General features: G+C 60.8%; 47 protein-coding genes, 1 tRNA gene and 1 pseudogene (2 of these 49 running past the window's edge). 19 read left to right on the top strand and 30 right to left on the bottom strand.

What is annotated here, in order from left to right:
- Positions 1-708, bottom strand: partial view of an acyltransferase gene (locus HU730_RS23980; protein WP_034128868.1) — the 5' portion only. The gene continues 177 nt to the left of window position 1, outside the view; 708 of the gene's 885 nt are visible here — the first part of the coding sequence; the start codon lies at positions 706-708; its stop codon lies off the left edge, out of view.
- Positions 709-879: 171 nt separating this feature from the next.
- Between HU730_RS23980 and HU730_RS23985 the strand changes: the two genes are divergently transcribed.
- The 4 genes from HU730_RS23985 to creD are packed head-to-tail and all read left to right on the top strand — an operon-like array spanning position 880 to position 4,897.
- A complete protein-coding gene (locus tag HU730_RS23985; RefSeq protein WP_014720226.1) occupies positions 880-1,380 on the top strand; it encodes an ATP-dependent zinc protease in 501 nt (166 codons plus the stop codon).
- An 8-nt stretch (positions 1,381-1,388) separates the two neighbouring features.
- A complete protein-coding gene (creB, locus tag HU730_RS23990) occupies positions 1,389-2,057 on the top strand; it encodes a two-component system response regulator CreB (RefSeq protein WP_060763981.1) in 669 nt (222 codons plus the stop codon).
- The gene (gene creC, locus HU730_RS23995; protein WP_060763980.1) at positions 2,057-3,496 is read left to right on the top strand and encodes a two-component system sensor histidine kinase CreC; all 1,440 of its coding nucleotides are present in this window, start codon (positions 2,057-2,059) and stop codon (positions 3,494-3,496) included. The genes creB and creC overlap by 1 nt, the downstream gene beginning before the upstream one ends.
- Positions 3,497-3,547: 51 nt before the next feature.
- Complete coding sequence (creD, locus tag HU730_RS24000; protein ID WP_106117734.1) at positions 3,548-4,897, top strand: cell envelope integrity protein CreD; 1,350 nt, start codon at positions 3,548-3,550, stop codon at positions 4,895-4,897.
- 207 nt (positions 4,898-5,104) lie between these two features.
- Here the strand turns inward: creD and HU730_RS24005 are convergent, their stop codons facing one another.
- From HU730_RS24005 to HU730_RS24040, 8 genes are all read right to left on the bottom strand, one after another.
- The gene (locus HU730_RS24005; RefSeq protein WP_060763984.1) at positions 5,105-5,734 is read right to left on the bottom strand and encodes a glutathione S-transferase; all 630 of its coding nucleotides are present in this window, start codon (positions 5,732-5,734) and stop codon (positions 5,105-5,107) included.
- Between the two features lie 106 nt (positions 5,735-5,840).
- Positions 5,841-6,011, bottom strand: a complete 171-nt coding sequence (locus HU730_RS24010; RefSeq protein ID WP_087149549.1) for a hypothetical protein — start codon at positions 6,009-6,011, stop codon at positions 5,841-5,843.
- Positions 6,008-7,111 carry a PepSY-associated TM helix domain-containing protein gene (locus HU730_RS24015; protein WP_054920747.1) on the bottom strand — a complete coding sequence of 368 codons (1,104 nt, stop codon included), beginning with the start codon at positions 7,109-7,111 and terminating at the stop codon, positions 6,008-6,010. Before HU730_RS24015 ends, HU730_RS24010 begins: the two co-directional genes overlap by 4 nt.
- Positions 7,112-7,173: 62 nt before the next feature.
- Positions 7,174-9,603, bottom strand: coding sequence for a TonB-dependent siderophore receptor (locus tag HU730_RS24020; protein WP_060763987.1), 2,430 nt, complete (start codon positions 9,601-9,603; stop codon positions 7,174-7,176).
- 211 nt (positions 9,604-9,814) lie between these two features.
- The gene (locus HU730_RS24025) at positions 9,815-10,783 is read right to left on the bottom strand and encodes a FecR family protein (RefSeq protein WP_186527614.1); all 969 of its coding nucleotides are present in this window, start codon (positions 10,781-10,783) and stop codon (positions 9,815-9,817) included.
- Positions 10,780-11,298: an RNA polymerase sigma factor gene (locus HU730_RS24030; RefSeq protein WP_186527615.1), complete on the bottom strand. Its 519-nt coding sequence runs from the start codon at positions 11,296-11,298 to the stop codon at positions 10,780-10,782. The genes HU730_RS24025 and HU730_RS24030 overlap by 4 nt, the downstream gene beginning before the upstream one ends.
- Positions 11,299-11,446: 148 nt before the next feature.
- Positions 11,447-12,154, bottom strand: a complete 708-nt coding sequence (locus tag HU730_RS24035) for a 3'-5' exonuclease (protein WP_034128859.1) — start codon at positions 12,152-12,154, stop codon at positions 11,447-11,449.
- Positions 12,151-14,073 (bottom strand): putative nucleotidyltransferase substrate binding domain-containing protein, encoded by a 1,923-nt coding sequence (locus HU730_RS24040; RefSeq protein ID WP_186527637.1) that lies wholly within the window; start codon positions 14,071-14,073, stop codon positions 12,151-12,153. Before HU730_RS24040 ends, HU730_RS24035 begins: the two co-directional genes overlap by 4 nt.
- 286 nt (positions 14,074-14,359) lie before the next feature.
- Here HU730_RS24040 and HU730_RS24045 point away from each other — a divergent pair, with 286 nt between their 5' ends.
- Positions 14,360-14,824 carry a hypothetical protein gene (locus HU730_RS24045; protein ID WP_186527616.1) on the top strand — a complete coding sequence of 155 codons (465 nt, stop codon included), beginning with the start codon at positions 14,360-14,362 and terminating at the stop codon, positions 14,822-14,824.
- 402 nt (positions 14,825-15,226) lie between these two features.
- The gene (locus HU730_RS24050) at positions 15,227-15,673 is read left to right on the top strand and encodes a response regulator (protein WP_019817416.1); all 447 of its coding nucleotides are present in this window, start codon (positions 15,227-15,229) and stop codon (positions 15,671-15,673) included.
- Positions 15,674-15,828: 155 nt separating this feature from the next.
- On the opposite strand, the gene HU730_RS24055 is transcribed toward HU730_RS24050, so the two are convergent.
- A complete protein-coding gene (locus HU730_RS24055) occupies positions 15,829-18,006 on the bottom strand; it encodes a malate synthase G (RefSeq protein ID WP_186527617.1) in 2,178 nt (725 codons plus the stop codon).
- A gap of 320 nt (positions 18,007-18,326) precedes the next feature.
- Between HU730_RS24055 and HU730_RS24060 the strand changes: the two genes are divergently transcribed.
- Positions 18,327-18,839: an ACT domain-containing protein gene (locus HU730_RS24060; protein WP_186527618.1), complete on the top strand. Its 513-nt coding sequence runs from the start codon at positions 18,327-18,329 to the stop codon at positions 18,837-18,839.
- Positions 18,840-19,061: 222 nt separating this feature from the next.
- On the opposite strand, the gene rarD is transcribed toward HU730_RS24060, so the two are convergent.
- From rarD to HU730_RS24085, 5 genes are all read right to left on the bottom strand, one after another.
- Positions 19,062-19,946, bottom strand: coding sequence for an EamA family transporter RarD (gene rarD, locus HU730_RS24065; protein WP_034128856.1), 885 nt, complete (start codon positions 19,944-19,946; stop codon positions 19,062-19,064).
- A gap of 183 nt (positions 19,947-20,129) precedes the next feature.
- Positions 20,130-21,104, bottom strand: a complete 975-nt coding sequence (locus HU730_RS24070; protein WP_034128855.1) for a serine/threonine protein kinase — start codon at positions 21,102-21,104, stop codon at positions 20,130-20,132.
- 161 nt (positions 21,105-21,265) lie between these two features.
- Positions 21,266-23,164: a PhoX family phosphatase gene (locus HU730_RS24075; protein ID WP_186527619.1), complete on the bottom strand. Its 1,899-nt coding sequence runs from the start codon at positions 23,162-23,164 to the stop codon at positions 21,266-21,268.
- A gap of 79 nt (positions 23,165-23,243) precedes the next feature.
- Positions 23,244-24,008, bottom strand: a complete 765-nt coding sequence (locus tag HU730_RS24080) for a TOBE domain-containing protein (RefSeq protein ID WP_186527620.1) — start codon at positions 24,006-24,008, stop codon at positions 23,244-23,246.
- Positions 24,009-24,066: 58 nt separating this feature from the next.
- Complete coding sequence (locus HU730_RS24085) at positions 24,067-24,804, bottom strand: ComF family protein (protein ID WP_186527621.1); 738 nt, start codon at positions 24,802-24,804, stop codon at positions 24,067-24,069.
- Positions 24,805-24,896: 92 nt separating this feature from the next.
- Here HU730_RS24085 and bioB point away from each other — a divergent pair, with 92 nt between their 5' ends.
- The 10 genes from bioB to HU730_RS24135 all read left to right on the top strand — a co-directional run bounded on the left by bioB (position 24,897) and on the right by HU730_RS24135 (position 37,303).
- Complete coding sequence (gene bioB, locus HU730_RS24090; RefSeq protein WP_014720209.1) at positions 24,897-25,952, top strand: biotin synthase BioB; 1,056 nt, start codon at positions 24,897-24,899, stop codon at positions 25,950-25,952.
- A 65-nt stretch (positions 25,953-26,017) separates the two neighbouring features.
- Positions 26,018-27,199, top strand: coding sequence for an 8-amino-7-oxononanoate synthase (gene bioF, locus HU730_RS24095; protein ID WP_060763990.1), 1,182 nt, complete (start codon positions 26,018-26,020; stop codon positions 27,197-27,199).
- Positions 27,192-27,923, top strand: coding sequence for an alpha/beta fold hydrolase (locus tag HU730_RS24100; protein ID WP_186527622.1), 732 nt, complete (start codon positions 27,192-27,194; stop codon positions 27,921-27,923). Before bioF ends, HU730_RS24100 begins: the two co-directional genes overlap by 8 nt.
- The gene (gene bioC / locus HU730_RS24105) at positions 27,916-28,728 is read left to right on the top strand and encodes a malonyl-ACP O-methyltransferase BioC (RefSeq protein WP_096144778.1); all 813 of its coding nucleotides are present in this window, start codon (positions 27,916-27,918) and stop codon (positions 28,726-28,728) included. The genes HU730_RS24100 and bioC overlap by 8 nt, the downstream gene beginning before the upstream one ends.
- The gene (gene bioD / locus HU730_RS24110; protein WP_034128848.1) at positions 28,725-29,405 is read left to right on the top strand and encodes a dethiobiotin synthase; all 681 of its coding nucleotides are present in this window, start codon (positions 28,725-28,727) and stop codon (positions 29,403-29,405) included. The genes bioC and bioD overlap by 4 nt, the downstream gene beginning before the upstream one ends.
- 106 nt (positions 29,406-29,511) lie before the next feature.
- Positions 29,512-29,793: a hypothetical protein gene (locus HU730_RS24115; RefSeq protein WP_054896780.1), complete on the top strand. Its 282-nt coding sequence runs from the start codon at positions 29,512-29,514 to the stop codon at positions 29,791-29,793.
- A gap of 322 nt (positions 29,794-30,115) precedes the next feature.
- Positions 30,116-31,921, top strand: coding sequence for a phenylacyl-CoA dehydrogenase (locus tag HU730_RS24120; RefSeq protein WP_034128845.1), 1,806 nt, complete (start codon positions 30,116-30,118; stop codon positions 31,919-31,921).
- A gap of 220 nt (positions 31,922-32,141) precedes the next feature.
- The gene (locus tag HU730_RS24125; protein WP_034128844.1) at positions 32,142-33,431 is read left to right on the top strand and encodes a GGDEF domain-containing protein; all 1,290 of its coding nucleotides are present in this window, start codon (positions 32,142-32,144) and stop codon (positions 33,429-33,431) included.
- 90 nt (positions 33,432-33,521) lie between these two features.
- The gene (locus HU730_RS24130) at positions 33,522-35,291 is read left to right on the top strand and encodes an acyl-CoA dehydrogenase C-terminal domain-containing protein (RefSeq protein ID WP_054896782.1); all 1,770 of its coding nucleotides are present in this window, start codon (positions 33,522-33,524) and stop codon (positions 35,289-35,291) included.
- Positions 35,292-35,524: 233 nt separating this feature from the next.
- Positions 35,525-37,303: an acyl-CoA dehydrogenase C-terminal domain-containing protein gene (locus HU730_RS24135; protein ID WP_034128842.1), complete on the top strand. Its 1,779-nt coding sequence runs from the start codon at positions 35,525-35,527 to the stop codon at positions 37,301-37,303.
- A gap of 226 nt (positions 37,304-37,529) precedes the next feature.
- Here HU730_RS24135 and HU730_RS24140 read toward each other — a convergent pair whose 3' ends face one another.
- Positions 37,530-38,429, bottom strand: a complete 900-nt coding sequence (locus HU730_RS24140) for a LysR family transcriptional regulator (protein ID WP_034128841.1) — start codon at positions 38,427-38,429, stop codon at positions 37,530-37,532.
- Between the two features lie 209 nt (positions 38,430-38,638).
- Here HU730_RS24140 and HU730_RS24145 point away from each other — a divergent pair, with 209 nt between their 5' ends.
- Both HU730_RS24145 and HU730_RS24150 read left to right on the top strand, forming a co-directional pair.
- Entirely contained in the window at positions 38,639-39,901 is a 1,263-nt protein-coding gene (locus HU730_RS24145) for an aminotransferase class III-fold pyridoxal phosphate-dependent enzyme (protein ID WP_096144783.1), read from the top strand.
- A gap of 215 nt (positions 39,902-40,116) precedes the next feature.
- Positions 40,117-40,275, top strand: a complete 159-nt coding sequence (locus HU730_RS24150; protein ID WP_003194776.1) for a YqaE/Pmp3 family membrane protein — start codon at positions 40,117-40,119, stop codon at positions 40,273-40,275.
- Between the two features lie 5 nt (positions 40,276-40,280).
- Here HU730_RS24150 and pqqE read toward each other — a convergent pair whose 3' ends face one another.
- The 14 genes and pseudogenes from pqqE to rpsU form a co-directional block, all read right to left on the bottom strand.
- Positions 40,281-41,432, bottom strand: a complete 1,152-nt coding sequence (pqqE, locus tag HU730_RS24155) for a pyrroloquinoline quinone biosynthesis protein PqqE (RefSeq protein WP_034128839.1) — start codon at positions 41,430-41,432, stop codon at positions 40,281-40,283.
- Entirely contained in the window at positions 41,404-41,679 is a 276-nt protein-coding gene (pqqD, locus tag HU730_RS24160; RefSeq protein ID WP_186527623.1) for a pyrroloquinoline quinone biosynthesis peptide chaperone PqqD, read from the bottom strand. Before pqqD ends, pqqE begins: the two co-directional genes overlap by 29 nt.
- Entirely contained in the window at positions 41,676-42,428 is a 753-nt protein-coding gene (pqqC, locus tag HU730_RS24165) for a pyrroloquinoline-quinone synthase PqqC (RefSeq protein WP_096144785.1), read from the bottom strand. The genes pqqD and pqqC overlap by 4 nt, the downstream gene beginning before the upstream one ends.
- Positions 42,429-42,439: 11 nt before the next feature.
- Complete coding sequence (pqqB, locus tag HU730_RS24170; RefSeq protein WP_116667958.1) at positions 42,440-43,351, bottom strand: pyrroloquinoline quinone biosynthesis protein PqqB; 912 nt, start codon at positions 43,349-43,351, stop codon at positions 42,440-42,442.
- 71 nt (positions 43,352-43,422) lie between these two features.
- Positions 43,423-43,497: a pyrroloquinoline quinone precursor peptide PqqA gene (gene pqqA, locus HU730_RS24175; protein WP_003194766.1), complete on the bottom strand. Its 75-nt coding sequence runs from the start codon at positions 43,495-43,497 to the stop codon at positions 43,423-43,425.
- A gap of 158 nt (positions 43,498-43,655) precedes the next feature.
- Positions 43,656-46,031, bottom strand: a complete 2,376-nt coding sequence (gene pqqF / locus HU730_RS24180; protein ID WP_186527624.1) for a pyrroloquinoline quinone biosynthesis protein PqqF — start codon at positions 46,029-46,031, stop codon at positions 43,656-43,658.
- A 48-nt stretch (positions 46,032-46,079) separates the two neighbouring features.
- Positions 46,080-46,874: a carbon-nitrogen hydrolase family protein gene (locus HU730_RS24185; protein ID WP_186527625.1), complete on the bottom strand. Its 795-nt coding sequence runs from the start codon at positions 46,872-46,874 to the stop codon at positions 46,080-46,082.
- 10 nt (positions 46,875-46,884) lie between these two features.
- Complete coding sequence (locus tag HU730_RS24190; protein WP_034128835.1) at positions 46,885-48,588, bottom strand: NAD(P)/FAD-dependent oxidoreductase; 1,704 nt, start codon at positions 48,586-48,588, stop codon at positions 46,885-46,887.
- A 147-nt stretch (positions 48,589-48,735) separates the two neighbouring features.
- Positions 48,736-49,182 carry an Lrp/AsnC family transcriptional regulator gene (locus tag HU730_RS24195; RefSeq protein WP_003194755.1) on the bottom strand — a complete coding sequence of 149 codons (447 nt, stop codon included), beginning with the start codon at positions 49,180-49,182 and terminating at the stop codon, positions 48,736-48,738.
- A 112-nt stretch (positions 49,183-49,294) separates the two neighbouring features.
- Positions 49,295-49,371: transfer RNA gene (locus HU730_RS24200), tRNA-Ile, on the bottom strand.
- 15 nt (positions 49,372-49,386) lie between these two features.
- Positions 49,387-53,130 (bottom strand): annotated as a pseudogene (locus HU730_RS24205) (EAL domain-containing protein).
- 134 nt (positions 53,131-53,264) lie between these two features.
- A complete protein-coding gene (rpoD, locus tag HU730_RS24210) occupies positions 53,265-55,112 on the bottom strand; it encodes an RNA polymerase sigma factor RpoD (RefSeq protein ID WP_054896790.1) in 1,848 nt (615 codons plus the stop codon).
- Between the two features lie 67 nt (positions 55,113-55,179).
- Positions 55,180-57,150, bottom strand: a complete 1,971-nt coding sequence (dnaG, locus tag HU730_RS24215) for a DNA primase (RefSeq protein WP_186527626.1) — start codon at positions 57,148-57,150, stop codon at positions 55,180-55,182.
- Positions 57,151-57,592: 442 nt separating this feature from the next.
- On the bottom strand, positions 57,593-57,671 hold the end of the coding sequence (gene rpsU / locus HU730_RS24220; protein ID WP_002551877.1) for a 30S ribosomal protein S21. Its footprint extends 137 nt past the window's final position; 79 of the gene's 216 nt are visible here — the last part of the coding sequence; its start codon lies off the right edge, out of view; the stop codon is at positions 57,593-57,595.

Here is a 57,671-nt window from a genome sequence, read left to right on the forward strand (position 1 = left end):
CAAGTCCCAGAACCCCGGAATCTTTTGCTGCGGATACACCACGGTCACGTCGAGGATCGCGTCCAGTTGTTCGCCCATCGCCGCGAGCACAAATGCCACGCCGCCCGCCTTGGGCTTGAGCAATCGGGTAAACGGTGACGCCTGCTGCTTGCGCTTGGCCTCGTTGAACCGCGTGCCCTCCAGGTAATTGACCACCGTGACCGGCTGGCGCTTGAACAGCTCGCAGGCCTCTTTGGTGATCTTCAAATCCTGCCCCGCCAGCTCCGGGTGCTTGGCCAGGAACGCCTTGGTGTAGCGTTTCATAAAGGGGTAATCCAGCGCCCACCAGGCCAGGCCGAGGAAGGGCACCCAGATCAGTTCTTTTTTCAGGAAGAACTTGAAGAACGGCGTGCGCCGGTTCAATGCCTGGATCAGCGCGGGAATATCGACCCAGGATTGGTGGTTGCTGATCACCAGGTAAGAGGTATCGCCGCGCAGGTCTTCGCCACCGCGAATATCCCATTGGGTGGGGATGCACGCGGCGAAGATCAGCTTGTCGATCTCGGCCCAGGTTTCGGCGATCCACATCACCGCCCATGAGGCATAGTCACGCGAGCGCCCTGGCGCCACCAGCTTGAGCAGGGCGAAGACCATCAAGGGGCCGATCAGGATCAGCGTGTTGAATAACAGCAGCAGTGTAACCAGACAGCCGGTGAGCAGGCGGCGCATAAGCAACTCTTGGAATTCTGTGGGCGGGCCATGATAAGCAAGGTGAGTCTAGAGGCCAAATCGCAAATTGCCCGACGAATGTTTCACACTGTGCGCGATATGCTCGGTCATCCAACTAAGTGCTGTGTTTGCGGTCTAGACTCCGCCCACTTCTTTCGAGGAAATCCTGCCGTGAAATTGCTCCTTGCCGCGTTCGCCCTGGTTGCTGTGCCTGTCATGGCCGCCGAACCGACCCTTTACGGTCGCTACGAATACATCCAGTTGCCGGAGATCGGCCAGACGTTCAAGGCCAAGATGGACACCGGCGCGCTGACTGCCTCGCTGTCGGCGCGCGACATCGAAACCTTTCAGCGCGACGGCGATGACTGGGTGCGCTTCCGCCTCGGCGGTGAAGACGCGGGTAACAAGGTCTATGAGCACAAGGTATCGCGCATCAGCAAGATCAAGAGCCGCGCCGACGAAGATGATGACAAGGACGAAGCCAGTGTGGCCAAGCGCCCGGTGATCGATCTGGAGATGTGCCTGGGCGACGTCAAGCGCACCGTCGAGGTCAACCTCACCGACCGCAGCAGCTTCAACTACCCGCTGCTGATCGGCGCCAAGGCCCTGCGTGAATTTGGCGCTGCGGTAAACCCGGCACGTCGCTACACTGCCGACAAACCGGACTGCTGATTGAGCCCATGCCGCACATCCTGATTGTCGAAGACGAAGCGGCGATAGCCGACACGCTGATCTTTGCCCTGCAAGGCGAAGGCTTCACCACCACCTGGCTGACGCTCGGCCAGGCGGCGCTGGAGCATCAGCGCCAGACCCCGGCCGACCTGGTCATCCTCGACATCGGCCTGCCGGACATCACCGGCTTTGAAACCTGCAAGCAATTGCGCCGCTTCAGCGAAGTGCCGGTGATGTTCCTCAGTGCCCGGGATGCGGAGATCGACCGGGTGGTAGGGCTGGAGATCGGTGCCGACGATTATGTGGTCAAGCCTTTCAGCCCGCGGGAAGTGGCGGCGAGGGTCAGGGCGATTCTCAAGCGGGTCGGCCCGTGTGTGGCGCCAACCCTGTTCCAAGTGGATCTGGAACGCATGCAGATTCTTTATCGCGGCCAACCCTTGAGCCTCACGCGGCATGAGTTCCGCCTGCTGCAAAGTCTGCTGGACCAACCCGAGCGCGTGTTCAGCCGCGAGCAACTGCTGGACGCGGTGGGCGTACCCGTTGATGCCGGTTACGAGCGCAATATCGACAGCCATATCAAGAGTGTGCGCAGCAAACTCAGGAGTGTGGCGGCGGATGCCGAGCCGATCCAGACCCATCGTGGCCTCGGCTATAGCTACAGCCCGAGCCACAGCTGATGCGTCTTGGGCTGCGGATTTTCCTGGTGTATGCGCTGTTTATCGGCCTGACCGGCTACTTCGTGCTCAACACCGTGATGAAGGAAATCCGCCCCGGCGTGCGCCAGTCCACCGAAGAAACATTGGTGGACACCGCCAACCTGCTGGCTGAAATCCTGCGTGCAGACGTTAAAAACGGCACCCTCGGCCAGAGCCATTGGCCAAAGCTGCTCAAGGCCTATGGCAACCGTCAGCCGGGTGCGGTGATCTGGGGGCTTCCGAAAAACCAGGTCAACCATCGCATCTACGTGACCGACGCTACAGGCAGGGTATTGCTCGATTCCAGCGGTGAAGCAGTCGGCCAGGACTATTCGAAATGGAACGACGTGTACCTGACCCTGCGCGGCGAATACGGTGCGCGCTCCACCCGCAGCGATGCAGACGACCCCACCTCATCGGTGATGCACGTGGGGGCGCCGATTCGCGATAACGGCCAGATCATCGGCGTGGTCACGGTGGCCAAGCCCAACAGCTCGTTGCAACCCTACGTGGATCGCACCGAGCGGCGCCTGCTGTGGTACGGCGCCGGGCTGGTCACCCTGGGGCTGCTGCTGGGCGCGCTATTGTCATGGTGGCTGACGGCGGCCCTCAGACGCCTTACCGCCTATGCCGAAGCTGTGAGCGAGGGCCGCCGCGCCGAGTTGCCGCATTATCGCGGCGGCGAGCTCAAGCAGTTATCCACCGCCGTGGAACACATGCGCACGCAGCTGGAAGGCAAGGCTTACGTAGAGCGCTACGTGCATACGCTGACCCATGAACTGAAGAGCCCGTTGGCGGCGATTCGCGGTGCAGCAGAGCTGTTGCAGGGTGACATGAGCCGCGAGCAGCAGCAGCGGTTTGTCGGCAATATCGACAGCGAAAGTGCGCGCCTGCAACAGTTGATCGAACGCCTGTTGAACCTGGCCCAGGTGGAGCAGCGACAAGGTCTGGAAGAGCAGTCGAGCATTCCTTTGGCCGCCCTGGTTGAGGATGTGCTCAAGGCTCAATGTGCGCGGGTCGAAGGCGCCGGCTTGCACGTCGAGCAGGCGATTGCCGCTGATGTGAAGGTATTTGGCGAACCTTTCCTGCTACGCCAGGCCCTGGGTAACCTGCTGGACAATGCCTTGGACTTTACTCCGCCCGGCGGCACGCTGCGGTTCAGCGCGCAGGTGCGGCATAACGAGGTGCAGGTCAGCCTGTTCAACCAGGCGGAGGCGATTCCCGATTACGCCTTGCCGCGCCTGAGCGAGCGCTTCTACTCGCTGCCGCGCCCGGCCAGCGGGCGCAAAAGTACGGGCCTGGGGCTCAACTTTGTCGAGGAGGTGATGAAGCTGCACGGCGGCTCGTTGCAGATCGGCAACGTACCGGGCGGCGTGCAAGCGGTGCTGCATCTCCACACAGTCTCCACATTGCCCACATAAATCTCCCATACCCACTGGGCAGACTCTCCCCATCAAAACAGGGAGAGACCCATGAACCGCAACCTGCTTTTCAAATTGGGCGCGATTGCGCTGCTGATCCTGCTGTTGCTGATTCCATTGTTGATGATCAACGGCATCATCAGCGACCGTCAGCAACTGCGCGACGGCGTACTGATGGACATTGCCCGCAGCTCAAGCTTTGCCCAGCGCCTCACCGGGCCGGTGATGGTGGTGCCGTATCGCAAGACCGTGCGCGAGTGGAAGCTCAATGAAAAGCTCAACAAGCGCTACGAAGAAACCCGTGAAGAACGCGGCCGTCTGTATTTCCTGCCGGACCGTTTTGAGCTCGACGGCAAGGTGCAAACCGAACTGCGCTCACGGGGCATCTATCAGGCGCGGTTGTTCCACGCCGACAACCGTATCAGCGGGCGTTTCGACTTGCCTGCGCAGTTGGGGATCACCGAAGACTTCGCCGACTACCGCTTTGAACCAGCGTTTTTGGCGGTGGGCATCAGTGATATTCGGGGTATTGAAAACGCGCTGAAACTGGAGCTGGGTGACCAGCGGCTGGAGTTCTCGCCAGGCTCCCAAGTCGACTGGCTGGGCGAGGGCGTGCATGTGACGCTGCCGGCGCAGGACGGCAAGAAGCCCTCCGTGCTGGAGTTCGCCTTCGACCTGCGCCTGCAAGGCACCGAGCAACTGCAAGTGGTGCCGGTGGGCAAGACCAGCCAGGTATCACTGGCGTCCAACTGGCCGCACCCGAGCTTTGTCGGCAACTTCCTGCCGGCTCAACGTGAGGTGACCGACCAGGGCTTCAGCGCCAATTGGCAGACGACATTCTTCTCCACCAACCTCGAACAAGCCCTGCAGAACTGCCTGGACGGGCAAGGCTGTGAAGACTTCAGCAACCGCAGCTTTGGGGTGAACTTCATCGACCCGGTAGACCAGTACCTCAAGAGCGATCGGGCGATCAAATATGCGCTGTTGTTTATCGCCCTGACCTTTGCCGGCTTCTTCCTCTTCGAGGTGCTCAAGAGTTTGGCGGTGCACCCTATCCAGTACGCCCTGGTGGGCGTGGCGCTGGCGTTCTTCTACCTGCTGCTGTTGTCGTTGTCCGAGCATCTGGGCTTTGCCCTGGCCTACCTGATATCCGCCAGCGCCTGTGTGGTGTTGATCGGCTTCTACGTATGCCATGTGCTGCGTAGCGTCGCCCACGGCGTGGGGTTTTCGGCCGGGCTGGCGGCGTTGTATGGCTTGCTGTACGGGTTGCTCAGTGCCGAGGATTACGCGCTGTTGATGGGCTCGTTGTTGCTGTTTGGCCTGCTGGGTACGGTGATGGTGCTGACGCGCAAACTGGATTGGTACGGGGTGGGTAAACGCAAGGTGGAGCAAGGGCAATGATCGGATTGCGCGAAGATCAGCAGATGAAAGCGAGGATGGTCGACTTCCTCACCAACGCCACCTTTCACTGTAGGAGCGAGCTTGTTGTGGCGAGCAAGCTTGCTTGCGCTGGGGTGCGAAGCGCCCCTGATAAAGCCGGCTCCAGCTGCGCTGTCGAGCGGGAGCAAGCTCCCTCGCCACAACAAGCTCGCTCCTACAGAGGGCTGGTCAGCCCGGCGGCTGTGTCTGGTGCATCGAAGGCCGCTGACTGACCTCGGCGTACCAGGCGGCGAGCTTGGGGTTATCTGTGCGCCATTGCAGATCCGGATGGCGAAAGTCGATATAGCCCAGGGCACAGGCCACGCTGATGGCGGCGATGTCGAAGTGGCTGGCCAGTTCGGCAATGGCGTCCCGCTCCAGTTCGGCGAGGGCGCGGCGGATCTTGTTGCGCTGTTCGTCTAACCATTGGTCCCAGTGTTTCTCCACCGGGCGCATGGCGGTCTCGTAACGTACCAGCACGGCGGCATCCATGATGCCGTCAGCCATCGAGGCCAGGGTCAGGCGCCGCCAGCGGGCCGAGCCGTCGCGGGGGATCAGCGGGTTGCCGACATGCTGGTGGTCGAGGTAATCGAGAATCACCCGGCTGTCATGCAATACCGAACCGTCGGCCAGGCGCAGGGCCGGGATCTTGCCCACGGGGTTGCCTTGCAGCACTTCGGCATCCGGGTTGACCGGCGTGGGCAGGCACGCGTGCAGGGCCACACGATCCTGCTGGCCGGTCTCGATCAGCAGCACGCGCACTTTACGCACGAAGGGCGAAGCGGGGTTGTGGAACAAGGTCATGCTGGGGGCGGACATGGGCATTCCTCTGTAGGAGCGAGCTTGCTCGCGAATAACGCCAACGATAACGCAGCTCGCCTGGTTTAACGCGGTGCTCTCAGGTTTTTCGCGAGCAAGCTCGCTCCTACAGTAGTTTGTAGACGGCAATGGCCGCGGGTATGCCCAGCCCGATCCAACTCAACGAATCCCACCACCCATCGCCCAGCAACGCCGCAAACAACCCGGCGGCACTGAGCAGGCCAATCCCCAGCGGTATGGCAAAGACCTTCCAGAAATTCGACTGCCGTGGCTTCATACCTTGGCCGCCTTGCGCCGTACGATCCATAAGTAAATGCCGCTCACCAATACGATGATGGTCAGCACATCCAGCACCGCCCACAAAATCTTCATCGGCATGCCGCCGTAATCACCGAAATGCAGGGGTTGGGACATGCCCATGGCATCCATGTACCACGGCCGTTCGGCGATGGCGGTGACGGCCAGGGTGCTGGCGTCGATCAGCACCGGTGTCAGCAAATGGGAGGTCAGGTGGGTGCTGCCCTTCATGAACACGGCGTAGTGATGTTCGCTGGAAAAACGCGTGCCGGGGAAGGCGATAAAGTCCGGTTCCATACCCGGCGCGGCCTTGGCCGCAATGCTCAACAGCTCTGTGGCGGGCGCGCGCTGGGTCAGCGGCGGGGCGTTCTTGTAGGGTTCGATCATGGCGCTGAGGCTGTCCTCGCGCCACGCCGCGATGATCAAGTCGGCGCAGGCGCTGATCACGCCGGTTACCCCCACTACCAGCGCCCAGGTCAAAGTGACCACGCCGATCAGGTTATGCAAGTCGAGCCAGCGCAGGCGAGTGGACTTGTCCTGGCGCACCGTGGCGAACTTCAAGCGACGCATGAAGGGCAGGTACAACACCGTGCCCGAGATAATCGCCAGCACAAACAGAAGGCCCATGAACGCCAGCAACAACTTGCCCGGCAGGCCGGCAAACATATCCACATGCAGGCGCAGCAGGAACAGAGTGAAGCCCCCATTGGCAGACGGCATTTCGACGGTTTCGCCAGTGCGGGCATCGAGCATGAAGGTGTGCGACGAGTTCGGCTCAGTACTGGCTGTGGCCGCCATGATCGCGATCACGCCGTTGTTGTCGTCTTCGTCCCAGGCAAGGTACTGCATGGCCTCGCCGGGGCGGTGGGCCTGGGCTTTGGCCACAAGCTGCTCAAGGTTGAGCCGGGGCGTATCGGCAGGCATCTGCGCCAGTTCGGGCTCATTGCCCAGCAGGTGGTCGATCTCGTGGTGAAACACCAACGGCAGGCCGGTGAGGGCGAGCAGCAGCAGGAATACGGTGCAGATCAGGCTGGTCCAGGTGTGGATGAAGGACCAGCGGCGGATGGTTTTGCTTTTCATTGTCTAGCCTTCAGATGCACCAAAGCCGCCCTGTTGGGCGGCCTGGTGGTTAGCTCAGCTGATTACCACTGGTAGGTGGCGCTGGCGACGACGCTGCGTTGGTCGCCGAAGTAGCAATAGGAGCCATCACAGGTGGAAATGTAGTCTTTGTTGAACAGGTTGGTCGCGTTCACTTTCACCGATGCTCCCTTGAGGCTGTTGTCCAGGCGACCGAGGTCGTAATGCACGGAGCCGTCGAAGACGGTGTAGGCGTTGGCCTTGCCGGCCCAGGTATTGGCCTGGTCGCCGTAGGTGTTGCCGGTGTAGCGGGCGCCGAAGCCGATACCGAAACCGTCGAGGGCGCCGGTGTGCCAGGTGTAGTCAGTCCACAAGGACGCTTGCTGGTTAGGCATCAGTTGCAGGCGGTTGCCTTTGTACTGACCTTTTTGCACCTCAGACTTGGCCAGGGTGTAGGCCGCGATGACCTTGAGGTTTTCGGTCACATCAGACACGGCTTCCAGCTCCAGTCCCTTGACCTTTACTTCTCCGGTCTGGTCGGTCACGGAGGCACCACCGGACTGGAAGCTGGTGACTTGCACGTTCTTCTGGGTCAGGTCGTAGACCGCTGCACTCAGCAGGGTGTTGGAGCCGGGTGGCTGGTATTTGATCCCCAACTCCCACTGCTTGCCTTCCGTCGGCTTGAACGACTGGAGGGGGTCGACGCTGGCGTTGCTCGCAGGCTGGAACGACTCGGCGTACGAGAGGTAGGGGACGAAGCCCGAGTCGAACACATAGCTCAGCGCCGCATTGCCACTGAAATTCTTGCTGCGGTCGGTATTGGTCGCGTCGTTCTTGTTGAAGTAGGTGGTGCCCTGGTGCACCCAGTCTTCACGACCACCAAGAGTCAGGCGCCAGTTGTCCAGGGCCATCTGGTCCTGCACGTAAAGGCCGGTCTGCACGGTTTTCTGGTTGTAATCGTAGAACGCGGTGGAGCGCGCCGGGCGCACGATCGGCTGGCCATAGACCGGGTTAAAGATGTTCGTGGTGCCACCGTCGCCGAAAATCGCCAGGTACGAGGTGTCGGTGCGTTGATGATCCAGGCCCAGCAGCACGGTGTGGGAGATGTCGCCAGTGGCGAAGTCAGCCTGGAAGTTGTTGTCCACCGCGAACTGGCTGATGTCCTCGTCCACATTGGTCGAAGAGCGGCTGATGTCGCCATTGGCATCGGCGGGGGAGAAGGCAAACGAGCCTACCGTCAGTTGCTGGAACGCCAATTCGGATTTGGTGTAGCGCAGGTTCTGCTTGAATTGCCAGGTATCGTTGAAGCGGTGCTCGAACGCGTAGCCCAATGCGTAGTAGGTGCGGTCGTAGAAGTCGTAGTCCGGGTCGCCGAGGTTCTTGTGGTGGGAAACCTCGCCTAGCGGTGATTTGATTTTGGTGCCCTGGATCGGCAGGAACTGGCTGGTGGTGCCGGTATCGTCACGGGTGAACTGTGACAGCAAGGTCAGCTTGGTATCGGTGTCGATATTCCAGGTCAAGCTCGGTGCGATGTTGTACCGCTTGTTGTCGATGTGATCGACCTGGGTACCGGCATCGCGTACCACGCCGCCAACGCTGTATAGAAACTGGCCCTCATCATCGATCTTGCCAGTGCTTTCGAAATTGATCTGGCGGTAGTTGTCACTGCCGTATTGCATCTGGATGGCGTGGCTCGATTCAGCGCTGGGGCGGCGGCTGACCATATCCAGCAGGCCGCCCGGAGGGGTCTGGCCATAGACTGACGAGGCCGGACCGCGCAGCAGGGCGAGGCGGTCGAGGTTCCAGGTTTCGGCTTTCGGGTTGGCGTACACGCCACGGGGCAGTGGCAGGCCATCAAGGAATTGCGTCGGCTCGAAGCCGCGTACGCGCATCCAGTCGTAACGGGTGTCGCTGCCGTAGCTGGCAGACACGATACCGGGCATGTATTTGACCGCATCGTCGAGGTTCTGCACGTTACGGTCCTGCATTTGCTCGCGGGTGGCTACCGAGATCGAGCGTGGTGCCTCGACCAGCGCGGTATCGGTTTTGGTGCCGGCGGCGGTGCGCTTTGCTACATATCCCTCCACCGGCCCCCAAGCGCTTTCATAGCTGCCTTGGCCGGTGATGTTGGTGGTCGGCAAGGCAACGACGCCTTCCGGGACCGGCATCAGGGTGTAAGTGCCCGCACTGCTCTGCTCCAATTGCAACCCCGTCCCCCGCAACGCTTCCCGCAACGCGCCCTGCGCATCGAACTGGCCTTTGACCGGCGCCGAGGTCTTGCCGGCGGCGAGTGCGGGGTTGAGGGTCAGCGCCAGGCCGGCCTGGCTGGCGATCTGGTTCAGGGTGGTGGCCAGGGGCGCAGCCGGCAGGTTATAGGCGCGCACGCTGGAGGCTTGTTCGGCGGCGATCAGCGGGGTGCTGGCGAGCGGGGCGCTGAGGGCGATCGCCATGGCTAACAGGCTGGGGCGCAACAAGGTGTCTAGCGTGCGGGACATAAGGGCGGCTCCTGAATGGAAATATTTCTCAATTGCCTAGGTGCCGAGCGAGAATCGAAAAGTGATAGGGCCGGGTGAAAATATTTTTTGCGGTGTGCTGTGATCGTTCCCAAGCTCCGCGTGGGAACGCCTCGTGTGACGCTCTGCGTCACGGCCTGGGACGCAGAGCGTCCGGGCTGCATTACCACGCGGAGCGTGGGAACGATCAAGCCTAAGGCTTACCCTTGACGGTCACCCACCACGGCGTGTGCTGCTCGATCTGCACCGGCAAGGTCGGCAACAGCGCATTCAATGCCAACGTGGTGTCGCGCAGCGGGAAACTGCCGGTGATGCGCAGGTCGGCCACGTTCTTATCCACCCCCAGGTAGCCGGTGCGATAGCGCGCCAATTCCTCGATCACATCCCCCAGCCGAGCGTTGTCCACTACCAGCATGCCGCGGGTCCAGGCATCGGTGGCGGGGGTGACGGCCAACAGTGGCCCGAGCCCGTCGCCGCGCATCAGCACTTGCTGGCCCGCCTTGAACACTTGTTCCTGGTGCAGCGCCTCGGGCTGGGCGGCCACGGCAGACTGCAACACACTCAGGCGCGTAGCGTCGTCTTCGCGCTTGACGATAAACCGGGTACCCAGCGCCCGCAGGCTGCCGTCGCGGGTTTGCACGTAGAAAGGGCGCGAATCGTCGTGGCCGGTTTCGACGAGAATTTCGCCTGCCTGCAACACGATCAAGCGGCGTGTTTCGTCGAAGCGCACATCAATGGCGCTGTGGGTGTTGAGGTTTATTCGCGTGCCGTCCGCCAGCTTCAGCGTGCGCTGTTCACCGGTGGCGGTGCGCTGGTCGGCCAGCCAATAGTGAATAGGCACGTAACGCTCACCGGCAAACAGCGCCAGGCCGCACACCAGCACGATACTGGCCAAGCCCCGGCCTAGCTTGCGCACGCGCTGGCGAATGCCGTAGCGCGACTGCAGCAGCGCCGCCCGAGCCGGGCCCGAGGCCACACTGAAACGCTGGTCGAGCATGCCCAACTGGCGCCAGGCGCGAGCGTGTTCCTCATCGCTGGCCAGCCACTTGCTGAACTCTTCCTGTTCCACCGCGCTGCCGTCGCCCGAGTCGAGGGACAGTTGCCAGGCAATCGCGGCATCCAGCACGCGCGACGACACCGGTTTGGAGCCGATGGCAGTCACGACGGCTCGCCATACAGTGCGACGTAGCACTGGCGAATGCCCTGGGCCAGATATTGGCGCACGCGGGGCACCGACACGCCAAGGCGCTGGGCGATTTCGGCATGGCCCAGGCCGTCGAGGCGGTTATAGAGGAACGCGGCGCGGGCCTTGCTCGACAGTTTGCCGAGCAGGCGGTCGATGGCCTTGAGGTCTTCGAGGATCAGTTGCTGGGCTTCCGGCGAAAGCTGTTCGCTTTCCGGGATCAGCATCAATTCGGTGAGGTAGGCCTGTTCCAGGGCCGCACGTCGGAAATAGTCGAACAGCAAACCCTTGGCGATGGCCACCAGGAACGCCCGCGGTTCGCGGGGCTCGCGCAACTCGTCACGGCCCAGCAGGCGCATGAAGGTGTCCTGGCTCAGGTCTTCGGCGCGGCTTGGGCACCCCACGTTACGTCGCAGCCACGCCAACAGCCAGCCACGGTGGTCGCGATATAACGCACCAACAAGCTCACTGCGTGGGGTATGGACCGACGACAAGGCATCACCGAATGAGGTTTAAACTAACGAGAATTATTCGCGATTGTGTCAGAGGCGTAGGGTGGGCGCAATTGGCGTCTGTCGGGTGATCGTTCCCGCGCTCTGCGTAGGAATGCATCCCGCGATGCTCCGCGTCGGGCGCGAAGCGTTAAAGGGAAGGGGACTGCTTGCGTCGTTTCCATTGGGCCAAACGCTCATACAGCGCCTGGGGCGTATCGATCTGTTGCTGCCGCGCCCGGCTGAACAGGATCAACATCAGCTCCGCCGTCGCCAGTGCATCGGCGCTGGCATGGTGGCGTTCGCCGGCCTGTAGCCTGAAGTGGTTGAGCCAGTCGTCCAGCCCGGCTTCGCGGATATGGGCCTCTGGGCATAACAGCGGGGCCAGGTCTGCTACATCCATGAACGGATGGGCCAGGCGATAACCCAGGCTGTCCTTGAGCGCCCGGCACAGCATGTGTTGATCAAACGGCGCATGGAAGGCCAGCAGCGGACTGTCGCCCACGAACGCCATGAAATCCAGCAACGCCTCGGTCGGGTCGCTGCCAGCGGCGATTGCACTGGGCCCCAGCCCGTGGATCAGCACACTGGGGCTGAGCTTGGTGTCGGTGCGCTGCAGGGTGCGTTCGAACAGTTGAGAGAAATCCACCGCACCGTCTTCGATGACCACGGCGCCGATGGACAGCACCTGGTCGCGGTGAAGGTTCAGGCCGCTGGTTTCCAGGTCCACCACTACCCAGCGCTGGCTGCGCAATGGGCCGTTGCCCAGTTCGGCGGGCTTGGGTAACTGTTCCAGGCGCTGCTGTTGCGCAGCGTTGAGCCCAGGTTTTTTGGCGCGCAGCCAGCCAAACAAACTCATAGCTGATACCGCAAGCTCAGGCTGCTTTGCAGGCGTTGGGCCTGGCGCAGGGACTCACGCAGGATGCGCCGATCCAGGTGGTTGAGGCTGTCGGGGTCGACGCGGTTGGAATAGGACAGGTTCTCGCGGGTCTGCAATTGGTGCTGCTGCATGCGGGTCTGCTGGATAAAGTGGTAGGCCTCTTCATAGGCGGCGCCATCCAGGGGTTCGATCACGGCCTTGTCCACCAACTGGCGCAGGCGTTCCAGGGTGTTGTTGGCGTGGATGCCATTGGCCAGGGCTAACAGGCGCGCGCCATCTACAAAAGGTGTAAGGCCCTGCACCTTGAGGTCGAGGGTGGCCTTTTCGCCATGTTTGCGGGTCAGCACGAACTCGCGGAAACGCCCCACCGGCGGGCGTCGCAGTAGTGCATTTTCGGCTAGCATCCGTTGGAACAAGCGGTTATCCGCCACCTGATCGAGAATGCCCTGGCGCAGCTGCTCGCAACCGCGCTCTTCGCCCCACACCACGCGCAAGTCAAAATAGATGCTTGAGCCCAGCAGGTTTTCCGGCGTCGCCTCACGAATGAACGCGCCGAAGCGCCGCGCCCACTCCACGCGGGACAAGCACAGCTCGGGGTTGCCGGCCATGATATTGCCCTTGCACAGGCTGAAGCCGCACAGCGCCAGGCTTTGGTTGATGTGCTGCGCCAGCGGTAGCAAGCGCTCACGCCTTTCGGCGGCTTCGACGGCGTCCTTGGCCTCGAACAGGATGCCGTTGTCCTGGTCGGTGTACAGCGTTTGTTCGCGGCGGCCTTCGCTGCCAAAACACAGCCAACTGAAGGGCACACCGGGGTCGCCTTTTTCCGCGAGGGTCAGCTCGATCACCCGGCACACGGTGTGGTCGTTGAGCAGCGTAATGATGTGGGTGATCTGGGTGGATGAGGCGCCATGGGCGAGCATGCGCTCCACCAACTGGCCGATTTCACCGCGAATCGCCACTAGGTTTTCCACCCGGGGCGCGTTGCGGATGGTGCGGGCCAGGTGCACCAGGTCCACACGCTGCAAGGAAAACAAGTCACGCTCGGAGACCACGCCACACAGGCGCTGGTCTTGCACCAGGCACACATGGGCGATATGCCGCTCGGTCATGGCGATGGCTGCGTCGAAAGCGCTGTGCTCCGGGCTCAAGTAAAACGGCGCCTGGGTCATGTGCCCGGCAATGCTCTGGCTGAAGTCGCTGGCGCCATCGGCGACCACCTGGCGCAGATCGCGCAGGGTGAAGATGCCCAGGGGTGCCTTGTGTTCGTTGACGATCACAATGCTGCCGACCTGCTGTTCGTGCATCAAGGTCACCGCTTCGCGCAACGGTGTGTGCGGGCTGCAGGTGACCGGGTGGCGCATGGCCAATTCACCCAGGCGGGTATTCAAGGAGTATTGGGTGCCGAGGGTTTCCACGGCTTTTTGCTGTACCTGCTGGTTGACCTGGTCGAGCAGGCTGCTGACCCCGCGCAAAGCGAAATCACGAAACGGGCTGGACAGCGCGAACAGCTTGATAAAGGCCGGTTTGTTCAATTGCAGGCAGAAGGTGTCTTCAGCGGCTTTGTGTTCTGTACGGGTCGCGCGTTCACCCAGCAAGGCGGCGAGGGGGAAGCATTCGCCGGTGGCGATTTCAAAGGTGGTGTCCGCCGAGTCTGGACGCTCACCCACGACCCGGCCCTGCTTGACGATATAAAAGTGCTCGACCGGGCCGCCCGACGGTTTGAGGATGCTGTCGCCGGGGCCGTAGAAACGCAGTTGGCACTGTTCCACCAGGAAAGCCAGGTGCGCCTGTTCCATCTGGTTGAACGGCGGGAAGCGTTGCAGGAATTGCAGGGTGCCGTGGATGTTCTGCAACACAGCGGTTTTACCCGCCTGTGCGAATGCATCAGCTTTACTCATAACAGTGACCGCAGTGTTTTTGTCGTTATCGTGCTGCATGGTCGACTCCTGCGCGGTGGGTGCCCATTGGACGTAAGTCTAGGTACCTGGAATGTCCAAGCGATACTTTCATGGCAAGACTGCGAGGTCGCACACCTTCCAACTATAACGCTCGGTGTCTGAGAACACATTATTGGGGCGAGCACAACTGTTAACTACGGCAGTTGCGCTGCAAAAAAAGTGTGGCTATTTTAAAGTTGATGTTCCGATTTTCGTTGCTTTCAATTTTATCCGAGAGGTGTTTGTTATGAGTAAGGACAATGCTGCATTGAATCTCGATAAGGATTTTAATCCCCTGTCGGCTGGATCACATTCACCTACCGAAACGTATTTTAAGGCAATTATTAAACCTGCACTCCCCAGTGGGACTGACATGATTGTTGCCGAAAAGCTCATTTATGCATCCCTTATCGAAGACTCGATCAGTCTGCTTGGTAGTACGGGAACGGGTGCCGATTTTAAGCAGCTTGCGGTCATATTGCCCATCGGAATTAAGGATGGTCGGCATGATCTAGTTATGAACTCAAGCAAACCCTACGCGGTGATTTTTCAAGGTGGACAAGCATCCGGCTCTACAAGTGGGCATGTTGAGTTTAAGCGTGAGACTAATAAAGATATTAGCGGGAATGCTGAATTTAAGATCCAGTATAACGGTAGGGTATATGACGTCGGTGCCAAATTTTCGCTTACCCCGACTGGCGACGTGCCTTGATTGATGTGTTTCGTCAGTGAATGTCTATCAAGCGCAGTACCTGCTGAAGTGTGTTTTGCTTGATGGGCACTTTTGATATTGAGAGATGAATGCAGTTTCTGTCTATGCCCTTCGTACTCCCCTCCTGCGTCGTCACGCCAGCCGAAAATTTTCATCACCCATGATGGTTTCCCTTCAGTCAGCTTTCTTGCTGGCTTTTAAATCCGGTTCACGCCTGCTGGAATGTGCAGCCTTCCAGTCAGATGGGCGGTGCAGATCACTAGGGAAAAACCTTACGTGACTATCGTCCGAAACCCGTAGAAAGCCCACTAGGCAAACTTTCCGACGAAGTGCACATTGTTCGCCCTTCCGCAGATGTCTGACGAGTGTGCTGGGAGATTGATGAGAACTGCTGAGAAACGTATGTCCGACCACGATATTTTGAGTGATGCCGAGCGCGAGGCGCTGAGCGCCGTGATGCTGGAGCCCGATTTGCCCCCCCAACGCGTTTTGATCGTGGACGACGACAAGGACGCGCGTGAATTGTTGGCGGAAATCCTTGGGCTCGATGGTATTCGCTGCATGACTGCCGAAAGTGGCGAGGCTGCGTGGGATTTGTTGAAGACGAGCAGTTCCATCGGTTTGCTGATTACCGACCTGCGCATGGCGCCCAGCAATGGCCTGGAATTGATCCGCCAGGTGCGTGAGTCCACCCGTGCGGCGTTGCCGATCATCATCATGTCTGGAGACGCGGAAGCGCCGGATGTGATTGATGCGATGCATTTGAGCGTGGTGGATTTCTTGCTCAAGCCGATTGATAGCGTGAAGTTGGCGAAGTTGGTGAAGCGGGAGTTGGGGATGGTGCCCTGAGTGTGAGGTGACTGGCCTGGCCTCTTCGCGAGCAAGCCCGGCTCCCACATTTGAAATGCATTCCCCTGTGGGAGCTGGCTTGCCTGCGATTCAGGCAACGCGGTCTAACTGACACTGATAAAAAAGCCCTGATCTTTCGATCAGGGCTTTTTCCATTACAGGCCGTTCTTGGCCTTGAACTCCCGACGCCTGCGGTGTAACACCGGCTCGGTATAGCCATTAGGCTGCTTGGTCCCTTCAATCACCAACTCCACCGCTGCCTGGAACGCGATGTTGCTGTCGAAGTCCGGAGCCAGTGGGCGGTACAACGCATCCCCGGCATTCTGGCGGTCTACCACGGGCGCCATGCGCTTGAGGCTTTCCATCACCTGGTCTTCGTTGACAATGCCGTGGCGCAGCCAGTTGGCGATGTGCTGGCTGGAAATACGCAGGGTGGCGCGGTCTTCCATCAGGCCGACATCGTTGATGTCCGGCACCTTGGAGCAGCCCACACCCTGGTCGATCCAACGCACCACATAGCCGAGGATGCCCTGGGCGTTATTGTCCAGTTCGTTGCGGATTTCTTCCTCGGACCAATCGGTGTTGCTGGCCAGAGGAATGGTGAGGATATCGTCCACCGAAGCGCGCTCGCGCTTGGCCAGCTCGGCCTGGCGGGCGAACACATCAACCTTGTGGTAGTGCAACGCATGCAGGGCCGCGGCGGTCGGCGACGGTACCCAGGCGGTGTTGGCACCGGCCAACGGGTGGGCGATTTTCTGCTCGAGCATCGCCGCCATCAGGTCGGGCATGGCCCACATGCCTTTACCGATCTGTGCACGACCTTGCAGGCCGGTGCTCAGGCCGATATCGACGTTCCAGTTCTCATAGGCGCCGATCCATTTTTCTGCCTTCATGGCCGCCTTGCGCACCATCGCGCCGGCTTCCATGGAGGTGTGGATTTCATCGCCAGTGCGGTCGAGGAAACCGGTGTTGATAAACACCACACGCTCGCTGGCCGCCTTGATGCAGGCCTTGAGGTTGACCGTGGTGCGGCGCTCCTCGTCCATGATCCCGACCTTGAGGGTGTTGCGCGCCAGGTTCAGCACCTCTTCGATGCGACCGAACAGTTCGTTGGTGAACGCGGCTTCTTCCGAGCCGTGCATCTTCGGTTTCACGATGTATACGGAACCGGTGCGGCTGTTCTTGCGGGTGTTGTTGCCGTTGAGGCTGTGGATCGCCGCCAGGCTGGTGATCAGGCCGTCGAGGATGCCTTCGGGTACTTCGTTGCCGTCTTTATCGAGGATCGCGTCGATGGTCATCAAGTGGCCAACGTTGCGCACGAACAACAGCGAACGGCCGTGCAGGGTGACGTCGCTGCCATCCACGCCGGTGTAGACGCGGTCAGGGTTCATGGTGCGGGTGAAGGTCTGGCCGCCCTTGGCCACTTCTTCGGCCAGGTCGCCCTTCATCAGGCCGAGCCAGTTGCGGTAGATCACCACTTTGTCATCGGCATCCACGGCGGCGACAGAGTCTTCGCAGTCCATGATGGTGGTCAGCGCAGCTTCCATCAGTACGTCTTTGACGCCGGCAGCGTCGGTCTGGCCGACTGGGGTGCTGGCGTCGATCTGGATTTCGAAGTGCAGGCCATTGTGCTTGAGCAGGATCGCAATCGGCTCGGCCGCAGGGCCCTGGAAACCGATCAACTGGGCATCGTCACGCAGGCCGCTGTTGCTGCCGCCTTTGAGGCTGACGATCAGCTTGCCATCGACGATTTTGTAGGCGGTGGAATCGACATGGCTGCCGGCGCTGAGCGGTGCGGCTTCGTCGAGGAAGGCGCGGGCGAAGGCAATGACCTTGTCACCACGCACTTTGTTATAGCCCTTGCCCTTCTCGGCGCCGTTGGCTTCGCTGATGGCGTCGGTGCCATAGAGCGCGTCGTACAGCGAGCCCCAGCGCGCATTCGAGGCATTGAGGGCGAAGCGGGCGTTCATCACTGGCACGACCAGCTGTGGGCCGGCCATGCGTGCGATCTCGTCATCGACGTTTTGGGTCGAGGCCTGGAAGTCTGCGGCTTCTGGCAACAGGTAGCCGATGTCTTGCAGGAAGGCTTTGTAGGCCACCGGGTCGTGGGCCTGGCCGGCGTGGGTCTGGTGCCAGGTATCGATCCGCGCCTGGAAGTCGTCGCGTTTGGCGAGTAGGGCTTTGTTCTTCGGGGCCAGGTCATGGATGACCTTGTCGGCACCGGCCCAGAACTGGTCGGCAGTGATGCCGGTACCGGGAATGGCTTCGTTGTTCACGAAGTCGAACAGGACTTTGGCGACCTGCAGGCCACCGACTTGAACGTGTTCAGTCATTGCTTGCCTCACTCTGCGGAGCTTATGCGCTTTTTCAGATTTTCATTATGTAGTGCACGGTTGGGCATACTACATGATGACTTGCGGTTGTGAAAATTAGACTAAATACGTCGTTTAGCGACCCACTTTGGTCGTACGGTCACAGCGGAGAACCGGATGTTCTCAAAAAACTATTGGATTGTTCCAGATAAATATCAAAATGGTACACGATTTGTCTGTGAGAGCTGGCTTGGCTGGGATGGACGTTAACGATCACGCGTACCTTCTGGATATACGCGGCATGTCTATAATCGAGGATCAACCAACCGAGGGACTGCGCCATGGACCATCTTGTACTCACTATTATCGCCGCCGACAAACCCGGCCTGGTTGAACGCATCGCGCAGAACATTGCCAGTCATGGTGGTAACTGGCTGGAAAGCCGCATGGCGCACATGGCCGGGCAGTTTGCCGGGATCCTGCGGGTGAGCGTGCCGAGCGAGCAGCGACAGGCATTGGTGGGGGCATTGGAGGATTTATCCTCCCATGGCATTCGCGTGTTGGTGGGTGAGGGCAGCAGCGGGCAGGCATCGGCGTCCAAGCCGATCCTGATGACCCTGGTGGGCAATGACCGCTCGGGCATCGTGCGTGAGATCACCGCGCTGCTGAGCCAGCAGGGCGTCAACCTGGAACGCCTGAGCACCGATGTGCGCCCGGCGCCCATGAGCGGTGATCCGCTGTTCAATGCCGAGGCGTTGTTGCAAGTGCCGGCCACGCTGTCGCTGGAAACCCTGCAAGAGGCTTTGGAAACCTTGGCCGATGACTTGATGGTGGAGTTGCGTCAGGAGGAATAACGATCCACAAGGTTATGCAGGGAAATCTTGCATGGGCCTGTGGATAACCTGTAGAGACCCGACGCCAGGCCACGCCCGCCGGCCTTCTGCGCAAGTTGAGCAAAAAACGAGCAGTTTCAAGGGCTTGTGCACAAATGGCGGGGATCAGGTTGTGGATAACCTTGGGGTGGAACGCTGCAAGCCACGAAAGCCGTGGCTTGCAGAGGTTTGTACGTTATTTGATCAGCGTTTGCGCACGGTCAGCCAGGCATCCAGGCTGTACACCACCAACCCGGCCCAGATGAAGGCGAAGGCGATCAGGGTGCTCGGCGCCAGGTGTTCACCGAACAACAGCACGGCTTCGAGCAACACCAGCGTCGGCGCCACATACTGCAAAAAGCCCAGGGCGGTGTAGGGCAAGTGCCGTGCAGCGGCGTTGAAGCACACCAGGGGAATCAGCGTCACAGGGCCTGCGGCCACCAGCCACCAGGCTTCGGAGGTGCTCCAGAACGCCAGTTGCGCGCTGTGGGCGGTCGGGTTGAACAGCAACCAGGCGACGGCAATGGGTACCAGCATCCAGGTTTCCACCACCAGGCCTGGCAGCGCTTTGACCGGCGCCTGCTTGCGGATCAAACCGTAGAAGCCGAACGTCAGCGCCAGCGCCAGCGACACCCACGGCAGGCTACCGACTTGCCACACCTGCTGCGCCACACCTACCGCTGCCAACCCCACCGCCACCCATTGCAAACGGCGCAGTCGCTCGCCGAGGATCAGCATGCCCAGCAGCACATTCACCAGCGGATTGATGTAGTAACCCAGGCTCGCTTCGAGCATGCGCCCGGTGTTCACCGACCACACATAGGTCAGCCAGTTAGCGGCGATCAACGAACCGCTGAGGGCCAGGATCGCCAGGCGCTTGGGGTTGTCGCGCAGTTCGCGAAACCAGCCGGGATGTTTCCACACCATCAGCAACAGCCCACCGAACAGTGCCGACCACAATACGCGGTGCACAATGATCTCGGCGGCGGGCACGCTGGCGATGGCTTTGAAGTAGAGCGGGAACAGACCCCAGATGACATAGGCGCTCAGGCCCAGAATGTACCCCTTGCGGGGGTTGGCGGCTTGCATTGCAGAATCCTTGCTCAGGCAGCTAACAAAGCGCAATTGTAAGGATATTTGTCAGACAACGCTCGTTCCCACGCTCTGCGTGGTAACGCCGCCTTGGACGCTCTGCGTTTGTTCTTAAATCGTGACGCGGAGCGTCACAGGATGCGCGCCCACGCAGAGCGTGGGCGCTATGATGGAACGCGTTCAGAAGAGTTTTAGCGGTTCTTCATTGAGCGCCGACAGTTGCTCACGCAACGCCAGCACCTGGTCGCCCCAATACCGCTCGCTGCCAAACCACGGAAAGCTATGGGGAAACGCCGGGTCGTCCCAGCGTCGTGCGAGCCAGGCACTGTAGTGCATCAGGCGCAGGGCGCGCAGCGGCTCGATCAGCGCCAGTTCGCGCGGGTCGAAGTCGTGGAATTCCTGATAGCCGTCCATCAGTTCCGAGAGCTGGCCGAGGCATTCCTGGCGGTCGCCAGCCAGCATCATCCACAGGTCTTGCACCGCCGGGCCCATGCGGCAGTCATCCAGGTCGACGATATGGAACATCTCGTCGCGGCACATCATGTTGCCGGGGTGGCAGTCACCGTGCATGCGGATGTTCTTGTGCGGCGTGGCCTTGTAAACCTCTTCCACACGCTTGAGCAGGTCGCGGGCCACGGACTCGTAGGCCGGCAACAGGCTTTTGGGAATGAAGTTGCCTTCAAGCAAGGTGGTGAGGGAGTCGTGACCGAAATTCTTCACCCCCAGGGCTTCGCGGTGTTCGAACGGGCGGGTGGAGCCCACCGCGTGCAAACGCCCCAGCAGTTGCCCGAGCCGGTAAAGCTGATCGAGGTTGCCCGGCTCCGGCGCGCGGCCGCCACGGCGCGGAAACAGGGTGAAGCGGAAACCTGCGTGTTCGAACAGGCTCTCGCCGTTGTGGATCAATGGGGCGACCACCGGTACATCGCACTCGGCCAGTTCGAAGGTGAAGCGGTGTTCTTCGAGGATCGCCTCGTTTGTCCAGCGCTGGGGGCGATAGAACTTGGCGATCAGCGGTTCGGCGTCTTCGATGCCCACTTGGTACACGCGGTTTTCGTAGCTGTTGAGCGCCAGAACCCGCGCGTCGCTGAGGAAACCGATGCTTTCGACGGCGTCGAGCACTAGGTCTGGGGTGAGTGTTTCAAACGGGTGGGCCATGCGAACTCCTGCGCGCAGCAGGGCGCCGCGTCCGGCCGGGTATGGTAACAGCATAGATAGGCGGTGGCTGTGCGGACGCCTTCGCAGGCAAGCCAGCTCCCACACTGGCATGTATTTACACATCGAGATGTGGGAGCTGGCTTGCCTGCGATAGCGGTCTATCAGGCGCCTACGATCCCGCCATCATCCCGCCGAATCGCCATCACCGACGACCGCGGTTTGCCATTGGGCAGGTGTTCCGGCCAGGTCGAGCCACCGGTTTCCCCTGGGTGCTGAATGCCCACGAACAATGTTTTCTGGTCCGGCGAAAAGCTGATCCCCGTCACTTCACACGCCACCGGCCCCACCATGAAGCGACGGATTTCTCCAGTGCTCGGGTCGGCGCACAGCATCTGGTTATTGCCCATGCCCGCAAAGTCGCCGGCGTTGCTGTAGTCGCCATCGGTCAGGATCCACAGGCGCCCGGCTTTGTCGAAGCCCAGGCCGTCGGGGCTGTTGAACATGTTTTGCGGGTTGATGTTGGACGAGCCGCCCTTGGGGTTGCCGGCATGCACGCCGGGGTTGCCGGCCACCACGAACAGGTCCCAGGTGAAGTCCGTGGCACCGTGGTTATCGGCGTCGGCTTTCCAGCGCAGGATCTGGCCGTAGACGTTCTTCTCCCGTGGGTTGGGGCCGCCTACCGGCTGGCCCTCTTCGCCGCGCTTGGCGTTGTTGGTCAGGGTGCAATAGACCTGGCCGTCCGTGGGGCTGACCACGATCCATTCCGGGCGGTCCATGCGTGTGGCTTTCACCACGCTGGCGGCCAGGCGCGCATGAATCAGCACCTCGGCCTGGTTGGCGAAACCGCTGCTGGCGTCGATGCCGTTTTTGCCATGGGTGAGTTCAACCCACTGGCCTTTGCCCTTGGGGTGGTCGGCGTTGCCGTCGCCCGCGTCGAAGATCGCCACGTACAAGGTGCCGTGGTCGAGCAGGTCTTTGTTGGCCTTAGGGTTGTTGTGGTTGATCTGATCGCGGCTGATGAACTTGTAGATGAATTCACCGCGTTCATCGTCGCCCATGTACACCACGGCGCGACCGTCACGGGTTTCGGCGAGGGCCGCGTTTTCGTGTTTGAAGCGCCCCAGGGCCGTGCGTTTGACTGGCGTGGATTGCGGATCGAACGGGTCGATTTCCACCACCCAACCATGGCGATTGAGTTCGTTGGGGTTCTTGGCCATGTCAAAGCGCGGGTCGTGCTGATGCCAGTTGATGTCCTTGCTGGCGGCCACCACGCCGTAGCGCTTCTGCCCTGCGTCGAAGGTTTGCTGCGGGTTGCTGCTGCCGAAGCAGTCGGTGAAGTTTTCTTCGCAGGTCAGGTAGGTGCCCCACGGCGTCTTGCCGTTGGCGCAGTTCTGGAACGTGCCGAGGACTTTTTTGCCGCTCTTGTCGGCGCCGGTTTTCAGCCAGTCATGGCCGGCGGCAGGGCCACTCAAACGAATCGGTGAATTTCCGTGGATGCGCCGGTTGTAGCGCGAATCCTGGACGAACTGCCAGGTGTCACCCTTGCGGCGCACTTCGATCACCGACACGCCTTCGCTGGCCAGGGCTTTGCGCACGTCTTCGGTAGATTGTGGCGCGCCGCCGTGGGCGTAGAGGTAGCGATAGTTGGTGTATTCGTTGTTGATCGCCATCAGCGCGCGGTTGTCGTCGCCGGGGAATGGAAACAGGCTCATGCCGTCGTTGTTGTCGCCGAACTGTTGTTCCTGAGCCTTGGCGGTGCCATGGCCGGACGGGTCGAAAGCCGGGGCGTTGTTGTGCAGGGGCTGGCCCCAACTGATCAACACCGAAGCACTGTAGCCCGGTGGCAGGGTGATGGTGTCGCTGGTGGCGGCGGCGATGCTGGTGAACCCCAGCAGCGGGCTGGCGGAAGCGGCATTCACGGCCAGGGCGCTGCGGCTCAGCAGGTTACCGCCGAGGAACATCGCAGCGCCGCACAGGGCGCCTGCGCCGATAAAGCGACGGCGGGTCAGGCCCACCATCTGTTCAAGGTCGGTGGCTTGGTTTTCTTCTAATAGGCTCATCACAGGCTCCTTAAGGTTTTTGCAGACACCTTAAGCAGCGCTTGTGACCGAATTGTTGCAGCTTGAAGACGCGCGCCCGTTACACCGGGGTGCCAAGCAATACATGGCTGGGTGCAAACTGCACGCGGATCGGCTGGCCCTGCGCTGCATCAATGGCCTTGAGTGCGACGGGCTGCGCCAGCGCGCACAACACTTGGCCGTTGGGCAGGGCAATACGCACCTCGCTGGGGCCGTCTTCGGCGGCGAGAATGGTCTCGATCCTGCCTTCCAGGCAATTGTGTCCAAGTGTTTCGGTTTGCCCGTCCGCCAGTAATTCAAGCCACCCGGCCTTGATCAGGGCCACTACTTCCACACCGGTCTGCAGTTCCAGGCGCAGGGTGCTGTCGTGGGTGATCTGTGCGTCGAGGTGCAGGCCGCCGGCCAATTGCAGGCGGATCATGTCGTTGTGGCCGTGGCTCTCTATGGCGCTGACCTGGCCGTGCAATTGGTTGCGCGCGCTGGTGCGCAGCATCAAACGGCCCAGCAGATTGAAGTCGCTGGCCGCTTCGTCCGAGCCAAGGATTTCGGCCTGAAGCAGTTGCAGGCGCTGATAGAGGCGCAGCACCCGTTCCCCTTCCTGAGTCAGTTTGGCGCCGCCACCGCCCTTGCCACCGACGCTGCGTTGCACCAGCGGTTTTTGCGCCAGGTTGTTCAGTTCATCAATGGCGTCCCAGGCGGCCTTGTAACTCAACCCGGCACTCTTGGCCGCACGGGTGATGGAGCCCTGCTCGGCGATATGCCCCAGCAAGGCAATACGCTGGGGGCGGCGGATGATGTGTTGGCTGAGAGGGCTGGGCACAGACATGGCAGATACGCTTGGGTGAGATGCGCCGACGTTGCCGCGCTGGCGCAGGGGAGTCAAGTCAGCTGCCGGGTTTGGGCGTACGGGCCAGGCAATACACATCCACCTGGCGCGCGCCGGCGTTTATCAACAAGCGCGCCAGGCGGTGGGCTGTGGCGCCGGTGGTGAGGACGTCGTCTACCAGCGCCAGATGTTGCCCGGCAACCTGGATGCCGGGGGCCAGTGCGAAGGCGTTGAGCAGGTTGCGTTTGCGGGTCTTGGCATCGAGGTCTTGCTGCGCCACGGTTTCATTGGGGCGTAAGAGAGCGTGTTCATCAAAGGGAATGTCGAGGGCGTGATTGAGCCAGCGGGCCAGCATCAACGCTTGATTAAAGCCGCGTTCGCGCAGGCGTTTGCGCGCCATGGGCACCGGTAGCAGGCAGTCGGGGCGCTCCAGTTCGGCGTTATCGAAGCGATGCTGCAAGTGCTGCCCCAGCAGACGCGCCAGCAAGTGCCCCAGCGGCCAACGCGCCTGATGCTTGAAGCGGCTGATCAGGGTGTCCACGGGAAAACTGTAGGTCCATGGCGCGACCACCTGGTGAAAGGCCGGTGGCTGTTTTTGGCACTGGCCGCAGAGCAGTCCGTCCATGGGTAAGGGCAGTGCGCAGCGTTCGCACTGTTCCATCAGCCATGGCAATTCTGTTTCGCAGGCGCTGCACAGGGGCTCGTCTGATTCGATGCACTCATCGCAGATCAAACAAGGCTGTATGCTTTTTAACCAGATGTAAACTTGGTGTTTGTGCTCAGGTTGACAGTGCATGAATCTTCCTTAAATATGCCGAGCATCCGTGTCGTGCCTGTGGGTATTGCCTTTCCCGCAGCGTTTGCCAAAGCATAATCAAGGAATCGCCCATGAGCGCCAGCACCTCTGCCACCCTGCGTCACGATTGGTCTTTGGCCGAAGTCAAAGCCCTGTTCGTGCAGCCCTTCAACGACTTGTTGTTCCAGGCGCAGACCGTGCACCGCGCGCATTTCGACGCCAACCGCGTGCAAGTGTCGACGCTGCTGTCGATCAAGACCGGCGCCTGCCCGGAAGATTGCAAATATTGTCCGCAGTCGGGCCACTACAACACTGGCCTGGAAAAAGAGAAGCTGATGGAGGTGCAGAAGGTCCTCGAAGAGGCCGCACGTGCCAAGGCCATCGGTTCGACGCGTTTCTGCATGGGCGCGGCATGGAAACATCCGTCGGCCAAAGACATGCCCTATGTGCTGGAAATGGTCAAAGGCGTGAAGGCCATGGGCCTGGAAACCTGCATGACTCTCGGTCGCCTTGACCAGGACCAGACCGAAGCCCTGGCCCAGGCCGGCCTGGACTACTACAACCACAACCTCGACACCTCGCCGGAGTTCTACGGCTCGATCATCACCACCCGCACCTACAGCGAGCGCCTGCAAACCCTGGCGTACGTGCGTGACTCGGGGATGAAGATCTGTTCGGGCGGCATCCTTGGCATGGGCGAGTCTCTCGACGACCGCGCCAACTTGCTGATCCAGTTGGCCAACCTGCCGGAGCATCCGGAGTCGGTGCCGATCAACATGCTGGTGAAAGTGGCGGGCACGCCGTTGGAAAACGCCGATGACATCGACCCCTTCGATTTCATCCGCATGCTGGCGGTGGCGCGCATCCTGATGCCGCAGTCCCACGTGCGCCTGTCGGCTGGCCGCGAAGCCATGAATGAGCAGATGCAGGCCCTGGCCTTTTTTGCCGGCGCCAACTCGATCTTCTACGGCGACAAACTGCTGACCACCGCCAACCCCCAGGCGGACAAGGATATGCAACTGTTCGCACGCTTGGGCATCCTGCCCGAAGCCCGTGAAGAGCATGCCGATGAAGTGCATCAGGCGGCGATCGAGCAGGCGTTGGTGGAGCAAAAGAGCAGCGAGCAGTTCTACAACGCTGTGGTGTAACCACCTTTGGAATGCATTCCAGCTCCTCCAGTGGATTGAGTTGAACCTGTTAAATCGAGGCCAGCATGTCTTTCGATCTCGCCGCGCGCCTCGCTGTTCGCCGTGCCGACCATCTTTACCGCCAGCGCCCCTTGCTGCAGAGCCCCCAAGGCCCGCATGTGGTGGTGGACGGGCAACGGTTGTTGGCCTTCTGCAATAACGATTACCTCGGCCTTGCCAATCACCCGCAAGTGATCGAAGCCTGGCGCGCCGGTGCGTCCCGTTGGGGCGTGGGCGGTGGAGCTTCGCACTTGGTGGTGGGCCACGCCACACCGCACCATGAGCTGGAAGAAGCTCTGGCTGACTTGACCGGTCGCCCGCGTGCCTTGCTGTTCACCACCGGCTACATGGCCAACCTCGGCGCGGTCACGGCGCTGGTGGGGCAGGGCGATACGGTATTGGAAGACCGGCTTAACCACGCGTCCTTGCTGGATGCTGGTTTGCTGTCCGGTGCGCGTTTCAACCGCTACCTGCATAACGACGCAGGCAGCCTGGCCAAGCGCCTGGAGAAAGCCACCGGCAATACCTTGGTGGTCACCGACGGTGTGTTCAGCATGGATGGCGACCTCGCCGACCTGCCCGCGCTGGCCCGTGAAACCCGGGCCAAAGGGGCCTGGCTGATGGTGGATGACGCCCATGGCTTCGGCCCGCTGGGCGCCAATGGCGGCGGTATCGTCGAGCATTTCGGCTTGAGCCAGGACGACGTGCCCGTGCTGGTTGGCACCTTGGGCAAAGCGTTCGGCACCGCCGGGGCCTTCGTGGCCGGCAGTGAGGACTTGATCGAGAGCCTGATCCAATTCGCACGCCCGTATATCTACACCACCAGCCAACCACCGGCACTGGCCTGCGCCACCCTCAAAAGCCTGGAACTGCTGCGCAGCGAACATTGGCGACGCGAGCACCTCAACGCGTTGATCCGTCAGTTCCGTCATGGCGCCGAGCAGATCGGCCTGGGGTTGATGGACAGCTTTACGCCGATCCAACCGATCCTGATTGGCGACAGCGCCCGGGCACTGCGCCTCTCGCAGATGCTGCGCGAGCGTGGCTTGATGGTGACTGCCATTCGCCCACCGACCGTGCCCGCCGGCAGTGCCCGTCTACGGGTGACATTGACGGCGGCCCACAGCGAAGCGCAGGTGCAGCTATTGTTAGACGGGTTGCAAGCGTGTTTTCGCTTGTTAGACGCCTCGGAGCCCGGCTATGCGTAATCGACTGATCCTGCTACCGGGCTGGGGCCTGGGTGTGTCACCGCTGGAACCGTTGGCCGCTGCGCTGCACGGCCTGAACGAGCATTTACAGGTACAGATCGAACCCTTGCCGGCGCTGCAGGCCAGCGAACTCGGTGAATGGCTCGATGAGCTCGATGCGACGCTGCCGGACAATGCCTGGCTCGGGGGCTGGTCGCTGGGCGGCATGCTCGCGTCCGAGTTGGCGGCGCGCCGTGGCGAGCGGTGCTGTGGCTTGCTGACCCTGGCGAGCAACCCGTGTTTCGTCGCCCATGACGGCTGGCCCCATGGGATGCCTGCGGAAACCTTCGACGCATTTCTGGCCGGCTGCCATGCCGATTCCCAGGTCACGCTCAAGCGCTTTGGGCTGTTGTGTGCCAAGGGTGCCGAAGACCCGCGCGGCTTGTCGCGGTTGTTGGTCAGCGGTGCGCCGAATACCTCTCCCAGCGTCTTGATGCCCGGCCTGGAGCTATTGGCCCAACTGGATACACGGGCGGCCTTGCAGGCCTTTCGTGGGCCGCAGTTGCACCTGTTTGCCGGCCTGGATGGGCTGGTGCCTGCTGAAGCCGCCAGTGACCTGCTGACCTTGCTCCCCGATGTAGAAATCGGCCTGATTGAACAGGCCGGTCACGCGTTTCTTCTGGAAGACCCTCACGGAGTTGCCGGGGCCATCCAGGCTTTTTTGCATGAGTGTGTTGATGACTGACCTATCCCACCCGCCCTTGCCAGGGGGCTTGCCGGACAAGCGCCAGGTTGCGGCCTCGTTCTCCCGTGCGGCCGCCAGTTACGACAGTGTGGCCGAGTTGCAGCGTGCGGTCGGGCATGAACTGCTCAGCCGTTTGCCGCACGGCCTGGCGCCACAGCGTTGGCTGGACATGGGCTGCGGCACGGGCTACTTCAGTCGCGTACTGGGCGAGCGTTTGCCCGGTAGCCAAGGTGTGGCGCTGGACATTGCCGAGGGCATGCTCAACCACGCGCGTCCGCTGGGTGGCGCCGCGCACTTTATAGCCGGTGATGCAGAACGCTTGCCGCTTACAGCTGACAGCGTTGAGCTGCTCTTCTCCAGCCTCGCGGTACAGTGGTGTGCCCATTTTGATGCGGTGCTCAGCGAAGCCCGGCGTGTGCTGCGACCAGGTGGCGTGCTGGCCTTTGCCAGCCTGTGCGTAGGCACCCTGGATGAGTTGCGCGAGAGTTGGCGGGCGGCGGACGGCCTGGTCCACGTCAATCGCTTCCGCACCTTCGAGGTTTATCAGCAACGGTGTGCGGCCAGTGGCTTGCGCGTGATCAGCCTGGAGCGACAGCCCCACGTATTGCATTACCCCGATGTGCGCAGCCTGACCCATGAACTCAAGGCATTGGGCGCCCACAACCTCAACCCAGGCCGCCCGGGCGGGTTGACGGGCCGTGCGCGGATTGTCGCGCTGGTAGAGGCCTACGAGCAGTTCCGCCAGGCCCAGGGCCTGCCCGCCACGTACCAAGTGGTGTATGCCGTACTGGAGAAACCGTTATGAGCGCCGCTTACTTCATCACCGGTACAGACACCGATGTTGGCAAAACCACCATCGCCGCTGGCCTGTTGCATGCCGCCAGGCTCTCCGGCAAAAGCACGGCCGCCGGAAAGCCGGTGGCGTCGGGCTGCCAACTGACGGCCCAGGGCCTGCGCAATGCCGATGCATTGGCGTTGCTGGCCGAGTGTTCCGTACCGCTCAGTTATGCCGAGGTCAACCCGGTGGCCTTCGAGCCAGCTATCGCGCCGCATCTGGCAGCGCGCGAGGCGGGCGTCGGGCTCACGGTGCAATCGCTGCTCAAGCCGATGCAGCAGATCCTGGCACGGGGCGCGGACTTCACCTTGATCGAAGGGGCAGGCGGCTGGCGCGTGCCCTTGGCCGACCAGGCCAACCTGTCGGACCTGGCCATGGCGCTCAAACTGCCGGTGATCCTGGTGGTAGGCGTGCGTCTTGGGTGCATCAGCCACGCGTTGCTCACCGCCGAAGCCATCGCACGGGATGGCTTGCCGTTGGCGGGCTGGGTGGCAAATATCATCGACCCCAAGACCTCTCGTCTGGAAGAAAACCTCGCCACCCTGGCTGAGCGCCTGCCCGCGCCTTGCCTGGGGCGAGTGCCGAAACTCAAGCACGCCGGGGCTGGCGCGGTGGCCGAGTACTTGGAACTGGACCTGCTTGACTGATTTTGGCTATCGCTAAGGCAATATGCCATTAGTGTTTTTGACGGGCCTTTTGCCAGGATCTCTGGTTCAATCGGGCTTCACGATTCTCTAAAGGCAGGCTTACGCCATGGAAATCTCTGGAAGCAGCGCGTTTTATTCGGGCCTGAGCAGCATTCAGACCGGGCAGAACCGTGTCGACCAGGCGGCCGGCAAGATTGCCAGCGCCGCGACCACCCAGCCATCGGCCGCGCAAAGCGACCGTCTGCAAGCCAATGACCGCGCCCAAGCGTCCAATTCGGCAAGCAACATGGTGGAAATGGCCCAGGGCAAGTTTCAAATCGAGCTGGGGGCGAAAGTCGCCAAGGCTTCGGACGAAATGCTCGGTACGTTGATCGATACCTACGCTTAACTTCTCTATCGCACGCCCGCTTCTCTCTGTGGGAGCTGGCTTGCCTGCGATAGCATCCACGCCTATCACCTGATACACCCTGGCGGCTGCATCGCAGGCAAGCCAGCTCCCACAGTCGTACTGCGACATTCTGCTCTTCCTTAAATCCATGAGGCATCCCGCCAGGCCTCGCCGTGCCTGGCTGACCCGCGTCAAGACAAACGGCATCTGGCCGACGCTTGACAACCCTGGGTCGTAAACGTATGTTTCAAACACCTGTTTGACCGCCATAAAAAATCCATGCGGTTGTTCATCCCAGTTACATCAGCAGAGGTTTATCGCTATGCCTGACTACAAGGCCCCCTTGCGTGATATTCGCTTCGTTCGTGACGAACTGCTCGGTTATGAAGCGCACTATCAGAGCCTGCCGGCTTGCCAGGACGCTACCCCGGACATGGTCGACGCCATCCTCGAAGAAGGCGCCAAGTTCTGTGAGCAAGTACTGGCACCGTTGAACCGCGTGGGCGACATCGAAGGGTGTACCTGGAGTGAGTCAGGCGTTAAAACCCCTGCGGGCTTCAAAGAAGCCTACAAACAATTCGTCGAAGGCGGCTGGCCAAGCCTGGCCCACGACGTGGAGCACGGTGGCCAAGGCCTGCCGGAATCCCTGGGCCTGGCCGTGAGCGAAATGGTCGGCGAAGCCAACTGGTCGTGGGGCATGTACCCTGGCCTGTCCCATGGCGCGATGAACACTATTTCCGAACACGGCACCCCCGAGCAGCAAGAGGCTTACCTGACCAAACTGGTGTCGGGCGAATGGACCGGCACCATGTGCCTGACCGAGCCACACTGCGGCACCGACCTGGGCATGCTGCGCACCAAGGCCGAGCCTCAGGCTGACGGCTCCTACAAAGTCTCCGGTACCAAGATCTTCATCTCGGCCGGCGAGCACGACATGGCCGACAACATCGTCCACATCGTACTGGCCCGCCTGCCGGATGCACCGGCCGGCACCAAAGGCATCTCGCTGTTTATCGTACCCAAGTTCCTGCCTAACGCTGATGGCTCGGTGGGTGAGCGCAACGCGGTCACCTGTGGTTCCCTGGAACACAAAATGGGTATCCACGGCAACGCCACCTGCGTGATGAACTTTGACGCGGCCACCGGTTTCCTGATCGGCCCGGCGAACAAAGGCCTGAACTGCATGTTCACCTTCATGAACACCGCTCGCCTGGGCACCGCGCTGCAAGGCCTGGCTCACGCCGAGATCGGTTTCCAGGGCGGCTTGAAATATGCGCGTGATCGCCTGCAAATGCGCTCGTTGACCGGCCCGAAAGCGCCGGACAAAGCCGCTGACCCGATCATCGTGCACCCTGACGTACGCCGCATGTTGCTGACCATGAAAGCCTTCGCCGAAGGTAACCGTGCGATGGTGTACTTCACCGCCAAGCAAGTGGACATCGTCAAGTACGGCACCGACGACGAAGCCAAGAAACAGGCAGATGCCCTACTGGCCTTCATGACCCCGATCGCCAAGGCATTCATGACCGAAGTCGGTTTTGAATCGGCCAACCACGGCGTGCAGATCTACGGTGGCCACGGCTTTATCGCTGAGTGGGGCATGGAGCAGAACGTGCGCGACAGCCGCATTTCTATGCTGTACGAAGGCACCACCGGCATCCAGGCGCTGGACCTGCTCGGCCGTAAAGTGCTGATGACCCAAGGCGAAGCGCTCAAGGGCTTCACCAAGATCGTGCACAAGTTCTGCCAGGCCAACGAAGGTAACGACGCGGTTAAAGAGTTCGTTGCACCGCTGGCGGCACTGAACAAAGAGTGGGGCGAGTTGACCATGAAGGTCGGCATGGCCGCGATGAAAGACCGTGAAGAAGTCGGTGCTGCCTCGGTGGACTACCTGATGTACTCCGGCTACGCCTGCCTGGCTTACTTCTGGGCCGACATGGCACGCCTGGCCGCCGAGAAACTGGCCGCCGGCACCAGCGAAGAGGCGTTCTACACCGCCAAGTTGCAGACTGCGCGCTTCTACTTCCAGCGCATCCTGCCGCGTACCCGCACCCACGTGGCAACCATGCTGTCGGGCGCCAACAACCTGATGGACATGAAAGAAGAAGATTTCGGCCTGGCTTACTAAGCCTTACCAGGTTCTTCTAGAAACCGCCGCCTCCCTCGGGATGCGGCGGTTTTTTTGCATTTGTGTGGGAGCGCGTCTAAAAAACCGCAGTCCTGCACTCAGGGATTATGATGAGCTGCCGTTACAGTGATGGCAATGTGATACATGCTCGGTCGGTTGTGCTTAACTGATCGCTTGGCGGCACAGTGCCATTATTCGTTAGCGGGTCGGAGCTTTACCCTTGTCACGCGTGTCCGCTGTACGTTTCAGCCATTTTCTCCCTTCGCTGCTGCTGTTGCTGGCCGGGCTCTCGGCTGCGTACGTCAAGGACCTCAGCGTCTTCTTCACCTCGCTGTTCAACGTGCTGCCCACCCTGGTGCTGTTGCTCGGCGGCGCCTATTGCGCGGTGTATCGACGCCAGCGTGAACTGTTCTTGATGGTCACGGTTTACGTCGCCTATTACCTGCTGGATACCCAGACCGACTTCTACCGGGACAATGGCCGCGTGCGTGAAGACGCTGCCGTGGTGTTCCACCTGTGCTGCCTGCTGTTGCCCTTGCTGTTCAGCATTTATGCGCTGTGGCAGGAAAAGACCCATCTGTTCCGCGACTTCGTCGCCCGCTGTGCGGTGCTGCTGGCGGTGGGCAGTGTGGCGCTGGCCCTGGAGCAAAGTTTTCCCCAGGCCTTGCTGGGCTGGTTGGCAGAGATCCGTTGGCCGATGCTGCATGGCGCCTGGATGAGCCTGATCCAACTTTCCTACCCGATGTTCCTGATCGGCTTTCTCACCCTGGCCGCCCAATACTGGTACCAGCCGCGCCCGCTGCACGCCGCACAACTGGTGGGGTTGCTGGGCATGTTCTGGATGTTGCCGCAAACCTTCATCCTGCCGTTCACCCTCAACATCATGTGCAGCCAGGTGATGCTGATGATCGCTGCGGGGGTGGCGCACGAGGCGTATCAAATGGCGTTTCGTGATGAGCTCACCGGCTTGCCGGGGCGACGTGCCCTCAACGAGCGCATGCAGCGGCTAGGTCGCAACTATGTGCTGGCGATGAGCGACGTCGATCACTTCAAACGTTTCAATGACACCCACGGCCACGATGTGGGCGACCAGGTGCTGCGCCTGGTGGCGAGCAAGTTGTCCAAGGTCAATGGCGGCGGGCGGGCCTATCGTTACGGCGGTGAAGAGTTTGCCGTGGTGTTTGCCGGCAAGACCCTGGATGAGTGCATGCCGCACCTGGAGGAGATCCGCGAGATCATCGCCAGCTACGACATCAAGTTGCGCAACCCGGACCGCCCCCAGGACGATCATCAAGGCCGCCAGCGCCGTGCCGGCAGCGGCGCGTCCAGCGTGTCGGTGACGGTAAGCATCGGTGTGGCCGAGCGCCAGGCCGAACAACGCAGCCCCGACGAGGTGCTCAAATCCGCCGACCAGGCGCTTTACACCGCCAAGGGCGCGGGGCGTAATTGTGTGGTCGCCGCCGGGCAAACCCGCCGTGGCGCGGTGCGCATGGAGAGCGCTGCCGGTTGAGTAATGGCGGTGTATTCAGCAGCGCTACAGTGATTGTCCACGGCCACGGCCGGCAGTAGGTTAACCCTATCTGCTGCCGGAGACATTGCCATGCCTGAGTACAAAGCTCCCTTGCGCGACATGCGCTTTCTGATCGACACCGTATTCGATTTCCACGGCCACTACGCTGACCTGGGCGCCACGGATGCCAGCCCGGACATGGTCAGTGCGATCCTCGAAGAAGGCGCCAGGTTCTGCGAAAACGTACTCGCGCCGCTCAATCGCAGCGGCGATGAAGAGGGCTGCCATTTCGATAATGGCGTGGTGACCACTCCCAAAGGCTTCAAGCAAGCCTTTGCCCAGTATGTGGAAGGCGGCTGGCACGGCGTGGCGGCAGACCCGGCCTACGGTGGCCAGGGCCTGCCCCATTCCCTCGGCCTGGTGTTAAGCGAGATGATCGGCTCCAGCAACACCTCCTGGGGCATGTACCCGGGCCTGACCCACGGTGCGATGTCGGCCATCCACGCCCACGGCACCGACGAACAGAAAGCCACTTACCTGAGCAAGCTCACCGCTGGCGAATGGACCGGCACCATGTGCCTGACCGAAGCCCACTGCGGCACCGACCTGGGCTTGATCAAGACCCGCGCCGTGCCGCAGGCGGACGGCAGTTACGCGGTCACCGGCAGCAAGATCTTCATCTCGGCCGGCGAGCACGACATGAGCGCCAATATCATCCACCTGGTGCTGGCCAAGCTGCCGGACGCGCCGGCGGGTACCAAGGGCATCTCGTTGTTTATCGTGCCCAAGTTCCATGCCGACTCCGGCGAGCGCAATGCGGTGCACTGCGGCTCCATCGAACACAAGATGGGCATCAAGGCCTCGGCCACCTGCGTGTTGAACTTCGATGGCGCCAAAGGCTATTTGATTGGCGAGGCGAACAAGGGCCTGAACTGCATGTTCACCATGATGAACCACGCCCGCCTGGGCACGGGAATGCAGGGCCTGTGCAACGGTGAAGCGAGCTTCCAGGGCGCGATCAAGTACGCCAACGACCGCTTGCAGATGCGCTCGCTGACCGGTGCCAAGGCGCCGGAGAAAGCCGCCGACCCGATCATCGTGCACGCCGATGTACGCCGCATGCTGCTGACCATGAAGGCTTTCAACGAGGGCAACCGCGCGTTGACCTATTTCACCGCGCAACTGCTCGATACCGCGCACCTTGGCAGCGACGCTGGCCAACGCCAGGAAGCCGAGGACCTGTTGGCCTTCCTCACGCCGATCTGTAAAGCCTTCATGACCGAAACCGGCCTGGAGGTGACCAACCACGGCATGCAGGTATTCGGTGGTCATGGTTATATTCGTGAGTGGGGCATGGAGCAACTGGCCCGTGATGCACGGATTGCGCCGATCTATGAAGGCACCAACGGCATCCAGGCCCTGGACCTGCTAGGGCGCAAGGTGCTGGGCAGCCAGGGCAAGTTGCTGCGTGGGTTTACCAAAATTGTGCATAAGTTCTGCGCGGCCAATGCCGAGCATGCGCAACTCAAGGCCCATGTGGCGCAACTCAATGAACTGAACCAGCAATGGGGCGAACTGACCTTGAAGGTCGGCACGGCCGCGATGAAAAACCCTGATGAAGTGGGCGCGGCGGCCATGGATTACCTGATGTACAGCGGTTACATCATCCTCGCCTACCTGTGGTTGCGCATGGCGATCGCGGCGCACGGCCAGGACGACCAAGAGTTTGCCCAGGCGAAGCTTGCGACCTGCGACTTTTATTTCAAGCGCTTGTTGCCGCGTACGGCCATGCACCGTGCTGCGGTAGAGGCAGGGAGCGAATGCCTGATGAGTCTCCCAGCTGACGCTTTCTCCCTGTAGGAGCGAGCTTGCTCGCGAAGAACGTCAATGATAACGCGTGCTTGCTGAATGAACGCGGCGCCTGTGAGTTTTTCGCGAGCAAGCTCGCTCCTACAGGAAAGCTTCCTTGTGTGACTGGTAAATACTTAATGGTCACGAACGGACCCTATGTGTCTGAAAAGTTGTTCGGGTACACTCGGCGTTTGTAAAACCGATCCTATCGAATCACTTTTCAAGTTCTCACGAGGTTTGCCATGGCTGATTACAAAGCGCCGTTGCGTGATATGCGCTTCGTCCTCAACGAAGTGTTTGAGGTCGCTGATACTTGGGCCCAGTTACCGGCATTGGCAGACAGCGTTGACGCCGAAACCGTCGAAGCGATCCTGGAAGAGGCCGGCAAGGTCACCGCCAAATCCATTGCCCCGCTCAGCCGCGGCGGCGATGAGCAAGGCTGCCACTGGGCGGACGGCGCCGTGACGACTCCCGACGGTTTCCCCCAGGCCTACAGCACCTACGCCGAAGGCGGCTGGGTAGGCGTGGGCGGCGACCCGACCTACGGCGGCATGGGCATGCCCAAGGCGGTGTCGGCGCAGGTTGAAGAGATGATCAACTCGTCGAGCCTGGCTTTCGGCCTGTACCCGATGTTGACCTCCGGTGCCTGTGTATCGATCAACACCCATGCCAGTGAAGAGCTCAAGGCCACCTACCTGCCGAAGATGTATTCGGGTGAGTGGGCCGGTTCCATGTGCCTGACGGAAGCCCATGCCGGTACCGACCTGGGGATGATCCGCACCAAGGCCGAGCCTCAGGCGGACGGCTCCTACAAGGTCAGCGGCACCAAGATCTTCATTACCGGTGGCGAGCACGACCTCACCGAAAACATCATCCACCTGGTGCTGGCCAAACTGCCGGACGCACCGGCCGGGCCCAAGGGCATCTCGCTGTTCCTGGTGCCGAAGTTCCTGGTAAATGCCGATGGCAGCCTGGGCGCGCGTAACCCGGTGAACTGCGGCTCCATTGAACACAAGATGGGCATCCAGGCCTCCGCCACCTGTGTGATGAACTTCGACGAAGCCGTGGGTTACCTGGTCGGTGAGCCCAACCGTGGCTTGGCTGCGATGTTCACCATGATGAACTATGAGCGCCTGGGCGTCGGTATCCAGGGCTTGGCTTCTGGCGAGCGGTCCTATCAGAACGCGATTGAATATGCCCGTGACCGTCTGCAGAGCCGTTCCCCGCTAGGCGCACAGGCCAAGGACAAGCCGGCAGACCCGATCATCGTGCATCCGGATGTCCGTCGTATGTTGCTGACCATGAAGGCGGCGAACGAAGGCGGCCGGGCGTTTTCCACCTACGTGGCGACGCAGTTGGACATCGCCAAGTTCAGCGACGATGCGCAGGCGCGCGAGCGTGCCGATAACCTGGTGGCGTTGTTGACGCCAGTTGCCAAGGCGTTCCTCACCGACCTGGGCCTGGAAACCACCGTACTCGGCCAGCAGGTGTTTGGTGGTCACGGTTACATCCGCGAGTGGGGCCAGGAGCAATTGGTGCGTGACGTGCGCATCACCCAGATCTACGAAGGTACCAACGGCATTCAGGCCCTGGATCTGATGGGGCGCAAGATCGTCGGCAGCGGCGGTGCGTTCTATACCTTGTTCGCCGATGAGATCCGCCAGTTCATCGCCGCATCGGGCCCTGAGTTGGCCGAGTTCACCAAGCCGCTGGGTGTGGCAGTAGGTAACCTGGATGAGCTGACGGCCTGGGTGCTGGACCGCGCCAAGAGCAATCCTAATGAAATCGGCGCAGCCTCGGTGGAATACCTGCATGCGTTCGGCTACATGGCCTATGCCTATATGTGGGCGCGCATGGCCAAGGCGGCGTTAGGCAAGGAGGGCGAAGAGGATTTCTACGCCAGCAAACTGGGGACTGCGCGTTTCTACTTTGCCCGCCTGTTGCCGCGTATCCACTCGTTGAGTGCATCGGTAAAAGCCGGTAGCGAATCACTGTTCCTGATGGATGAAGCCCTGTTTTAAGGGGGAAGAGGGCGTGTAAGCATTCTCTTACATGACGTGCTGCTAATCGTCCTCTATCGCCACATTGGATCCACGGCTAATCTACTTCACATGGACGTCGCGCAGGAAGCGCAAAGCAACAACACGGACACGTAGGATTCTGCCAGGACGGCGGAGTGAAATGGATGTCAGGGAAACAGTCTGCAAAGCCCCGCTTCGGCGGGGTTTTCTTTTGCCCGCGAAAAAGTCAGGCGGTTGCCGGCGGGGCATTCATCACGTCTTCCAGCAGGGTGCGCAGCAACGCCACCGTCGCCTGCTGGCGTTGCACATCGCGGCATACCAATCCTACTTTCAGCGGTACCCTGGGCTCGCTCAAGGGTTTCCACAGCAGCGCCTTGCTGTTGTGTTCATCCTGGGACCGCCCAGGCAGCACGGTCGCCAAGCGGGTGTGAGGCAGGCTGTCGAGAATGCCCACCATGGTATTGAGCTCCGCCTGCACTTGCGGGCGCCGCCCGAGGTTGGACAGTTGGCCTTGCCAGATCTGCCGAACCTGAAACTCTTCCCCCAGGAGCAACATCGGTAATTCGGCGGCTTGTTTGAGCGAGACTTTCTTGAACTCGCGCAACGGATGATCTTCGGGTATCACCACCTTCAGCTCGTCTTCATACAGCAACACGCCGTGCAGGCCCGGTTGACGGGGTGGAAGGTAGCTGATGCCAATATCGAGTGAGCCATTGAGCAACCGCCGCTCAATCTCAAGCCCGGTCAGCTCGTAAATCTGCACCACCAGATGGGGCTGGGCCTTGCGCACGCGCTCAAGCATCTGCGGTACCAGGCTGGTGTGCACGGTTTGCAGCACGCCGATGGCCAGGCTGCGCATGGCCTGGCCCTTGAAATTGCGCAGTGCCTCGACGGCTTGCTGCATACCATCAATGAGCGGTAATGCGTGGTTGTATAAGGTGTGGGCCGCCAAGGTCGGCAACAGACGCTTGCTGCTGCGTTCGAACAGGCTGACGTCGAGGTTCTGTTCCAGTTGGCGAACCTGTTGCGACAGCGCTGGCTGGGAGATCGACAGACGCTCCGCGGCGCGACCTACGTGGCCTTCCTCATACACCGCGACGAAATAACGCAGTTGCTTGAAATCCATAAGGTTTGCTTATCGAAAAAGCTGGAAAATCGAAATGGCCGCTGGCCCCCGAGGCGCCTAGTCTAGCGCCTATTCGCAGGGCTTACAGGGCCGGATCGGACAATGAACAGCGTTTTTGTTGATAGCGTTTACATAGGCAAGGCAAAAAATCTGAAGGCCTCATTGGCAGGTGGCATCGACCAAGGTCAGGTTGCCAGCGGGGGTGAAGTGTGAACTTGTTCCGTCGCTGCGCGCCGAGTCTGGATGACCTGGTTGTGCATGCCCCGCGTGCAGATGTTTCCAGCCAGTGCCTGATGCCCACTGTGGCGCGCCCGCTCCAGGTGTTTGTACAGGGGCAGGGTTCCTGGCTTTCGGACGCTGACGACCGCGCTTATCTGGATTTCAGTCAAGGCGGCGGGGCCAACAGCCTGGGTCACAGTCCCCAGGCCGTACGCGACGCCATTGCCCAACAGATGCACACCGTGATCAACCCTGGCCTGGGTTTGCACAACCGCGCGCAACTGGATCTTGTCGATCGTCTGTGCCACCACACCTGCAGCGACCAGGCCTATTTGCTCAACAGCGGTGCCGAAGCCTGTGAAGCGGCCATCAAGTTGGCACGCAAGTGGGGCCAACTGCATCGCGGTGGCGCTTACCACATCATCACCGTAAACAATGGCTGTCATGGGCGGAGCCTGGGGGCGATGTCGGCGTCGGCTGTGGCCTGCGAAAACCGATTCGAACCGCAGTTGCCAGGTTTCAGCCAAGTGCCGTTTAACGATCTGCCGGCCCTGCATGCAGCGGTCGATGCGCAGACCGTCGCCATCATGCTGGAGCCGATACAAAGCGGCGGCGGTGTCCTCCCTGCGACAGAACATTACCTCAAGGGCGTCGAACGCCTGTGTCGTGAGCTCGGGATCCTGCTGATCTTCGACGAAGTGCAAACCGGTATCGGCCGCTGCGGCAGCCTGCTCGCCGAACAGCAATACGGCGTGCGCGCCGACATCATTGCCCTGGGCAAAGGCCTGGGCGGCGGTGTGCCCTTGGCGGCGCTGGTGGCGCGTGGTAATGCCTGTTGCTTCGAACCGGGCGAGCTGGACGGTACACATCACGGCAATGCACTGATGGCATCTGCGGGTATCGCCGTACTCGACGCTCTATTGGAGAACGGCTTTCTCGAGCACCTACGCGAATCCGGCTTGTACCTCGCAGAAGGCCTTGCCCGGCTTGCCTACCGTTACGACCATGGGCCCTTGCGCGGCAACGGGCTGCTTTGGGGCCTGACACTGTCGGACGATTGCGCCGCAGCAGTGGTCAAGGCCGCGCTGCTCGAAGGCCTGATTCTCACCTCCTCACAACCTGACTGCCTGCGCTTTACCCCTGCGCTGAATATCAGCAAAACCCACATCGACGAAATGCTGCTGCGGCTTGCCCGCGCCTTTTCTCGGGTGCGCACCGCTCAAGTGCAATGCCGCAAGGGCATCGCCGTTTGACCCCAGTTTCCTGAACCGTCTCGCGGCATACGCGGCGCCTCCAGCCTGATTCTTTTGGCTGGGGGCGTTTTTTTGTCTGGGTAATTTGTGGTGTGAAAGGATCGCTGGAGATTCTGGCCTGAGATGGCCCAATGCCAGAATCCACTGAACCCTCACGAACCGCCAAGGTCGATTAGCTACACGGCTCACACGAGCCGATTTTCTGGAGCTGACCCATGGACATCATTCGTATCATCATCGCCATTCTGCTGCCGCCATTGGGTGTGTTCCTGCAAGTAGGTTTCGGCGGTGCATTCTGGCTGAATATCCTGCTGACCCTGTGCGGTTACTTCCCTGGCATCATCCACGCGGTGTACATCATCGCCAAGCGTTGAGGCCCTCAGCCTTTTGCAATGAGCCTTGAGTTGCGCTCATTGCGAAAGGCCAGTTGCTCGATGGTCTGGGTGGCATGTTCGGCCTCTTCCCGCGCTTGCAGAATGATGCCGTGCTGCTCGGATTTGCTGCATACAGGGTCGGCATTACTGGCGTCACCAGTGAGCATGAAGGCCTGGCAACGGCAGCCGCCGAAGTCCTTTTCTTTTTCGTCGCATGAACGGCATGGCTCAGGCATCCAGTCGTAGCCACGAAAGCGATTGAAGCCAAACGAGTCGTACCAGATGTGCTGCATGCTGTGGTCGCGCACATTGGGAAACTGCACGGGCATCTGCCTCGCGCCGTGGCAGGGCAGGGCGGTGCCGTCGGGTGTGACTGTCAGGAAGATGCTGCCCCAGCCATTCATGCAGGCTTTGGGTCGCTCCTCGTAATAATCCGGTGTCACGAAGATCAGCTTGCAGGGGTGGCCTTCGGCTTCCAGCTTGGCACGGTATTCATTGGTGATGCGTTCGGCGCGCACCAACTGCTCGCGGGTGGGCAGCAAGCCCACGCGGTTGAGCTGTGCCCAGCCGTAGAACTGGCAGGTGGCGAGTTCGACGAAATCCGCTTCCAGCGCAATGCACAGCTCGATGATGCGGTCGATCTTGTCGATATTGTGGCGATGGGTGACGAAGTTCAGCACCATCGGGTAGCCGTGGGCTTTCACCGCTCGGGCCATTTCCAGTTTTTGCGCGAAGGCTTTTTTGGAGCCGGCCAGCAGGTTGTTCACCTGTTCGTCACTGGCCTGGAAGCTGATCTGGATATGGTCCAGGCCGGCTTTCTTGAAGTCGCTGATTTTTTGTTCGGTGAGGCCGATGCCAGAGGTGATCAGGTTGGTGTAGAAACCCAGCTTGCGAGCCTCGCCGATCAGCTCGGCCAAGTCCTGGCGCACCAGCGGCTCGCCGCCGGAAAAACCCAACTGCGCAGCACCCATTTCACGGGCTTCGCGAAATACCTTGATCCATTGTTCGGTGCTCAGCTCTTTGCCCTGCTCGGCGAAATCCAGCGGGTTGGAGCAATACGGGCACTGCAGCGGGCAGCGATAGGTCAGCTCGGCCAGCAGCCACAGAGGCAGGCCTATGGCTGGCTTTTCAGGCAAGGGTGATCCAGTGCTCAGCACGGGCGACCTCCATGAATTGCTCGATGTCGTCACTCAGCTCTGGCACACCGGGGAACTGCTTATCCAGCTCGGCAATGATTGCCGCAACGTCGCGGTCGCCGTCGATCAGGCCACCGATCAATGCGGCGCTGTCGTTGAGCTTGATCATGCCTTCGGGGTAGAGCAACACGTGGCTTTTCTGAGCAGGCTCGTACTGGTAGCGATAGCCCTGGCGCCAGGTCGGTTTTTTGCTGCGATCAAAGCTCATAGGGTGATCCCTTTATGCCATACCCGCTGTTCGGTCACGCTGTGATACGGCGGGCGTTTGAGTTCATAGGCCATGCTCATGGCGTCCAGCATGCTCCAGAGGATGTCCAGTTTGAACTGGAGAATTTCCAGCATGCGCTCCTGCCCCTCGCGGGTGGTGTAGTGCTGCAGGGTGATCTCCAAGCCGTGTTCCACATCGCGACGGGCCTGGCCCAGTCGTGTGCGGAAGTACTCGTAACCGGCCGGGTCGATCCACGGGTAATGCTGGGGCCAACTGTCGAGGCGTGACTGGTGGATTTGTGGCGCGAACAGCTCGGTCAACGAGCTGCTGGCGGCTTCTTGCCAGCTGGCGCGGCGGGCGAAATTGACATAGGCGTCCACGGCGAAGCGTACGCCGGGCAGCACCAACTCCTGGGAGCGCAGTTGGTCGGGGTCCAGGCCCACGGCCTGGCCCAGGCGCAGCCAGGCTTCGATACCGCCGTCTTCACCGGGCGCGCCGTCATGGTCGAGCAGGCGCTGGATCCATTCGCGACGGATTTCACGGTCTGGGCAGTTGGCCAGGATCGCCGCGTCTTTCAGCGGGATATTCACCTGATAGTAGAAGCGATTGGCGACCCAGCCTTGGATCTGCTCACGGCTGGCGCGGCCTTCGTACATCGCCACATGGTAAGGGTGATGGATATGGTAGAAGGCGCCCTTGGCGCGCAGGGCTGCTTCGAACTCAGCCTTGCTCAACGGTGTGTCGGTCATTTCTATCGCTCCTACAATTCAATGCTCATGCCGTCGTAAGCCACTTCGACATTGCGCCGCACCAGCTCCGCTCGCTCGGGGGAGTCTTCATCGAGGATCGGGTTGGTGTTGTTGATGTGGATAAGCACTTTGCGCTGTTTGGGCAGTTGCTCCAGCACTTCAAGCATGCCGCCGGGGCCGTTCTGTGCCAGGTGGCCCATCTCACGCCCGGTACGGGTGCCGACGCCACGGCGCTGCATTTCATCGTCGTCCCACATCGTGCCGTCAACCAGCAGACAGTCACTGCCGGCCATGATGTCCAGCAGCGGTGCGTCGACCTTGCCCAGGCCCGGGGCGTAGAACAATTTGCCGCCGGTGCGCAGGTCTTCGACGATCAGGCCAATGTTGTCACCGGGGTGCGGGTCGAAACGGTGCGGCGAATAGGGTGGTGCGGCGCTGCGCAACGGCAGCGGGGTGAAGCGCAGGTTGGGGCAGGCCGGGATGGTGAAGCTGGCGTCCAACTCGATGCGGTTCCAGGCCAGGCCACCGTTCCAGTGGGTCAGCATGGTGAACAACGGGAAACCGGTGCTCAGGTCTTCGTGGACCATGTCGGTGCACCACACCTGGTGCGGGCAGCCTTCGCGCAGGCTCAGCAGGCCAGTGGTATGGTCGATCTGGCTGTCCATCAGGATGATTGCGCTGATGCCGGTATCGCGCAGGGCGCGGCCCGGTTGCATGGGCGCAAAGCCCTGGAGTTGCGCGCGGATATCCGGCGAGGCATTGCAGAGCACCCAATTCACGCCATCGTCGGAGATCGCGATGGACGACTGGGTACGCGCCTGGGCCCGCAGGCTGCCATCGCGAAAACCTGCGCAGTTCACGCAGTTGCAGTTCCACTGCGGGAAGCCACCGCCGGCGGCGGAACCTAGAATCTGGACAAACATGATCGCTCCATCAAGCACAGCTCAAAACAAAAACGCCCCGGGCGAACCGAGGCGTTGTGTCACTCAGCCAATTAACGGCTGGCGAAGTACATGGTGACTTCGAAACCAATACGCAGATCAGTGTAAGCAGGTTTGGACCAGGTCATATTCTTACTCCTATCAAGGGATGGGACGTTCACTACCAAGTAATACATATAGTCCACCTCCCATTGGAGATGTTCAGATATTGCTGCGCAATGTTACGCAATTTTATTCAAGTTAGCGCTGTCTCGGTGGAGAAAGCCTGTTGCAGGGTTGGCAATGATCACGGCGCTGCTTGCCAGTCGTCGCTGATGCGCGGCCCGTTGGCCACACATTGCCAGCCGCCTGCGGCGTTATTGAGTTGTTGCGCGGCGCGCTGCACATCCTCGCGTGTGCACGCTTGGATCAACTGTTGAAGCTGATCCAGATAACCCGACGAATGGCCTGCCAGGTGCGCATGCCAGAGCAAGTCGGCAGCTTCGTTGATAGGCAGCGTCTGGGCCGCGAACTGCTGTGCGAGGGCCTGGTTACCCAAGTCGGGACTGCGCTCGATCAACGACGGCAGTTGCCCCAGGAAGGCCCGCAACTGTTGGACGATGCCGTCTAGGGAGAGGGTGGGCGACTGCACCCCAAACAACAGGCCTGTTTGGCCATTGATCTGTCGGATGCCGCTGAACACGGCGTAGCCGATTTGCAGTTCGACTCTCAAGCGCTGGTAGAACGGCCCCTGGAGCACGTGCCCGAGCAACCGCCAGTTGGCTTCATCGGCTAGGGATTGAGTCGGCGTCGGGCAGAATAACAGTAGCGCTGCTTCGCTTGATTCGGTGCTGACTGCGTGCCAGCGCTTTTGTCCGTCAAGGACGTGAGGTGTATAAGGCACGCTTGCCGGTTGCCCAGGCAGCCGGGCCGCTGCGGCTTTGATCGCGGCTTCACAGGCGGTGGGCAGGCCAGCGCCCAGCGCCTGCCAGCGCGCGGTAGCCCATGATGCTGTTGTCTCCTGAGGCTGGGGCTGAACACCCGCGCAGCAAGCGGGCAACGCCTTGAGCAGTTCCCGGATGGCGATCATCGGCACGGGAGCGGTCGGTGGCAAAGGTTCATCCGAGTTACTCAGACACCGCGCCAACGCTTCGAGCACCGCCGGCATGGGCTCGTGGAGGCCGTGCATCTTCACCAGCCAGTCAGTGGCGATCGTTTCGCAAGACAACTCGACGCCCGCCTGCCGTGCCTGTTCGCGCAACGGCCGCAACAGGCTTTCCAGCCCGGTGGGTACCGCCGAGTCAAACCGCCAGCGCAGGTACAGCGCGCCTTCGCCAGTGTCCTCCGCCAACGCCTGGCTGAAGGTCAACGCTGACAGTTCCCGTCGGCCCCGTGAGCGATCCTGAGCAAAGGTACGCAAGCCACGGTGGGCGCTGGTTTGGCCGCGAATCAGGCCGGCGCGTTCTTCCTTGGCGGGCGCACGAAGCAAAGGGTTATTGGGCGGCAGTTGCCAAGGGTGCCGGGAGGCGGGCAGGTGCAGTGAATCGAGCATGGCCTTGAGGGCTGCGGCGCCTTGTTCCGACAGGTCTTGGGCATCGTTGCGCGCCAACGCCAGGGCGCCTTGGACCTGTTGCTGGCGAGCATTGAGCAAGGCGAACTCTTCGCGTAATGCTGTCCAGTCGCTGTGTGCGAAGAAACTCAGCCAGTCGTGCAGCAACTCTTCGATCGACGTGGCCGGTTCGCGCGCGCTGCCGAGAGTGAAGTGGATATCCAGCACGGCTTGATCCGCGAATTGGTACAGCACGGACGCCTGCAGCGCGGTGGCCAGTCGTCGTGCTTGCAGCTCGGCGAGCAACCCACCGGGGGCCGAGGCGTTGAGCCAGGTGCAGAGAAACGCCAGCGCTTCCCGTGGCGCGTTACAGGTAATGACCTGATGCAGGTGTTGGCCGGCGACGTGCTGATAACGGCGTGCCGGGCCATGCATCAAGGCCGGTGGAGCGGCCTGCGGGTGCAATGGGCCGGGCGTCAGTTGGTCACTGAACTGCTGGGCCAAGGCCTGCAGGTCGGCCAGCGATTGTGGACCGGCGAGGCTCAAGGTCATCTGCCCGCTTTGATAAAAGCGTGCGTGGAACCCTCGCAAGGCATGCTGAAAGTCGTCGCTTTCCACCGGCAGGCTGTCGCGGTTGCCGGCATGAAAACCGCGCAGGGGATGATCCGCCGCCAAGCCTTGCAGCAGCGTCACTTGCTGTTGGGCCTTGGCATCCTGGGACCAGGCGATGAACTCCGCCTCCAGCACTTCGCGTTCACGTTGTTGATCGTCGAGGGCCAGGCGCGGGTGAGCCAACATATCCGCCAAACGCGCCAGCCCGTCTGCAAAAACCGGCACCGGCAGTTCAAAGAAGAACTCGGTGGTGCGCTCACGGGTGCTGGCGTTGACCTGCCCACCGTGGCGCTGCACGTAGGCCATCAGCCCTTCGCCGGCTGGAAAACGCTCGGTACCGAGAAACAACAAGTGCTCAAGAAAATGCGCCAGCCCAGGCCAGGCCAATGGCACGTCATGGCTGCCGGCAGCCACGTGTAAAACGGCGGCGCAGCGTTTCAAGCGTGGCGCATGGCGCAGGCAAACCCGCAGGCCATTGGCGAGGGTCAGGTGAAGGGGATGAGGGTGAACCGGCGCAGGCATGGGCACTTCCGAGGCGTGGGAAGTGCCTATGCTAGCAAACCCAATGGGTCAGGGCTTGTGCAGTGCGCCGTAGAGTTCGGCGCGACGGTCTTGCAGGTAGTGGTTGGCGGCGCGGGCGTCGACAATAGATTGGCGATCCAGGGTGCCGACGATCAAGGCTTCATCCAGGCCGGCCTGGGCAATTCGCTGGCCGTCCGGCGCGGCAATGCTGCTTTGCCCGCAGTAGTGAATCTCGCCTTCGTGCCCGCAGTAGTTGGCATAGGCCACAAAACACTGGTTTTCAAAGGCTCGCGCCCGCACGGTGACGTCGGCAACAAAGTCGAACGGCACCATATTGGCGGTGGGCACCAGAATCAGTTCGGCACCGGCGAGGGCCAGGCGCCGGGTGTTTTCCGGAAACTCCAGGTCGTAGCAAATCAGCATGCCCACCTTCCAACCGTTCAATTCCACCACCGGAAAATCATCGGGGCCGGCGCTGAACATCGAGTGGTCAAGATCGCCAAACAAGTGGGTCTTGCGGTAATTGCACAGGCGCGTGCCCTGGGCATCGATCAACTGCACGGCGTTGTAGACCTGGCCGTCTTCGGCCCGTTCCGGGTAGCCATACAGGATCGCCAGCCCGGCACTTTGCGCCAGTTTGGCAATCGCCTGCGCCGATGGCCCATCCTGTGCCTCGGCCAGTGCGCCAACGGCTTCGGCGCCAATGTTATAGCCGGTGAGGAACATCTCTGGCAGCACCAGCACATCGGCGCCGTGTGCCTCATGGGCCAGTTGATGCAGGCGCTGCAGGTTGGCGGCCACATCCAGCGGCAGCGGCGGGCATTGGTACAGGGCGACACGCATGCTCAACTCCTTATTCTGCCAGGGCGATTGGCCCTATTTCATCGAACACATCGCCTGGGCCTGGGTTCTCCGGGTGGGTGCTGCCACCGAAGTGGTTCATGATGCCCCATACCGCGTTGAGCGAGGTTTGTACCGCGCCTTCGACCCAGGCAGGCGTCCACGATACATCATCACCCGCGATGAATATCCCGCGTTGTTCGGCGGGCATATCCTTCTGCATGAAGTGCGCATACATCCGTTGGTTGTAACGATAGTGACCGGGCAAGGCACCTTTGAAGGCCCCGAGGAAATGCGGGTCGGCCTCCCAGGACACGGTGATCGGGTCGCCGATGATGCGCGCCTTGATGTCGACCTTGGGGTAGATCTTCTTCAGTGCATCGAGGGCCAGTTTCACCCGCTTGTCGATAGGCTGGGGCAGCATCTTCAGTGCGTCGCTCATCCACGAGTAGGACAGGCAGATCACCCCCGGCTTGTCGTCGCCGTTATCGAATAGGTAGGTGCCACGGGTCAGGCGGTCGGTGAGGGTCATGCTCATCAGGTCGCGACCGGTTTGCGGGTCTTTGTCTTTCCAGAATGGGCGGTCAACCATCACGAAGGTTTTCGAGGACTGCATGTAGCGAGTGCGATCCAGGGCCATCCACATTTTTTGTGAGAACAGGGTTTCGTCGCATTCGATCTGGGTGGTCAGCAACCAGCTTTGGCAGGTGGTCAGCACCGCCGCGTATTCACGGGTGTCGCCATAGTTGTCGGTAACGGCGAAACGGCCATCGGCGGCGTGGGCGATGCGCTTCACGCCGGCCCGTGGCGCACCTCTATGCAGCGAGCTCAGGCTGGTACCGGCCGGCCAGTGGGCGCAGCGTTCCGGCACATGGCGCCAGATGCCCATGGGCACTTGGGCCACGCCACCGACGATCAAGTGTTGATGATCATCGCAGTTGGTCATCACCACGCGGAAAATTTCCAGCATGGAGTTGGGGAAGTCCGAGTCCCAGCCGCCGGTACCGAAACCGACCTGGCCAAACACCTCGCGGTGGTGGAACGACAATTTGGCGAAGGCTTTGGAAGTGGCGACGAAGTCGTAGAAGGTACGGTCATCCCACAGCGGCACGAGCTTGTTCCACAGTTCCTTGAGCCGTGGCACGTCGCGGTCGCGGATTGCCTGCTGGATATCGCCGAACTGCGAACCGGCTTCCAGGGCGTCGGCCCAGGCATCGGCGACTTCCTGGAACAGTGCCGGTAAATCGGAAAGTTTTTGCGCGTAGTGAGTCTGGCCTTCCAGATCGATCACAGTGCTGCCAGACGCCGGCGTCAGCGGGTTGGGAAAGGGCTTGGTTTCCAGTCCCAGTTTGTCCACGTAATGGTAGAACGCCGTGGACGACACCGGGAACCGCATGCCGCCCAGCTCGGCGATGATGCCTTCGGCGCCTTCAAAGGCCTGCGAGCGCAAGCGGCCACCCATCTTCGAGGCTTCATACACCACGGGCTTGAGCCCGAGTTTCATCAGCTCGTAGGCCGCCACCAGGCCCGCGATCCCGGCACCGACGATCGCCACTTCGGCGCCATGGTTAGCCGCAGGAATACTGCCCAGCCCGGCGGGGTGTTCGATCCAGTCATCAAAGGCAAACGGGAAATCCGGGCCGAAGATGGTGATGGGTTTCTTGCCATCGCCCGGGTGGCGATTGGGCTTGCTGAGAGTGCTGGACGGAATGCTCATGGCTGACCTTACTGACGGCTCGGCGGGAGGAGGGCCCGTTGAGTATAGGAAAAGATGGCAGCCAGTTTAGGGAACGTTGCGCGCGTTAATAAGGCGCAATATGTCGTCGGATTGCGCTAGTTTTAGTCAATGTGACGAGTTAAGTGGTCAGATTGGTTGTCCGCGATCCAATTTGTTACTGAGGATGATCGAGGTGGTGGTTTTCTCCACGCCGTCGACACTGCCGATCTGGTCCAGCAATTGGTCCAGTTGCTCCGGCGAATCGGTGCGCAGCCAAGCCACGTAATCGAACTCCCCACTCACCGCGCACAGCTGCTGCACTTGCGCCATGGCGCTCAGCCTGCGCAACACCTCTTTGCCGGAGCGGGGTTGCACGGTAATGCCCACGTAAGCCTGCAACCCACCATCCGCAACGCGCTGGCCCAGGCGCACGCCGTAACCCGTGATGACCTGGGTTTTCTCCAGGCGGGCCAGACGCGACGTGACGGTGGTGCGGGCGATGCCCAACTGCCTGGCGAGCATGGCCACGCTTTCACGGGCGTTGAGCTGCAGGGCGGCGATCAGTTGGCGGTCGATTTCGTCTAGGGCGGGCAAGGGGAGAGCTCCAGTGCGGGAGGGCAATGGGCAAGCATGGTACAGGCTTGGCCTGGCTGAAAGAACCGTGATGCCAGATACGCAAAAGCCGCGCAGTGCGCGGCTTTGAGTATGGTGGGCCCAGTAGGACTCGAACCTACGACCAAGGGATTATGAGTCCCCTGCTCTAACCAACTGAGCTATAGGCCCTCAGTAGGTCGCGGATTATAGCGATGGTTTGTTCACTGTGCCATCCGAAAAATCCTTGTGCCGTGTACGAAGGAAGCTGGCGGCAAAAAGCTCCGGCGGCAGGGGCAGGCTGACGATGTAGCCTTGCATCTGTTCACACCCCTCGCTTGCGAGGAATGCTTGTTGTGCCGGGGTCTCCACGCCTTCGGCGATGATGGTGAATTGCATGCTGTGGCCAAGGGCGATGATGGCGCGCACGATGGCTGCATCGTGAGGGTCGTCGGGCAAGCCGCGGACGAAAGATTGATCGATCTTGAGGAAGTCCAGGGGCAGGCGTTTGAGGTAGCTGAGGGACGAGTAGCCGGTGCCGAAATCATCGATCGCCAGCTGTACGCCCAGGCGCTTGAGTTGGTGCAACACCGCCAGTGCTTCTTCGGCTTGGCTCATGATGAAGTTTTCGGTGATCTCCAGCTGCAGGCAGCCGGGTTCGAGGTGGTAATCGCGCAGCAGTTGTTCGATGCGTGATAGCAGGTTGGGGTGACGCAGTTGCGCGCCTGCAAGGTTGACCGAGAGGGGGCCGAAATCCTCGAAAGCCGCTTGCCAGGCGTGCAGCTGCCGGCACGCCTGTTCCAGTACCCAGTCTCCGATTTGCAGGATCATGCCGTTCTCTTCGGCCAGGGCAATAAAGTGTTCGGGCGGGACCTCGCCCAAGGTCGGGTGGTGCCAACGGATCAAGGCTTCGGCGCCGATCAGTTGTTGGGTGACCAGGCTGCGTTTGGGTTGGTAACACAGGCTCAATTCTTCACGTTCGATGGCGCGGCGCAGTTCGTGCTCCAGCGCTACGCGTTCATTGGCCTGGGCCGTCAGGTCGCGGGTGTAGCGCTCGACCCGGTTGCGCCCCTTGGCTTTGGAGCGATACATCGCGGCGTCGGCATTTTTGACCAGGGTGGCGACGTCGGTACCGTCTTGCGGATACAGACTGGTGCCGATACTCGCGCTGATGAAGAACTCATGCTCGCCGGCCTGGAATGGCGGGGTAAAACAGTCGAGCAGTTTGTTCGCCAAGTGCTGGGCGTCGCTGGCCTGTTGCAAGCCGGGCAGCAGGATGATGAATTCGTCGCCGCCCAGGCGAGCAACGGTGTCCACGTCCCGCAACTGCTCCTTGAGGCGTACGGCGATGTCTTTGAGCAGCAGGTCGCCGACCGGGTGGCCGAGGCTGTCGTTGATGTGCTTGAAGCGGTCGAGGTCGAGAAACAGCACCGCACCCTGTTTACCACTTTCCTGCTGGCCGTTGAGTGCGGCCTGCAACCGGTTTTCAAACAAGGTGCGGTTGGGCAGGCCAGTCAATGGGTCGTGGTGGGCCTGATAATCCAGGCGGGCCTGGGCCAGCTTGAGGCTGGAGATGTCGGCAAACACAGCAACGAAGTGCGTGACCAATTGCTCGCGGTTACGCACAGCGCTGATGGTCAGCCAGCTCGGATACACCTCGCCGTTCTTGCGGCGGTTGGAGATCTCTCCTTGCCAGTGGCCATGGGTCGTCAACTGGTGCCACATTGCCGCATAGAACGCGCTGTCGTGCAGGCCGGAGGCGAGCAAGCGCGGGGTATGGCCAAGGGCTTCAACCTCGCTGTAGCCGGTTATCTCCGTGAAGGCGCGGTTGACGGCGCTGATGTTCTGTCGTGTGTCGGTGATCAAGACGCCTTCGGCGGTGCTTTCGAACACCGTGGCGGCCTGCTGCAGTTTTTCCTGCATCAACTGGCGTTCGGTGATGTCCCGGGCGATGGTCAGCATGCAGTCTTCGTCGCCAATCGGCAGTGCGCGGCTGGACACTTCGCACAGGCGAATCTGGCCGTCGGCACGACGGATATGGCAGATGAAATCGCGGACAAAACCGTCGCGCTGCATCAATTCCAGCATGTGCTTGCGTTCGTTGAGGTCGACCCAGATGCCCAGGTCCAAGGCAGATTGGTCGAGTGAGGAGGCGCTGGTGAATCCGGTCAGGTGGCTGAAACCCTCGTTTACTTCGATCAGCAGGCCGTCGCTCTGGCGGCTCAGCAGTAAGCCATCTGGGGAGGCATGGAAGGCTTTGGCAAACTTTTCTTCGGAGGTTTGCAGCCGCTGTTGGGTTTCCTTGAGCTGAGTGATGTCCCGCACTACCACCACCAAGGCTTCGGTGGTGTCGAGTTGGAACGGCTCGGCTGAGATCAGCCCGGTAAAGGCCTGGCCATTGCTGCGCAGAAAAGGCATTTCCAGGTTGCGGATGCTGGTGGTCTGTACCCGTTGCAGCAAATCCGGGCCGCCCCCTTGAATGCCCCATATATTCAGGTCGGTGGCGGTTTTGCCTACCACCTCGTCGGCGCGCAGCCCAATCTGGTCCTCGAATGCCTTGTTGACCTCCAGCAGGCAGCCATCAGACATCCGGGCAATCACCAGGATGTCCGGGCACTGCTGAAACACCGAGGCAAATTTCTGCTCGGACAATTGCAGGGCTTCTTCGGTGCGCTTGGCTTCGCTGATGTCGATCATCAGGCCGCGCAGCACTGGCTCGTGGCCGTGTTCGATCAGGCTGACAATGTCACGTACCCACAGGCAGCGGCCATCAGCGGTGATGACCCGGTAATCAATGCTGTGATCACGGTTGGCACGAGTTTCCCGATAGCAATAGGCCTCGGCGCGGGTCAGGTCAGCGGGATGGATGATGTTGCGCCAGAAGCCTGGAATCAGCCAGTGGGCGCGGGGATAGCCGAGCAGGTCTTCGGCATGGGGCGACACATAGCTGTAGGTGAAATCGCTGATGCTTGCTTCCCAGGCGATGGCGGACAAGCTCTCCACCAAGCCGCGATAGTGGTACTCGCTGCTTCACAGTTCTTGCTCAAGGGCGACCCGACGGGAAATTTCCGAGCTGAGCCGGCGATTGATCCGAATGACGATCGCCAGCACCGTACTCAACAGCAGCACCGCTGGCAGGCCGTACGTGAGCAGGTCAGCCCAGAAGGTACGGTGATCGGTGAAGCTGCCGACCCAGTGTTGCTGGATCGCATCAGTTTCGGCTGAACTGAGATCGGCGAGGACTTTGTCCAGGATGCCCACCAGGATTTTCTCATCCCGCGGCACGCCCATCGCCAGTTGGTAGCGGTAGGGCGTTTCGCCGCTGACGTACAGGCCGTCGAGCTTGAGTTGGCGCAGGCTCCAGACGCTGGAGGCGAGGTCGCCGACCACGGCATCCACTTCATCGGTGGCCAGGGCTTGCAGCGTCGAACTGACGTTGGGCAGGGCGACCAGATTCAGGTCCGGATGGTGGGTGCGGAGCAATTCATGGGGGGCGTAGTTCTCCACCACGGCAATTTTCAGCCCGTACAAATCCTTGAGGCTGCGTGGTTTCGCGCCGCCTTCATGGGCCAGGATGACGATGGGAAAGTCGAGATAGGGGCGTGTGAAGGCCAGGAAGTTTTGGCGTTCGGGGGTGGACATGATGCCCGGCAGCAGGTCGAGCTGATTATTGCGGGCTTGTTCAAGCACTGCGGTCCAGTTCACCGGTTCGATCAGTTTGATTCGCACACCCAGGCGGTCCTGGAGCAGGCGTACGTAATCGGCTGCCAAGCCCTGATATCGGCCATTTTCATCGCGATATTCAAAAGGTGGCCAAGACGCATCCACGCCTAGGCGCAGCTCCTGATGGTCCGCCAACCAGCTACGCTCATCATCCGTAAGAGTCAACGCGCCAGCCGTTGCGGTCCAGGTCAGCAGCGACAGCAGTATCACGGTCGGCAATCTGGGCATAACGGTCTCGTTATGGCACGGGGAATGTCTCGAGTGTAGACGGGCATTGCGAGGGTGGGGTGGTGCGGGGCAGTTAATCTGTCAAAGCAATCGGTAGAAAGCAAAACCCCCGGCCTGGGCCGGGGGTTCTGGTATCACTCGTCGAGGAAGGAGCGCAGATGCTCGCTTCGCGTCGGGTGGCGCAACTTGCGCAGCGCCTTGGCTTCGATCTGACGGATCCGCTCACGGGTCACGTCAAACTGCTTACCGACTTCCTCAAGGGTGTGGTCGGTATTCATGTCGATGCCGAAACGCATGCGCAGTACCTTGGCTTCACGGGCAGTGAGGCCGGACAGTACGTCGCGAGTCGCTTCTTTCAAGCTCTCAACAGTGGCTACATCGATTGGCGACTGCATGGTCGAGTCTTCGATGAAGTCGCCCAGATGGGAGTCTTCGTCATCACCAATCGGCGTTTCCATGGAGATCGGCTCTTTAGCGATCTTCAGTACCTTGCGGATTTTATCCTCAGGCATTTCCATGCGTTCGCCCAGCTCTTCCGGGGTCGGTTCGCGACCCATTTCCTGCAACATCTGCCGGGAAATGCGGTTGAGCTTGTTGATGGTCTCGATCATGTGCACCGGAATACGGATGGTGCGGGCCTGGTCGGCGATCGAGCGAGTGATCGCCTGACGGATCCACCAGGTGGCATAAGTCGAGAACTTGTAGCCGCGACGGTATTCGAACTTGTCCACCGCCTTCATCAAGCCGATGTTGCCTTCCTGGATCAGATCAAGGAACTGCAGGCCACGGTTGGTGTACTTCTTGGCGATGGAGATCACCAGACGCAAGTTCGCTTCAACCATCTCTTTTTTCGCGCGGCGGGCCTTGGCCTCACCGATCGACATGCGACGGTTGATGTCTTTGATTTCTGCAATCGTCAGGCCGGTTTCGGTCTCAAGCGCGGTCAGCTTCTGCTGGCAACGGATGATATCGGGCTGCAGGCGACCGATGGCTTCGGCGTATTTCGCCTTGCCCTTGGCCAGTGCGTCGCTCCAGCTTTCGTCAACTTCGTTGCCCGGGAACTGGCGCAGGAAATCGGTACGCGGCATGCGCGCATCACGCACACAGAGCTGCATGATCGCACGCTCTTGGGCACGCAGACGCTCAAGAGCACTGCGAACACGCTCAACCAGGCCTTCGAATTGCTTGGGCACCAGCTTGATCGGCATGAACAGCTCAGCCAGGGCCACCAGCTCGGCAATTGCCTGCTTGTTGCCGCGACCGTGCTTCTTCAGGGCCTTGCGGGTGATTTCCATTTGATCGGAAACCGCACCGAAGCGCTGGGCCGCGATGACCGGGTCTGGACCGCTTTCGGCTTCTTCTTCGTCGTCGCTGCTTTCAGCTTCGTCGTCGTCGGAGTCGTCGTCCGCTTTTGCGGCTTTCGCATCAACAGGCGGCGGTACTTCGGCGGCAGGCGGCGCAATGCCGTCGTCCGGGTCGATATAACCGCTCAGGACGTCGGACAGGCGGCCACCTTCGGTGGTGACGCGGGTGTACTCGGCGAGAATGTGGTCAACCGTGCCAGGGAAGTGCGCAATGGCGCCCATCACTTCACGGATACCCTCTTCGATACGCTTGGCGATTTCGATCTCGCCTTCGCGTGTCAGCAGCTCGACGGTACCCATTTCGCGCATATACATGCGCACAGGGTCTGTCGTGCGGCCGATATCGGTCTCTACTGCAGCCAGCGCGGCAGCAGCTTCCTCAGCGGCGGCCTCGTCGGTATCAGCGTCGGCCAGCATAAGGGAATCCTTATCTGGCGCGACTTCGAATACGTTGATCCCCATGTCGTTAATCATGCGGATGATGTCTTCCACCTGCTCAGGATCTGAAATATCCTCAGGCAGGTGGTCGTTGACCTCCGCGTAAGTCAGGTAACCCTGCTCACGACCAAGAAGTATCAACTCTTTGATACGAGACTGCTGTTGCGCTTTTCCGGACATAACACCCTATCCACTGAAGGTCTTGGCGGGCAAAAAACAAGCCGAGGATTATACCCGAGCTATGACCTCACACGCCAGCTGAGGTCGGGTTTGATGCGTAAACATTCTGTTTTAAGAGGTCGCGCATCTGTTTTGCTATCTGAATCTGCTCTTCAGCCGATAATCCCGGCTGCCTTGCTCTCTTGATAAGTTCATCGAGGGTCTGAGTGTGTTGACCCGCGGATAACCTATTAATGGTGTCTAAAAACTGTTGTTCAAGGTTGTCGCCGTCAATTAGCCACTCCTTTTCCGCCAGTGCCCGCAATAAACGGCCCTGTTCCGTGCCATGCCAGCGAGCCATCAACTGGATTGAGTTTAGCTTAGGGTTTTTCTGCACGGCTTCGATCAGTGCAATAAGCACCTGGGCGTAGGTGTTGCTCTCGTTGGCAAAATGGTCGGCGCTTTCAACCTTACCGGCCAATTGCGGGTGGTGAATCAGTGTGCGCAGTGCAATCAATGTGGGGGCTTCCACCGCTACGGGCGTGCGTGGCGCGTAGGCTTCATCGCGATCACCGTGTTTGCCGTTTTTGCTCCAGGGCTTTTTGTCCCACTTCTTGCCGCCGGCGCCGGGCTTCTTCGGCGTCCATTCCTGTTGGGGGACGAAGGCCTCCTGAGGTTGGTGGAAGTCGGCATAGTCCGGCATGGCGTCGTAATCCATGCCGGGGTCGTAGACTGGCGGTGCATCCTGCGGGGCGCTGTGCACCAGCTGGCTTACGGCTTCACCGCTTAAACCAGTGATCTCCAGCAGACGCTGGCGCATCAGCGTGCGCAAATTAGCGCCCGGGACTTTGTCGATCAGCGGCGCCGCGAGGGTGGCCATATGGGCCTTGCCTTCGAGGGAGCGCGGGTCGGCTTCTTCGGTCAGCTGCTGGAAAAAATAATCCGCCAGCGGCTGCGCATGTTGATTGATACGTGCGCGGAACGCGTCGGTACCTTCCGAGCGCACCAGGGTGTCCGGGTCTTCGCCTTCGGGCAGGAACAGGAAGCGTGCGCGGCGCCCATCCTGCAGGCTCGACAGCGTGGCTTCGAGCGCGCGCCAGGCGGCGTTGCGGCCCGCCTGGTCGCCGTCGAAGCAAAACAGCACGCTGGGCACGACGCGGAACAGGCGCTTCAAATGTTCTTCGCTGGTGGCGGTGCCGAGGGTCGCGACCGCGTTGCGCAAGCCTTGTTGGGCCAGGGCGATCACGTCCATATAGCCTTCAACCACGATGATCTCGTCGAGGTTGCGGTTGTTCTTGCGCGCCTCGAACAGGCCGTAGAGTTCCTGGCCCTTGTGGAACACCGGGGTCTCCGGAGAGTTCAGGTACTTGGGCTTGTCGTCCCCGAGTACACGGCCGCCGAAGGCGATGATGCGGCCACGGCTGTCGCGGATCGGGAACATCACCCGGTCGCGGAAGCGGTCATAGCGCTTGCCGGTCTCGGCGTTTTCCACCAGCAGGCCGGCATCGATCATGGCCTTTTGCTGGAGGGTGTCGCTGCTCAGGTGTTTATACAGATTGTCCCAGCCCGGCGGAGCGAAGCCGAGGCCGAAGTCCCGAGCGATTTCGCCGGTGAGGCCGCGCCCTTTAAGGTAATCGACAGCGGCCTTGCGCTGCGGATGGCTCTTGAGTGCCTGGCGGTAAAAGTCGGCAGCAGCGGTGAGCAGCGGATACAGCGGCGAATCGGTGGGTTGCCGCGGTTTGTGCGGCCGGCCACTTTCTTCGCGGGGCACTTCCATGCCGGCGGCTTTCGCCAGGTCCTCGACAGCCTGGGGGAAGTCCAGGTTGTCGTGGTCCATCAGGAAGCCCAAGGCATTCCCGCCCGCCCCGCAACCGAAGCAGTAATAGAACTGCTTGTCGGGGCTGACGCTGAAGGATGGGGTTTTTTCTTTATGAAAAGGGCAGCAGGCGGTGTAGTTTTTGCCGGCTTTTTTCAGCTGTACGCGTGAGCTGACAACATCGACGATGTCGGTGCGGTTCAGAAGGTCGTCAATAAAGCTCTGGGGAATCAGCCCGGCCATGGCGTTCTCGTCATCACTGCGTGTAAATGAGGGCCCGTGACGTGTTCAAGCGCACGTAAGGAGTGCTCGATCATCATCGTCTGCATGGGTCATCAGGGAGTGTATCTGCCGAATATTTACTGAGGATAGTTTCTGATCAGTCTTCGGCATGGAAATGTTGCCCGGGCGTCCGGTCTAGGCCAATGGCGGCCTCGGAAACGCATCGTTGGGCACAGCCGATACAGTTGATCGTCTGTTTGAAGAATAGGTGTGCTCGTCAGTAGCCTTGTTAGGCTCGTCAGAAGAGACGTGCACCGCTGGCAAAAGAGCCAGCCCTGACGTGTGAAGCAGTGTCTCGGTCGCATGTGCGGCGTCGACGGTGAAGCATCAAGCGATATCCGCAAATGCCAACAGCCCGGCTGAGGGCCGGGCTTGGCAGAAGCTTGCTACGAACGTCTGTGTATTAGTACAGACGAACGGCGCGGCGCTGTTCGCGCTGAACTTTCTTAGCGTGACGCTTAACAGCGGCTGCTGCTTTGCGC

It is taken from the genome of Pseudomonas sp. SWRI22 (genome assembly GCF_014268395.2).
Taxonomy (GTDB): domain Bacteria; phylum Pseudomonadota; class Gammaproteobacteria; order Pseudomonadales; family Pseudomonadaceae; genus Aquipseudomonas; species Aquipseudomonas paracarnis.

Excerpts from the sequence above, each read along its gene's own strand:
- HU730_RS24035 (WP_034128859.1), bottom strand. The coding sequence starts at position 12,154 with ATGAGTTTGTTTGGCTGGCTGCGCGCCAAAAAACCTGGGCTCAACGCT.
- HU730_RS24130 (WP_054896782.1), top strand. The coding sequence starts at position 33,522 with ATGCCTGAGTACAAAGCTCCCTTGCGCGACATGCGCTTTCTGATCGAC.
- rpoD (WP_054896790.1), bottom strand. The coding sequence starts at position 55,112 with ATGTCCGGAAAAGCGCAACAGCAGTCTCGTATCAAAGAGTTGATACTT.
- HU730_RS24085 (WP_186527621.1), bottom strand. The coding sequence starts at position 24,804 with ATGCACTGTCAACCTGAGCACAAACACCAAGTTTACATCTGGTTAAAA.
- HU730_RS24120 (WP_034128845.1), top strand. The coding sequence starts at position 30,116 with ATGCCTGACTACAAGGCCCCCTTGCGTGATATTCGCTTCGTTCGTGAC.
- HU730_RS24050 (WP_019817416.1), top strand. The coding sequence starts at position 15,227 with ATGTCCGACCACGATATTTTGAGTGATGCCGAGCGCGAGGCGCTGAGC.
- HU730_RS24040 (WP_186527637.1), bottom strand. The coding sequence starts at position 14,073 with ATGAGTAAAGCTGATGCATTCGCACAGGCGGGTAAAACCGCTGTGTTG.
- pqqF (WP_186527624.1), bottom strand. The coding sequence starts at position 46,031 with ATGCCTGCGCCGGTTCACCCTCATCCCCTTCACCTGACCCTCGCCAAT.
- creD (WP_106117734.1), top strand. The coding sequence starts at position 3,548 with ATGAACCGCAACCTGCTTTTCAAATTGGGCGCGATTGCGCTGCTGATC.
- pqqB (WP_116667958.1), bottom strand. The coding sequence starts at position 43,351 with ATGTTTGTCCAGATTCTAGGTTCCGCCGCCGGCGGTGGCTTCCCGCAG.
- HU730_RS24135 (WP_034128842.1), top strand. The coding sequence starts at position 35,525 with ATGGCTGATTACAAAGCGCCGTTGCGTGATATGCGCTTCGTCCTCAAC.
- HU730_RS24015 (WP_054920747.1), bottom strand. The coding sequence starts at position 7,111 with ATGAAAAGCAAAACCATCCGCCGCTGGTCCTTCATCCACACCTGGACC.
- HU730_RS24150 (WP_003194776.1), top strand. The coding sequence starts at position 40,117 with ATGGACATCATTCGTATCATCATCGCCATTCTGCTGCCGCCATTGGGT.
- HU730_RS24005 (WP_060763984.1), bottom strand. The coding sequence starts at position 5,734 with ATGTCCGCCCCCAGCATGACCTTGTTCCACAACCCCGCTTCGCCCTTC.
- rarD (WP_034128856.1), bottom strand. The coding sequence starts at position 19,946 with ATGCAAGCCGCCAACCCCCGCAAGGGGTACATTCTGGGCCTGAGCGCC.
- HU730_RS24115 (WP_054896780.1), top strand. The coding sequence starts at position 29,512 with ATGGAAATCTCTGGAAGCAGCGCGTTTTATTCGGGCCTGAGCAGCATT.
- bioF (WP_060763990.1), top strand. The coding sequence starts at position 26,018 with ATGTCTTTCGATCTCGCCGCGCGCCTCGCTGTTCGCCGTGCCGACCAT.
- HU730_RS24045 (WP_186527616.1), top strand. The coding sequence starts at position 14,360 with ATGAGTAAGGACAATGCTGCATTGAATCTCGATAAGGATTTTAATCCC.
- pqqD (WP_186527623.1), bottom strand. The coding sequence starts at position 41,679 with ATGAGCTTTGATCGCAGCAAAAAACCGACCTGGCGCCAGGGCTATCGC.
- bioD (WP_034128848.1), top strand. The coding sequence starts at position 28,725 with ATGAGCGCCGCTTACTTCATCACCGGTACAGACACCGATGTTGGCAAA.
- HU730_RS24070 (WP_034128855.1), bottom strand. The coding sequence starts at position 21,104 with ATGGCCCACCCGTTTGAAACACTCACCCCAGACCTAGTGCTCGACGCC.
- HU730_RS24010 (WP_087149549.1), bottom strand. The coding sequence starts at position 6,011 with ATGAAGCCACGGCAGTCGAATTTCTGGAAGGTCTTTGCCATACCGCTG.
- HU730_RS24060 (WP_186527618.1), top strand. The coding sequence starts at position 18,327 with ATGGACCATCTTGTACTCACTATTATCGCCGCCGACAAACCCGGCCTG.
- creC (WP_060763980.1), top strand. The coding sequence starts at position 2,057 with ATGCGTCTTGGGCTGCGGATTTTCCTGGTGTATGCGCTGTTTATCGGC.
- HU730_RS24185 (WP_186527625.1), bottom strand. The coding sequence starts at position 46,874 with ATGCGTGTCGCCCTGTACCAATGCCCGCCGCTGCCGCTGGATGTGGCC.
- pqqC (WP_096144785.1), bottom strand. The coding sequence starts at position 42,428 with ATGACCGACACACCGTTGAGCAAGGCTGAGTTCGAAGCAGCCCTGCGC.
- HU730_RS24020 (WP_060763987.1), bottom strand. The coding sequence starts at position 9,603 with ATGTCCCGCACGCTAGACACCTTGTTGCGCCCCAGCCTGTTAGCCATG.
- HU730_RS24080 (WP_186527620.1), bottom strand. The coding sequence starts at position 24,008 with ATGTCTGTGCCCAGCCCTCTCAGCCAACACATCATCCGCCGCCCCCAG.
- creB (WP_060763981.1), top strand. The coding sequence starts at position 1,389 with ATGCCGCACATCCTGATTGTCGAAGACGAAGCGGCGATAGCCGACACG.
- HU730_RS24075 (WP_186527619.1), bottom strand. The coding sequence starts at position 23,164 with ATGAGCCTATTAGAAGAAAACCAAGCCACCGACCTTGAACAGATGGTG.
- bioB (WP_014720209.1), top strand. The coding sequence starts at position 24,897 with ATGAGCGCCAGCACCTCTGCCACCCTGCGTCACGATTGGTCTTTGGCC.
- bioC (WP_096144778.1), top strand. The coding sequence starts at position 27,916 with ATGACTGACCTATCCCACCCGCCCTTGCCAGGGGGCTTGCCGGACAAG.
- HU730_RS24190 (WP_034128835.1), bottom strand. The coding sequence starts at position 48,588 with ATGAGCATTCCGTCCAGCACTCTCAGCAAGCCCAATCGCCACCCGGGC.
- HU730_RS24100 (WP_186527622.1), top strand. The coding sequence starts at position 27,192 with ATGCGTAATCGACTGATCCTGCTACCGGGCTGGGGCCTGGGTGTGTCA.
- HU730_RS24055 (WP_186527617.1), bottom strand. The coding sequence starts at position 18,006 with ATGACTGAACACGTTCAAGTCGGTGGCCTGCAGGTCGCCAAAGTCCTG.
- dnaG (WP_186527626.1), bottom strand. The coding sequence starts at position 57,150 with ATGGCCGGGCTGATTCCCCAGAGCTTTATTGACGACCTTCTGAACCGC.
- HU730_RS24140 (WP_034128841.1), bottom strand. The coding sequence starts at position 38,429 with ATGGATTTCAAGCAACTGCGTTATTTCGTCGCGGTGTATGAGGAAGGC.